This is a genomic window from Rhodobacter sp. 24-YEA-8, from assembly GCF_900105075.1.
Classification (GTDB): Bacteria; Pseudomonadota; Alphaproteobacteria; order Rhodobacterales; family Rhodobacteraceae; genus Pseudogemmobacter.
The window spans coordinates 341,086-397,753 of the sequence record NZ_FNSK01000002.1; the positions used below are offsets into that span (position 1 = coordinate 341,086).

Below are 56,668 nucleotides of genomic sequence, written 5' to 3' on the forward strand. Positions count from 1 at the left end.
ATCCCTGTGGCTGGACCACTTCAGTGGGCGCATTCCAGAGACACCATTTGTCAACATGACCTAAAGCGCGACGCGGAATCCGATATGCCCGGTCGAGCTGTCGGGCGTGTTGTGGCTCCGCGAATGCACAAAATAGCGCTCGCAGTAAGAGGCGTGGCAGAGATGCGAGCCACCCCGCATCACCCTGTGACTGCCCGTATCCGGCCCGGCGGGATTGCTCGGCGGCGGGTATTTTGCTGCCGGCAAGGGGCCGAACCAGTCCTGCACCCATTCCCAGACATTGCCCGTCATATTGTAGAGGCCGAAGCCGTTAGGCGGGAAGGCCAGGGCGGGCGCCGTGCCATTGAAGCCGTCTTCACCTGTATTTTCGCTGGGGAAAACCCCCTGCCAGGTGTTGTGGCGAAAGGCCCCCCCTGGACGCATTTCGTTGCCCCAGGGGAAGGCCATCCGCGCCAGACCACCCCGCGCGGCATATTCCCATTCGGCTTCTGACGGGAGCCGCGTGCCGGTGAAATGCGCGAAAGCCGATGCATCCCCCCAGGAAACATGTGTGACCGGGTGATCTTCGCGGCCTGCAATATCCGAGCCTGGGCCTTCGGGGTGGTTCCAGGTCGCACCCGCCACCCGACGCCACCAGGGCGTTCCCGCAGGATGGGTGAGATAAGCGCCAGGATCTGCAAGGAAAAGATGGAAAACAAAGGACCACCCCTCCCGTTCGGCGGTGGTGCGGTAGCCGCTTTCCGCGATGAAGCGCGCGAAAAGCCGGTTTGTCACCACCGTCGCGCTCATCTGAAAGGGCGCGATCTTCACCCGGCGCCGCGGATTGTCGAGATCGGCCTCATAGCGCGGCTTCGCATTGCCCATGTCGAAGAACCCGCCCTTCAACAGGCGCATCTCTGCCAGCACAGCCGCCCGGAGCGTGTCTGATGCGGTCCCTCGCCCGGTCGCGGTAGAAAGCGTGGCCGCCGCGCCACGGCACGGGGCGCAGCAGGGAGACCCCGCGCTCACGCGTCTTCCGGGGCTTCAGCCGGAGCAGTGGCACTTTCAAAATGGTAACCCGCCGCCGCCAGCCAATCCTCCATCGCCTCTTTCATCGGCGCGAAGATCGGATGGCTGGTGCCAAGATCGTGCTGTGCCCAGTAATCTTCTTCGACATCAAACAGCTGGTGCCCGCCATCGCGGTACCGGATCAGCCGGTATCTGCCTTTGCGGATCGACACGTTATCCTTGTAAAACGAAGGGATGATCTCATCCGGCACGCGTTCGCCGCGCAAAAGCCGCATCAGGGACTGGCCGAAACGCCGTTCTTGCGGGGCGACACCGGCCAGATCAAGCACGGTCGGGCCAAGGTCGATCAGCGCCACCGGGTCGTGGATGTCGCGCCGCACCCCGTCGGTCGGGTCACAGATGATGATCGGCACATTCAGCGACTGTTCCCACAGCGTCGTCTTGCGAAAGATATTGCGGTTCCCGAGATGGAAGCCATGATCTGCCACCACCAAAATCACCGTGTTATCGGCATGACGGGAATTGCGCAGCGCTGTGAGCACCCGCCCCAGCTGGTAATCAGCATGGCTATAGGCGGAAAAGTAATTGCGGATGCTTTTCTGCCAGTATTCCTCATCCCGGAACTCGACAAGTTCGGGAATATTTTCCACTACATACGGCGCATCGGCGATGTAGCCGCTCCATTCTGGCGGTTTGTGCAGGGCTGTATGATCATACATTTCCTTGAAGCGCGCCGGGGTGTTGTGCGGTGAATGCGGGCTGAAAAACCCAAGCTCGCGGTAGAACGGCGCCTCGCCCTCGTAGTTTTCGAGGAAGCTGATGGCCGAGCTGGCGGACTGGGCGTCAAAGAAGAAATCGTCATCGGTGAAATCTTCGGTGCCGCGCCCGTGACGATAGCCACCGTAGAACTTCACCCGCTTCTTCATTTCGCGCGTCAGCTTCACATCCAGAGTGAATTCCTTACTCTCGTCGGAGTAAAGCGCCCTGTGATGACGCGGTCGCAGGACCGGATCATGATGGACCTTGCCGCCCGAGGAACAGAAATATCCCGCTCCGTTCAGATCATGCACGAAACAGCGACGCGCCGGCACCTGCCGGAAAACATAGCGCGCATTGTCAAAAATCTGGGTTTCATGCGGCATCAGCGTGGTCATCATACTGGCGCGAGAGGGGCCGCAGACCGGCGCCTGGGAGCAGGCCGCGTGGAAGTTCGATGACACCTCACAAAGCCCGTCGAGATTTGGGATCTGCAGCGGCGCGCCAAACGCCGTCTTGTAACGCCAGGGCGCTACGGCGTCATCGAAACTGACAAGCAGAATATTCTTTCTGGTCATGGCTTTGCCAAACTCTCACCGGACAATACAGCCAGCCGCGACGGGCTTTTGCGCAAGAGACCACGATTGCCGGTGTGGCGCAACATCAGGGGCCCGGTGCCATCGCGCGCCCGAAGGATCGTCTTTGCTGCCCCTGACCACAGTAGCTTTACTCTGTTTCCAGCTTCCACCGGGACAAGGATAAACTCGACAAGCTGAGGAATGAGGCCGCGAATAAGGATCTGCCTCCGGGCGCCGATGCTGTAGAAATCTCGCCTTTCACGATCCAAGACCGTCGCAGGACCGCCGCGACCGGCCTGGCCGGGCTTCGCTTCCCGCCGCATGTGGTGGAGGCGGCACTGAACCACCTCAGCGGCACCCGGCGCGGCATGGCCGGCGTCTATAACCGCTACGTCTATGCTGTGGAAAAGCGCGAGGCTCCGGAGGCATGGGCGCGGTTTGTCGCGGAACCGCTCGAGGACAAGGCCGGGAATGGGATCAGGCTGAGGGGATGACATCGGAAATGATTTCCGATTTTCCGGGGGTATCCAGATTTGGACAGACCCCATACACCATGGGCAGCGATCGCTCCCCAGAACGGGGGAGCAAAGCCCGTGGCGGCGCGGAGTATCACAACCAGCGTTATATCTTCGCCCTGCATCCCAGGATGAAACCAAAGCCAGATTCCATGCTTAGGCCAGACGCCGAAATCGGGGGGCGAGGCCGGAACGCCACTCGTACCGACCCGCCAGACCGGTGATCCCCGGTCTGACTTGCGGTCCCCACAACCGGGGAGCGCAACCTTCTTCCCGGCAGGAAGTAGATGTTTCCCACGACCCGGGATAACCGCCACCCGTGCTGGAAGTTGCTTTGAGCACTTACCTGCCATTCAGGTGTGGCCGCCGATGACGGTCTGCTCGACGACAACGAACATGGCGATGCAGATCATCGCCAGCCCTGTAAACTTCCCCACTCGGAGCGCGGGGTCGTGCCCGTGCGGCAGGTCGTGGTCCACGACTGAGGCAGCAGTGGGGCGGCCATCGGCCAGGTAGTATGCGCAGAGCGGGTGCTTTCGCAAATTCTGGTCGCGGAAGCGTTCCATGCTTTGGTGTATCCGGGTTCCCGGGCACTGCCTCTGTCTGTCCAGCGCGGGGCCTTGTGCTTCGGTGCCGGGGCGCGCGTGGTGTGCGGCAGGCCGGGGCGGGAGGCATCAGCCTATCGGCTTTGGCGGTCGCGGGCTGGTCGTGTGCGAAGGGGTCGGTTGAAACGCAGCTATGTTGCCAATGGCGATATCCTAGCCCCTGGCAATTGCAGTGCCTCGCTGAGTGCCGCATCCGGATCAGCCAGTTCCCTTGTGAGGCGTTCACGCGCGCCACCGGCGGGCAGGAGCTGTAAGCGCTGCTGGGTTACCCTCTCCTCAGCGTCGACCAGCTTTGCGCTGATCTTTTCGCGGACGCCGGTCAGGATATCGCGGGTGGTCTGGGTCATGCCGATCCCCTGCCTGAAATGCGAATGCCGCGCTCCCGGAAGGCGCGGCAGTTGGAGTGCGTGGCGTGAACATGGCAGAGCTGCTTGCCGCAACCCCAGCTGTATTTGGCCACATCTACGCCGCGTTGTTCGGTAATTGCTTCGAATTAGAACTCGGTTTAACGCTTTCGGATTCTCAGAATTATGTCGCCAGATCTGCTCATCGCCGGGCTGAATACTGTTGGCCTGATTGCCATCTGCACTATTGCTTATGGCTGGCTTCAGCGACTCATGCCGCATCGGCTGGTTCGCCAATGTGCCGTTGGCTGCCTTCTGGGCACCGGTGCTGCGTTGTCGATGCTGGAGCCCTACACTGTCTTAAGCGGGCTTCAGATTGACAGCAGAAACCTCTTTCTGGCGGTTTCCACAGCCTTCGGAGGCGCTCTGTCAACCGTGATATCGTTCACGATATCGGGCCTGGTCAGGATCAGTATCGGCGGACCTGGCGTGGTCACAGGTTTAGCGACCATGATATTTGCATGCCTGATGGCCGGCCTTTGGACCTATGTAACGCGCGGTAAGCGGCGCAGAAGCTGGATGGCATGGGTGATGCTTGGCGTAATCCTCAGCGCACCACTGCTCGCCGTTATGCTGTTGATGAAGGTCATGAATCCCTACGTCGCACTGATGCGCCTTACAACAGATATGATTGGCGCAGTTTTCTTCGGCCGGATGTTCGAAGGCGAGCTGCGGCGCGGAAACCGTGAGAGGCAGCTAAACCTTGAAGCCAGCACGGATGCGCTGACAGGTCTGCCGAACCGTCGGGCCCTGATGAACTATATTTCGCATATCAGTCCCACTGACCAGGAAACCATGGCGTTACTGGTCGTCGACGCAGATCACTTCAAATCGATAAACGACACGCATGGCCACGATGTTGGCGATGAAGTGCTTAAAATGATTGCTAAATCGATATCGGCATCCATTCGCCATGGCGACTTCGCAGCAAGATTTGGCGGCGAAGAGTTCGCGGTTCTGCTCCGGGTGGAGAAAACTGAAGATGGGTATGAAATGGCCGAACGTCTTCGCAGAGAGATTTCTGGCTTGCATGAGGTTTTCGGGAAGCGAATAACCGTCACCGTAAGTGTTGGCGGCGTGTCCCTGCCGCCTGACAAATTCGACTTCCGGCAGGTCTTTCATCAGGCAGATGCCGCACTTTATGCAGCGAAGCGGATGGGGCGGAACTGTGCGGTCTTTCTGTGAGCCTTGCAATCGATCAACCAATGGAAAGCGGCAAATACCCCTCCGGCCAGTCCTGACGCCCTCGGTAATCCGGGGGCATTTCTCGTCTGGTCACAGCTTCGCTGACCTGCGCGCAGGGTGGCCCATCCGGGCAGCGCTGCGGCTGGGCGTCCAGCGTTCGCCTCGCCGCAGGTCGCCCCATCTGACTGCCGACATCCTGACTCTGGCAAATCAGGTCATCGAGGCTAAGAGCCTAAACCGGACGGTCAGCTTCCTTGGCACCCGCTCCATCCGCATAGCCGCTACCCACCTGAAGCCCGACTTATCGCCGCTCTGCCCCACCGCTTGAACGAACTTCCATCGTCCCGCGGCCAATCGTCGGCATGTAATTGGTGGCTTCATAGATCCCTCCGGGCGTGACAGGTTAGCTCTGGCTTTTATCTGACCTGAGCAAGGCGAGGATGGTGGCCCGCTTGCGACCCCATTCCGGTCGCTCACAAGGAACGCCGGCGCTGCAAAAAGCAGACGTCGCGATACGGCTCTTTCAGGACAGATCAAAGGTGCCTGTTCCGAGCGAGACGCCGTGTCAGCGGCTGTTGCTCCTCGTGAACTATGTTGGGGTCAGGACGATGCGCCCGTCCAGCGCGCGGCTCTCCATGCGCGCATGTGCTAAACTTGCCTCCGCAAACGAAAGAAGGTCAATCGGGGTATCCAAGAGGCCCGCAGCAACAGCCCGCAGCCCAGCATCAAGGCCCGCTCGAACGGCCTCTCCATGGCTCGGCAAATAGGCGCCGGCATTGAAGCCTGCCACCGTTACGCTGCCCAACCAAAGGTCGTTCGTTTTCACCTCGCTCGCCCAGTCACCGCTTGCGTTGCCGACGGCAATGAGGCGGCTCCCTGGTTTCATGACCGCAAAGCTCTGTTTCCGGAGCGCACCGCCGACCGGATCGATGATGACGTCAAACTTTTCATTCGCCAGGGCCGTGACGAGATTTTGTGAATCAACGAGCTGGTCGTAAGGCAGCCTGGTGCGCGATACCGCCTCCAGCTTGCTGGAGCGAACAGCTCCAACAACGCGGGATGCCCCCAAGAGCGTCGAGGACCAGCACGCTCTCACTTGCTTCAAGGTGAGCTACGCGGGTCAGAGCCACATGTGCCATTGCCGCATTGGGGATGGTGGCGACGGCCAGCGCCGGATCAACGCCAGAATTCTCTATCGAAACGACACCACCGACCGGCGCGACGTAGACGGACGCATAGCCCCCTGTACGGGGGCCAGCTGACATGGATACGACTTTCTCACCGATGACGAATTCCGTCACGCCCGCACCAACCGCGCGAATCGTGCCTGCCACTTCCAGGCCAGGGATGTATGGCGGCTGCGCCATGCCCGGCACAGCTTTGAAACGGCCCTCGAGGATGAGGATGTCGATGAGCCCCACGGCCGCGTGACTGACATCAATCGCAATCTGACCAGGCCCTTGTGGGATCTGGCAGACTGACGACGGTGAGAACGCCTGGGTCGCCGAAGCGAGTTGCATGAACAGCTTTCACGGAATTTTGCCTTTCGAGCGAGGAGCCAATGCCAACCCGAAAATTCGACTTGCCTGATTGAGTGGAGAGGGTCTGTCACAGATTTACGGATTGGCTGGCGCAGGAACGTCCGACAGTCCGTTCGGAAAGAGCATAGGCGCCGTGTTGATGACGTTCAAATATTCGCGCAGCACTTTGATTTTACCGTTCTCGGCGACAAGCTGGCTAACATAGTCCTGGGCATAAACCCGCTCGGAGCGGTCGATGAAGCCGGCGGCGTAGTAGCGGACAAAGAGAGCATCTGCATCCCTCCCCTCGTGGATTTCGATCTCCGAGAGCGTGAAACCCGCGAAATGGCCATTGATGAGACCGAGGACCTGGCTAATTTCGGTCTTACCCTGGAAACGTGTCGGCACCCAGAGGACCGTGAAGGAGGGAAACCCGAAGACACCTTCATCGGAACAAAGATCGATGCACCGCTCGACCGAGTTGTCGAGATCACAGAGGCTATAGAAGGCGGCGCTGCGCAATTGCCGGCTGGACGACACCGTCTTTGATCCTCTGGCTTAGAACACCCAGTGAACCCTGGCGACCTGGGCCAAACCACCGTCGATGAATACCGTTTACAAAGCTGCTGTCATCGGAAGCCAGGATGGCGACCACCTTGGTCGCTTCGCTCTGAAGCGAAGTGATCTGGTTGTTGACCTGCTGAAGCGTGCGCGCGGGTCGGCGACAAATTCCCGTACGGGTAAGATGCGCGCGACGGCGTTGGGCCTCATAGCTTCGGCATTCAGCTTCGACAGGAGCGAAGCGCCCGGATCGTGGGCGTGGCGTTGCAGCGATGCGATTTGGCACGCGGCCGGTTAACGGGACGGCGCGGACATCGGACAAGAAGAGCTGCGTGGCCGACGTTATGTCTGCCGAACCTCGGGGAATCCGAGCGGGTTTGCCGCCATCCCCACCGCCGCGCCTGATCCGGCCCATAATCCGGCGTCTCCTGCGGTCGCCGTGCTTATCGGGTCCGCGGCCCCATCGTCAGCCAGATTCTGAATCCGCTATTCTTCCACCTCGTCTGGCCCCTCCGAAGTCGGCTCCGGGCGAGACAGAGCCGCCACGATTCGACCAAACTCGCCGAGGATGTCTGCGTGGTTCTTTTCGAGATAGCGATTGATCCGTTCATTCGCGAGCAGGCGTTCGACGTAGCGGCCCGCTACCACAAGGCGCAGATGATCGGGGCCAAGGGTGCCCTCGATCAGCCTGATATTCTTCTGCAGGCTTGCCATCTCGGTCTTCATCCGCTCGGCCTGCTCGCGCGTGATGCCGGAAGTTTCTGTTTTCATTGCCGGATCGACAAGGTCTCCGTCATCGGTCGCGGCAAGAATGGCGTCGGTATAGGCCACCGTGTAATTGTTCGCGGCGATCATAAGTTCGGCTGCCTGAATCTGCCGCATGGGCTTCATCTTGCGCAGGGATCGGAAACTGTTGAACGGGCAATGCTTGTCTTTCAGAAGTTCAGCCGCCTCGGGGCAGATGCCGTTCAACAATGTCCGCTTTCGCCGGATCAGTGCCACATCCACATTCAGAGCGGCCGCGATACGGGCCTCGGGCACGCCGCGCTCAATCGCGCGCAGGATCATCTTGTGTTCCTGGATCGTGGCGAGACGGCTGATGCGCTTGTTATAGGTGAAGGACTCGTCATCGGTGGCGACCAGGCAGGCGACGGTTTCTTCGCCCGTCTCCTTCAGGACATGCAGACGGACATGACCATCGAGCAGGATGAACGTGCCGTCCTGACCAGGTGCGCGCGCAACCACGAGCGGTTCGATCAGGCCGGCCTCGCGGATCGATGCGGCGATCTGCGCATATTTCTGGCCTTTGGGAACCGTGGCCGGCAGTTGCTTCACCGGCAGGATGGCGGCGATCGGGATCTGACGCAGAGCTGGTTCAAATCCTGGCCCCGGTAATGATGCGTCATGGGGCGGGGGCGTTTTACCCATATGCGTCATGGCCGGGGTTCCCTGAGACCATCGGCCACCATGCCCGGCAGAGAATCCAGCGCCTCGGCGCGGAGCAGGGTAAGGAAATTCTCATCCCTGAGCAGGGACTGGAACGCCGCATCGAGGAAGAGCAGGTTGCCGCGCGTCGCCCGGGCCCTGCGGATCATGTCCTGCTGGCGTTCTGCCTCGATACGATAGGCCCGGACCAATGCCGCCGATGTCATCCGCACCCCGGATCGTTTTATGCGTGTGGCGCCTTTTTTCTTGCCGTGCCGGTGGCGCAATTCCACCAGCCGCCGCGCTTCCAGCAGTTTCTTGCCCCGCAATTCACCCGAGGCATAGGCTGCCTCCAGCGCCTGTCGCACATCTTTCTCTTCCGCCCGGCTGATATACAATGCGACGCTGAGGGGCATCTGACCGGTTTCGACCGCGATCAGCAGTCGTTCCTCGCCCTTGGCGATCAACTCGCCGATTTCGTGAACATACGACCAGGACAGCCCGGTTTTCCCGGCGATATCGTGGTCCGAGTATCCCCGGTCGCGCAGGATGGCGATATCCTGCAGCAACTCGAGCGGTCGCTGCTGACGACGGGCGATGTTCTCGATCACGCTGCGCAGAAGTCGTTCAACCTCGTTCGCGTCCACGATGATGGCCGGGATGTGGGTTTCGCCAAGTGCAACATAGGCCTCCATCCGCCCCTGACCGCAGACCAGACGCCAGGCATCCCCTGACACCGTGTCATCCCGCGCCACGGTGATCGGCTTCTTCAGCCCCACCTTGCCGATACTGTCCACCAGTGCACGAAAGGTCTTTTCGGATCGTACACGCGGATTTTCTATGGTGATGGCGGCAATGGGGATGATCTGCACCTCGGCATGGGTTTCGACATCGCTTACCATGGTGTCACCTCGGAAACGGATACGCGCCGGACCATGTCGAAGAAGAAGTCCAGCGTTTCAAAACGGAAGGCGTCCAGCATCAGGCCATTCTGCTCTGCAAGCCCCAGAGGTTTACGCCGCATCCGGAATTGGGGCAGCAGGTAGTAATCGAGCGCGTCAGTGTTCGTGCGATTCATCCTGATGGCGATGGTGATGTCGGGCGCGAGGCCGACATCAAAACGGATCTTCCAGCGCAAACCGCCTGAGGACGTTTCGCGACAACGGGCGACGACGACGGATGCCGTGAATTCGTTGTTGATGGTCAGCAGGTCCGTCGCGGGATTCCTGACCACGGCACCACCAGGCCGGGTGATCTCGCTGATCACGCGCTCGACCGCGTCGCCGTGAAATTGCCGCAACAGGCGGTTGGCTTCGATGTAGCGATAGTCGCGATCCGGGGTGAACCCGATAAGGGAATAGGCCCTGAGCAGGCTGCCGAAGCGATGGGCATAGGCACCGCTGGACGGCATCCCATCTGCTTCGTCGATCACCAGCCCGGAAATGTAGCCATGACTTCGGAGCAATCTGGTAAGGCGCTCGAGCATCTCCTCATCCGAAATGCGACGGTTGCGCGCCGCGATGATGGCCTGAACCTGTCGGAACTGTTTTGGCTCGACGATGGCATCGAAGGCGCCCTCTGAGCGGATCCACATCTCCGGACCATTGGCGATCCGCTTGTGCTTCAGTTTGAATGAGCGCCGATTGTAGACATTGTTGCCGATGTATTTCTCATTGGTCAGGATCTGATGGACGGTGGCGCGGGTCCAGACCCGCCCAAGATCGGTGAGGATGCCGCGTTCATTCAGTTCCGTTGCAATTTCAGTTTCCGACAGGCCGTTCTTCAGAAACTGGCTGTAGATCCGGCGCACCGTCCGGACCTCCTCGTCTGGTCCGGGAACCAGGATGACGCGATCCGTCTGAAGGCTCTTGTGCTCACCGCGCTTCAGTTCCGTTTTCACTTCGCCCCGTTCATTGAGAAGGGCGCGACGCAACCCAAAGCCCGCAGGGCCGCCCTGACGATAGCCGAGCTCAATCAAACGGCATTGACCCGCGAAGACCTTCACTGAAAGCTCACGGCTGTATTCGCCCGCCATTGCCCGCTTGAGGCTTTTCACGATGGTGGAGGTCGGAGAACCATCGTTCTCGAATTGCTCGGCGCAATAGGCGACCTGCATGCCCGCCTTGCGGCAACGGTATTCGTAATAGGCCGACTCGTCCGTGTCCTGAAACCGCCCCCAGCGGGTGACGTCATAGACGAGGATCACGCTGAATTCGGCCGCGCCGGCTTCGACATCGGCGATCATCTGCTGCAATGCCATCCTGCCGCCGATGGTCAGGCCGCTTTTCGCATCATCCGAATAGGTTTTAACAATCCTGATTTCGCGGCGTCCGGCATATTCGCGGATGGTCTGCGCCTGGTTCCGGGTTGAATACTGCTGATGCTCGGTCGACATGCGGACGTATTCTGCAGCCAGCAGCTGCCCGGAAGGATCGGTTTCTCCTATGGATAACGGTGATTTTCCCCGCGCCACGCCCACCTCCCGGTAAATCATATGGGCTGCTTCGAGCTGATGACCCTCTGCCGCAGGCAGGGCGCAGATACGAACTGCCGCTTTCATGTCCTTCCCCGAGTATTATCGAAGAAGGACGCAGAGATGCGGATCAAGACGGGCACATTTGTGCCGAAAACGGGCACAGATGTGCACCCAAAAGCCGATCTAGCCGATTACCGGACCGCCATTGCCACGGCGCTTCGGGACGAACTCGGTCTGACGCATCGCGCGGTCAAGACGGCGATGCGGTGGACGGGTGCCAGTGAGCGGACCGTGAAATACTGGATCGCTGGCGAGAGAGGACCCAGTGGCGCGCATCTGATCGCACTGGCCAGGCACTCGGATATCGTGTTCCACATGGTCCTGCTGCTGGCTGATCGGACCGACGGCGCGGATTCTGAGTAAGGTCGCCATGAGGCGGTGAAAAGCTGAGATGGATAAAGCGTGAGCCTGCGCGTGGGCTGACTGCCACGCGTCATGCTGCAGCCTATCATCATGGGGATGGCTGAAGGTATCGCGTCCACCCCTTGTGGGCCGCGCCCGTCTGGCACAGGGCTTTCCCGAAGCGGCGGGCTAACCCGGCACTGACCCGACCACTGCACGCCGCGCCCGGCAGGTGGCGATGTTGCCGGAGTTGCAGTGATGCGCCTCGTGTTACTGCGGGCCGCCCTGCTCTTCCTCACAGGCTGCGGCCCGCTGGATGACTACTGCGGGCGCAATATGGGTTTCCATCACGCTGGCGGAGACACCGGCCCTCACTCGTCTTTCGGGATCCGGTTTGCCGAGTGATCCTCGTACTGCTCGGTCAGCACATGTTTGCCGTCATGCCCGCCCTTGCGCGGATCCTGCTGCTTATCGCGGTTGGACAAGACTTCGTTCGGCGGGATCTTGTCGATGTCGGACATGGTCATAGCGCCTGAGGCATCCCCTTTGCCCTGGACACCCTTGCCGAATTTCTTGTGCGATGCATTTGCCATGATTGTTCTCCTTCCGAAGAGACAACGGGCGACGGGCTCACAGGGTTCATGACGATGGTGTGAGCTTGCCGATCCGGATCAGCCACCCCTCGCCCGCTCTGGCCTGATCCCCTCTTGCTCTAAGAGCGAGGTGTTGGACCGGAAGGCTACGACGATCAGTCGTCCGGATCGGGGATACGAAAGGCAAGCCGTCCTTTCCCGGTGCCAGAAAGCGCGAAAGGATCCTGATGCCGGTCATCATGAATGCGGGCCCTCCCTGTTGGCGCCCTCAATTCAGGCTTGTATAGACGGTTGACTTTCATTCCGGAGTTGCGGTTTGCTCAGGATGCTGCAGATCGTTGAATTATTGCCTTTTTTAGTCTTGGAGCTTTCGCATGTGTCAAACCTGCTGTGCATCTCTTGCCGACACAGGACTAATGCACTTTTGCCATTGCGGAAGCCCCGATACCCTGGCCGCAATGCGCCGGATTGAGGCGGATATCTCGCGTCGTCAGATGCTCGGCGGGATGTCAGCGGTCGTCGGCATGTTTGCGGGTTTTGGACTTGCTCCAAACGAGCTGCGGGCGCAGACGGTGGGCGCGCCTCTCTTGCTGACCAATCTGAAATATTTCGACGGCACCACGCTCAGCCTGCACAGCGGGGTCGACATTCTGGTTGACGGCGGCCGGATTGCCGCGCTGCCGGCAGCGGGCCAGGGCCCGACAGAGGCCGAGCGGATCGATTGCGGCGGGCGCACCGTCATTCCGGGCCTCATCGACAGCCATTGGCACACCACCCTGGCTGCGGTCAGTCAGCTGGCCGCGATGACCCAGGATATCGGCTTCCTGCACCTGATGGCGGGAAAAGAGGCGGGCGCGACGCTGATGCGCGGTTTTACAACCGTGCGCGATGTCGGGGGCCCGGCCTTTGGCCTTCAGGCAGCGGTGGATCGCGGCGTGGTGACCGGTCCGCGCATCTTCCCCGCAGGTGCGATCATCAGCCAGACCTCGGGCCATGGCGATTTCCGCTTTCAGAACTCGCTGCCGATGATGCCGGTCGACCAGCCCGATTACGCGACCAAAGCCGGCATGTCGGCGCTGGCTGACGGCGTGCCCGAGGTGCTGCGCCGCACCCGCGAGCAACTGATGAAGGGCGCGAGCCAGATCAAGATCACCGCGGGCGGCGGCGTGGCCTCGCAATATGACCCGCTGGAATCGCTGCAGTTCACGCTGGAAGAGATGCGGGCCGCAGTAGATGCCGCGACCGACTGGGGCACCTATGTCTGCGCCCATGTCTATACCTCGGCCGGGATCCAGCGCTGTATCAAAGCAGGCGTGAAATCGATCGAACATGGCCAGCTGGCGGATGAGGACACTGTCCGCATGATGGCGGATAATGGCACCTGGTGGTCGATCCAGCCGTTCCTCGCCGATGAGGATGCGAATAAATACACCGATCCCAAGGCGATTGCCGCGCAGAAAATGGTGGCCGAGGGCACGATGCGGGCCTTTGAATGGGCCGACAAGCACAAGGTCAACTGGGCGTTCGGCACAGATATCCTTTACGGCGGCGGCGAAACCCAGGCGAAGCAGCTGACCAAGCTGGCCCGCTTCATGTCGCCACTTGCGGCGCTGCACCGGGCGACAGGGGCGGCGGGTGACCTGCTGGCTCTGTCGGGGGCACGCGCGCCCTATGACGGGCGGCTGGGCGTGATTGCCGAGGGCGCCCTGGCCGATCTTCTGGTGGTCGATGGCGATGCCGAGGCTGGGCTCGACTGGCTGGCCGACAGCAGCAATCTGCGGGTCATCCTCAAGGGTGGCCGCATATTCAAAAACAGCCTGTGAGGAGAATGACATGATCCGCAATCTGCTGGGGGCTGCAGCCATTCTCGCCCTTGGATCAACGGCGGCTCTGGCCGAAGACTGGTCGGGCCAGATCACCCCCTATGTCTGGGCTGCAGGCTTTGGCGGCGATGTCACCCCCTTTACGGGCGCGCCGACGCTGTCCTTCAAAAAGGGTTTTTCCGACGTTACTAAAGATGTTGATGGGGCTTTTTTCCTTTCGGGCTATGCGCGGCGCGACCGGCTGGTGGTCATGGGGGATCTGAGCTGGTCTTCAAGTTCGAAATCCGGCCATCTGCCGCCGGGTCTGCCGGCCGAGGGCAAGCTGACGCAGCGCTCGCTGACCCTGCTGGCGGGCTGGCGGGCGGTGCAGAATGAGGCCTTTACCCTCGATCTGCTGGGCGGTGCCCGGGCCTTCAGCATCAAAAGCAGCGTCACCGTTGCGGGCGGCATGATGCAGGCCTCGCCGGGCAGGGATTTCGTCGATCCGATCCTCGCGGCCCGCGCCAATATCGCGCTGGCCCCACAATGGTCGGCGCTGGTCTATGCCGATTTCGGTGGCTTCGGGGTTGGCTCGGAAAGCACCAGCCAGGTTCTTGCGACGGTCAATTATGAAGTGAATGACAATCTCTGGCTGTCCTTCGGTTACCGGCAGCTGAATGTCGATTACCGCAGCGGCGGCACCGTGGTTGATGTGCGCATGGGCGGGCCGCTTTTCGGCGCGACCTGGCGGTTCTGAGGAGAAACAGATGATCAAAGCCTTTACCCTCGCGCTTGCTCTCGCCGTCGGGGTCGCCCCGATTGCCGAAGCCTGCACCCGCGTCGTCTATCACGGGCCCGATGGCCGCGTGCTGACCGCGCGATCCATGGACTGGAGCATGCCGATGATCTCCAATCTCTGGGTCTTTCCGCGCGGCATGACCCGCACCGGCGAGGCTGGTCCGCGCTCGCTGGAATGGACCTCGAAATATGGCAGCCTGATCGTCTCGGGCTATGACATCGCCACTGTCGACGGCATGAACGAGGCGGGGCTGGTCGCCAATATGCTCTGGCTGGTGGCCTCGGATTACCCCGAGGATGATGGCCAGACACCGCAGATGTCGCTCTCGCTCTGGGCGCAGTATTTCATGGATAATTACGCGACCGTTGCCGAGGCGGTGGCGGATCTGGAGGCGCGGCCCTTCCATGTCGTGACCAAGGACGTGCCGGTGCAGCCCGGGCGGCTGACGACCGTGCATCTGTCTTTGTCGGATGCGAGCGGTGACAGTGCCATTCTGGAATGGATCAATGGCGAATTGCGGATCCATCACGGGCCCGAATTCAACGTCATGACCAATGACCCGCCCTATGACGAGCAGCTGGCACTTGCCTCCTACTGGAAGGGCGTCAATCCGCGTGAAGTGCTGCCCGGCACCACCCGCGCCGCTGACCGTTTCGTGCGCGCCGGCACCTATATCGACATGGTCGTGCAATCGGATGACCCGCGCGAAGCAGCGGCAGCGGCCTTCAGCGTGATCCGTAATGCCTCGGTGCCTTACGGGATTTCGACACCGGACGCGCCGAACCTGTCGACCACGCGCTGGCGGGTGGTGGCGGATCAGAAGGACCGGCTGTTCTATGTCGAATCCGCGATCTCACCCAATGTGTTCTGGGTCGATCTGAAGCAGCTGGACTTTGCCGAGGGCAGTGGCGTGCGTCAGCTGGATCTGGGCGTGGATATGGGCAGCATCCGCTCGGGCGAGGTCTCGGCAGAATTTGTCGCCGCAGAGCCTTTCCGTTTCGAGCCTGCCGATTGAGAGAGGTATCAGTATGATCAGGACCCTGACCCGACTGCCGCTGCCCCGACTGTCGCTGATCGCGTTGCTTGCCGCAACACAGGCGGCCTGCGTCAGCGGCACCGGGCCCGAAGAGCCGGTGAGAATTCTGCGCAGCACCACCGATGGAGTTGTGCTGCACGGGCTGATCGACGCCACGCGAAAGAGCCCGCCTGACCGCTATGACATGCTGGCACAAAGCGAGTGTGCGCGTTCAGGCAGGCAGGCTGTTCTGACCGGAATGGAACAGAAATCGACCTTTGGCTTTGATGTGACCTATCGCTGCGTCTCAAAGACCTGACGCAACCCGGCTGCGCGGATCAGTTCAGAGCGTGCAAGTATTCGCGCATCCTTTGTGCTGAAGCCCTGCAGGTTGTGTAGCGCATTTCGGCGCTGATGGAGCAGGAGCCGCCCACCGCATCCCGGGGGCGGCTCTCTGCATCAGCACTATGTTGCTGACCCTTACCTCAGCGCAGCGATCTTCCCCGGCTCATAACCTCAGCCATGTCCTGCACTTCGCTCCGGGCGAAACGCCGTGAATGGGGGGCTGATTGGGGGCTCAGGGTTCGTCCACTTCCAGCACATAGGCGCCTGGTTCGATCCGGTTCATCACCAGATCGGGGATATCGGCCGGCAATGCTGCAGCCAGCGGCGGGAAGACGCCCACCGCCCGCAGGGCCTTGCGCAGGTCGATACTGCGGCCAAGGTAATCAAGCGCCACTTTTGACGCCCCGGGTTTGCGCCCACGGCGGGTTGGACCACCCGTCTGGATGCCCATCAGCCGGAGCAGCTGATGACGATAGCTGGGATAGAGCGTGACCTGGGTCAGGGATTTAAAGTCAAGCGTCTCATATTCGATGACATGGATACGGTCGGCGAGATAGAGCAGGACACCGCTGTATTTGCTGAGCCCGACGACTTTCCCGGTCGCCGGATCGCGCATGATCTCGATGTTCTTCCAGTAATAGCGGTCATTGCGCCGATAGACCGAGACGAGAGACTTCGTGATTAAGCCATTGTTACCAAAAGAATAAAAATACCTGTAATAATAGCCGACATATTTTTCGAGCGACTGGCTGTGACGGTAAAGCGCCTTGACATGCGCGCTGGCTTCACCCGGTTGCGGCTGGGGATCGGGTACGCGCCGCAACGAGATGATCTGCTCAAGCTGCGATGGCTCCATCAGGATCTCGGTCTCGGTTACCCCGAAGAAATCGCAGAGCCGGCGCATGTTGCGCCGCGAAGGCCGGCTTTGGCCGTTGAGATATTTGTTGAACTGCTGCCGGTTCATTTTCAGCCGACGGCAAGCCTCTGCCACCGAATGGTGATAGCTGCAAAGCAGTGACAGGTTTCGCGGGAAATCATCTTCCATGATTCTACATCACATTGAAGCGTAATTCGCGTCAAGTCGCGAAGGACAACAGACTGGAAAAGAGGAGGGTCTGATGCGAGTTTCCTTAAAAAATAATATCCAGGGAATGAGAATCATGAGTCGTTTCGGCTTTACACGGCGGGGCTTTCTCGCAACGGGCACTGCGTTTTCCGCGCTTGCCGGCATCGGGCTGCCCTTGCGGCATGCCATGGCTCAGGAGGCTGGCGCTTCGACTCGCCCACTGCTGCGGGTACGCCAGGACGGGGATATCAAGATCCTTGACCCCGGCTATATGACCGGCGGGCTCGAGATCGAAGTGCAGAAGCAATGTCTGCCCTTCCTCGCGCAATATGTCACCAGAGACGGTGTGCTCGACTGGGAACCGACCGTCTACGTGACCCGGCTGGAACTGCGTGATCCGACCCATATCGATTTTGAACTGACCGAGGGGCTGAACTGGTCCGGCGACTATGGCCCGCTGCGCGCATCGGATGTCAAATTCTCTTATGAGCGGATGAAAGATTCGGAATGGGGCGGCTACTTTGAGGTGCTCGACCATGTCGAGGTCACCGGCGAGCGCACCGGGACGATCGTTCTGAAGAACGCATTCGCGCCCTTCTTCCTTGTAACGCTCTGCCATGGACCAGGGGCCATTCTGTGTGAAAAGGCGATGGCGGATGTGGGGGGCCGTTTCACCACCGAATTCCCCGCCATCTGCGGCCCCTACCGGATCGAGAACATCCCCGGTCAGATGGTCAGGTTCCTGCCAAATCCTGACTGGACCGGGCCGAAGCCTGCCTTTGATGAGGTGCAGTCTTATATCATCTCGCAGGTCAAGGCGACCGAACTGGCCTATGAGGCCGGCGAGCTGGATATCACCCAGATCGCTTCGGATGCGGTCGCGCGCTACCAGACATCTGTTCCGGAAAATTCGGCACTGACCAAGGCCGGCGAGCTGAACTTCATGTGGCTCGGTATGAACACCGAACATCCGCTCCTGCAGGATATTCGTGTGCGCCGCGCAATCCAGCATGCGGTGGATTGCGACGCGATCATTGCGGCCGCCTATTCGAATGTCGCGAGCCGGTCCTATGGGGTGGTCTGCCCGGGGCTGATCGGCCATCGCAGCGCAACAAAGTTCTACACATTTGATGTCGCCGCAGCGCAGGCGCTGCTGGATGAGGCCGGGGTCAGCGGGCTGCAGCTCAGCCTCAGGGTGCTGAACCAGCAGCAGCCGATGCTGGCCGCGCAGATCATCCAGGCCAATCTGGCGATGATCGGGATCACGCTGGAAATCATCCCGATGGACAGCGGCAGCTTCTGGGAAATGGGCATGGAATCTGCCGGTGACACCTGGAAAGATCTGCAGCTGTGGATCATGCGGTTTGGCAGCGTGCCCGATCCCTATGAAGCGACGCAGTGGTTCGTCTCGTCTCAGATCGGCGAATGGAACTGGGAACGCTGGACCAACCCGGAATATGACGCCCTGGTCGAGAAGGGGATTGCCGAAACCGACCCGGCGATCCGCAATGACATCTATCTGCGGCTCCAGGATCTCATGGAAGAGACTGGTGCCTATGTCTGGCTCTGCCATGAGCCGCGCTATTACATCCACAAAACCGATGTTGCGGTGCGGATCTCGCCTTCGGGGCAGCAGGACTACCGGCTGTTTCAGCCTGCCTGAGCGGCGATAACAGCTGACTGTGGCCCCCGCCATTCCGGCGGGGGCAGGCGAATTCGACGGAACTCTGATGATTGCATATCTCATAAAGCGCGTCGGATTGGCATTTGCCATTGTGACGACGGTTGTGATCACGCTCTTTGCCCTGCTGCGGCTGGTAAAGGGCAATCCGGTCACGATTGCGCTCGGGCCCCAGGCGACACCCGAGGCCATTGCGCGCTATACTGCCAAGATGAATCTCGACCAGCCGGTCTGGGTACAGTTCCTCACCTATGCGCGCAGCCTGTTTTCCGGCGATCTGGGCGAGGATATCTTTTCGGGCCGGGCTGTCTCGGCCATCATCGGCGAGCAGATCGGCTATACGCTGGCCCTGATGGCCGGTGCGATGGGCTGGGCCATTGTGATCGGCATTCCGCTGGGCTGTCTGGCAGCGGTACGGCCAAACGGCTGGCTGGACCGGGTGACCGGCGTCCTTTCGGTCGGAACAATTGCAATCCCCTCCTTCCTGATGGCGATCTGGTCCCTGCTGATCCTTTCGGTTCAGCTGAACTGGCTGCCGGCGATGAGCGCGGGCCAGTCCGGCAATATCACCAGCCAGCTGCGTCATCTTATTCTGCCCGCTTTCGCAGTCGGGGTGGGCTGGGTCGGCTATCTGGCACGAATGGTGCGCGCGTCGATGCTGGAGGTGATGGGCGAGCCCTATATCCGTTCGGCCCGTGCCTTCGGCCTGCGGCCTTCGCGCATCGTTTTTGGTTATGCCCTGCCGGTGGCCGTTCTGCCCACGATCACGCTGATCGGCATGGGCTTCGGAGGCCTCGTGTCTTCGGCCGTTTTCGCCGAGGTGATTTTTGCCCGGCCGGGCATCGGCAAACTGCTCTATGACGCCGTGCAGGCGCGTAACTTCCCGATCGTCCAGGGCACTGTGGTGGTGACCACCGCGCTTTACATCCTGGTCGTGCTTATCTCAGACCTTCTTATCAGCTGGATCGACCCCCGTGTCCGAAACTCGCTCTGATTCCGGCTTTGCTGCGGGGCGCGGTGCCCGCAATGAGCGCCGCCGCCAGATTGCCGCCTTTCTGTCAAACCGTCAGGCCATGATCGGGCTGGCGCTGGTGCTGCTGTTCTGCCTTTCGGCACTTCTTGCACCCCTGATCGCGCCCTATGATCCGAATGCGATGGATATTCCGGCCCGGCTGTCCGCCCCCGGCTGGCAGCATCTTGCCGGCACCGACCAGCTGGGACGCGATACATTGTCGCGCATTCTTTATGGCGGCCGCATCGCTTTGCTGATCGCAACCGTCGGCGTGACGATCTCGCTGGTTCTGGGGCTGATGCTGGGCATGATGGCGGCCTTCGGGCCGCGCTGGCTCGATCAGCTGCTGCTGTTGCTGTTCGACGCGATCCGCTCTTTCCCGACCATCATTCTGGGCCTTGCCATGGTAGCACTGACCGGGCCGAGCCTTGCGCTGGTGATGGCCATCGTCATCCTGACCTCGATCCCGCAATATGCCAGGGTGACGCGCACAGCGGCGCTGGCGCTGCGTGGCACCGATTTCGTGATGGCTGAACGCTCGCTGGGGGCATCGACCCTGCGGATCATGCTGCACCATATCCTGCCCAATATCATGGGGCCGCTGCTGATCCTTGCCGCCATGGATGTGCCGGCGGTAGTTGCGCTGGAGGCGGGGCTTTCCTTCCTCGGGCTGGGGGTACGGCCGCCGCTGGCCAGCTGGGGAACGCTGCTCAATGACGGCTATCTGGTGATCCGCGACTCTCCCTGGATGGTGCTGATGGCGGGCCTGCCGCTGGTGCTGACCACGCTTGGCTTCACATTCTTTGCCGAAGGCCTTCGGGATGCCTTCGATCCGCGCATGAACAAGGCACGCTGACGATGGAAAACCTGCTTGAGATCAGGGGGCTCTCGGTCGATTTCCAGACCAGCCAGGGCCGTATGAAGGCCCTGCGCAATATCAGCTTTGATCTGCGCAAGGGCCGCATCACCGGCATCGTCGGCGAAAGCGGCTCGGGAAAAAGCTCGGTCCTGTGGTCTGTCATGGGGCTGCTGGCGGCAAATTCCGAGATCACCGGCGGCACGATCCGCTATGAGGGCCGTGACATTCTGCGTCTTTCCGAGCGCGCGCGCCGCGCACTGCGGGGGGAGGAAATCTCGGTCGTCTTCCAGGACCCGATGACCTCTCAGGCGCCTTTGCTGACCTATGGCACCCAGATGCGCGACCTGCTTTACCGGCGCCGCAGGATGAGCCGCAGCGCCAAGCGCAAGGCTGCCGCGGAAATGCTGGGGAAGGTGGGAATTCCGGATCCGGGCTATCGGCTGGGCCGCTATCCGCATGAGTTTTCCGGTGGAATGCGGCAGCGGGCCGGCATCGCTATGGCGCTGCTGACCGGGCCTAATCTTTTGCTGGCGGACGAGCCGACCACCGCGCTTGATGTGACGATGGAGGCGCAGATCATAGAGCTTTTGCGCAATCTTCAGCGCGACAGCGAAACCACCATGGCGGTGGTCTCACATAATCTGGGTCTGATTGCGCAGCTTTGCGACGATGTTGTGGTGATGTATGCGGGAGAAGTGGTCGAAACCGGCACCGTCTCGCAGATTTTCCATGCGCCGCAACATCCCTATACCCGCGCATTGCTGGAATGCGATCCGGCGCGGATCCCCGAACGGGTCAGCCGGCTGCCGATCATTCCGGGCGATCTGCCCGATCTGATTGCCTTGCCGACGGGCTGCATATTTGCCCCCCGCTGCGGCCAGGCCGTCGCGGAATGTCGTGAGAGCGCGCCGCCGGAAGTGCGCCGCGATGAGACCGCAATGGTGCGCTGCTGGCGCAGTGAACAACCGGCATCGGTACCGGCCGCTGTCATCACGTCACCGCCGCGCGCGCCGGTAGCAGCGCAGGACAGCGCCGCGCCGCTTCTGGAAGTGTCTGATCTGGGCGTTCGCTTCCAGATCGGCAGCCAGCTCGCCGCAAAACTTGCGCGGCGGGCCCCGCGCGGGCTGGATGCCGTGCTCGATGTCAGCCTGCGGCTTCGCGCGGGGGAAACGCTGGGCCTTGTCGGGGAAAGCGGCTCGGGCAAAAGCACGCTTGGCAGGGCCATTCTGAACCTGGTTCCCGTGACCTCCGGCAAGGTGTTGTTTGACGGGACTGAGGTGCAGAACATGCCCGAACGCGCCTTCAAGCCCCTGCGCCGCAATATGGCGATGATGTTCCAGGACCCGAATGGCTCGCTCTCGCCGCGCAAAACCGTGCGCGCCCTGATCGCCGAGCCGTTCCAGATTCATGGTGAGGGCGGGCGCAATCTTGACGCCGAGGTTGAGCGCCTTGCGGATATGGTGCGGCTGCCAAAGGCCCTTTTGTCGCGCCATCCGCATCAGCTGTCAGGCGGCCAGGCGAGGCGCGTCGGGGTGGCACGGGCCCTGGCGCTGAGCCCGCGTCTTCTTCTGGCCGATGAACCGACTGCCGGGCTTGATGTCTCGGTTCAGGGTGAGGTGCTTAATCTGATGGCCGGGCTGCAGAGCAGCTTTAACCTCGGCTACCTGATCATCACCCATAATCTGCCGGTGGTCCGCCATATCAGCGACCGTATCGCGATCATGTATCTTGGCCGTATCGTGGAAGAAGGACCGACAGACGCGATCTTCCGCGAATGCCGCCATCCCTATACCGCGTCGCTGCTGAAGGGGATCGCGCAGCCCGATCCCGATCAGCGCCAGAGCGGTCTGGGTCTTGCAGGCGAGGTGCCCAGCCTGCTGAACCGGCCAAAGGGCTGTGATTTCGTGACCCGCTGCCCGCTGGCCCAGCCAATGTGCCACCAGCTTAAGCCGGCCCATCAGGCCGAAGGCACTGACCGGGTTTTTGCCTGCCACTTCCCGCTTTCCGGCTGATCCCGGACAGCAGCAGAGACGACAAGGACGTTCCATGAGTTACGGTATTTACATCGGCCGCGCCCATACGGCCGACGGTCTTCCCTATCTGGCTGGCTATGGCGATGAACCGTCAAGCCACTGGCTCGAAATCATCCCTGCAGCCAGCCATGCGCCGGAGGCGACAATCACCGTCGGGGTGACGCCTGCGGCGCTGATGCCGGGCCTGCTTTCGGAGATTCCGCAGGTTGCCAGCACATTTCGCCATATGCGGGTCAGCTACAGCCATTATCTTGGCGTGCCCTGCCCGCTGACCAATGGCGGGCTGAACGAATACGGAGTCGCTGTGCGCGACATATGGTCAACCTCGTCCGAGCGGCTGATTGCGATGACGCCAAAGGATCAGACCGGCCCCAACTATTCGGATCTGGCGCGCATCGTTCTGGAACGCGCCCGCACCGCCCGCGAAGGGGTGCAGATCATCGGCGATCTGATCGCGAGCCACGGCTATTCGACCTATGGCGGGAATTCGCATATCATCGCGGATGGCAAGGAAGCCTGGGTCGTGATTGAATTCGCCGGCGGCCGGCGTCTCTGGGTCGCCGAGCGGCTGGGTGACAGCAGTATCCGCGTCTCCCGCCCGGGCTATATCGGACAGATCCCGGCAGTGCCGGACGAAAATTTCCTGTTCCCACCGCATTTCATCAGCACGGCCATTGATCTGGGCTGGTACGATCCGGCCACAGGCGCCTTTGACGTCAATGCCGTCTATGGCGATGGCAAGGGTCGCTGGGAAGGTCAGGCCTGGATCGAGGCCGAGATGCAGTCCCGCGCCGCCCGCCCCGAAAAGCTTGGAATCGAAGATATTGTCTGGGCCATCGCGACCGAAAAGCTGACCGGGGATACCGCCGGTTATGGACAGATCGTGCCGCTGACGGAACCCGACTTCCCGGAGCAAAGGATGATGTGGCATGCCGCCATTGGCCCGGTTGCCGCGCCGCTGACGCCGGTCTTCCTTGGAATGGACGAGGTCCCTCCGGCCTATCGCCAGCACCGCCATCTGACCGAAGGCGAAAGCGGCCGTTTCCTCGATCGCCGCAAGGAAGTGAAGTCGCCCGAGGTGGTTTCTCGGATCCCGCAGGGGATCGAAAGTGCCGATGGTGCGGTCTATCAGTTCCGCAAACTTATGCATCTGGCCTTTCAGGATGGCGAGGCGCTGCTGCCCGAAATCTACAGCCACTGGCGCGATCTTGAGGCGCTGATCCGTGCCGATCTGCCTGAGACGCTGCGGGCCTCGGGCCTGCTGAGCGCAGCGGGGGAACGCGATCTTGCCTGCCGCCTGCTGTCGGATTTCAGCACACGCTGGATGGAGCGCAGCCTTGACGACTGTGATGCGCTCGCCCGGGCCGCCTATGTGCGCCTCAGAGTGCGCGGCGGGCTGAATATGACAACGAGCCCGCTTTCACCCGCGCAGATCTGGTAGGCAAAGGCGGCTCCGGTCGTAAGTCCTGGGTAGGATCTGCCGTCGGTTTTCCGGACACGAAGATAAGATCGTGACCAGGGAGCTGACGTGCGGATATGACGAGACGGAAGCTCCGCCGCGAGGTCAAAGTCAGGGCCGTGAGGCGGGTGAAGTGTAAAAAGGATCAATGCCTGCGATCATAGTCGCATGGCGGTCTGCCATGATGGCGGGATGGATCCCGCCATCCGCGTTGCGGCGCGCCCCGATTGCCGGGCCGCAACGCTCCGACAGTCAATGCACTGCCGCATAGAGTATGCGCTCACTGCTGGCATCCGTCGGGCTGAATTCTTCGACCACGCGCCCCTGGCGGCAGACAAGGATCCGATCGGAAAGCTTCAGGATCTCGGGGAGGTAGGACGAGATCACGATCACCGCGATGCCCTGCTCCGCGAGGCTTTCGATCAGTGCGTGGATCTCGGCCACCGCACCAATATCGACGCCCCTTGTCGGCTCATCAAAGATCACCAGTTTCGGATTTTGGATCAAAGCCTTGCCGATCACCACCTTTTGCTGATTGCCGCCCGAAAGCTCCACCACCCGCGCGCCCGGATCAATCGAGCGGATCACGAGACGCGCGGACCATTGCGCCGCGAGCTCGCGCATTTCCGCAGTTGAGACCCAGGGGAAGCGGTTAAGCCCTGCCGCGAGCAGCCCAGCATAAAGGTTCTCCGCGACGGTCATATTCTCGAAAAAACCCTCCTGCTTGCGGTCCTCGGTGACATAGACGATGCCGTCCGCCACCGCCGGACCGGGGGTCGCGTAGCGCACCGCCCCCCCCTGATATTCCACCTGCCCTCCGCGCAGAAAATCGCGTTTCAGAACCCCCGCGATGATCTTTGCCGTCTCGGTCCGGCCCGAGCCAACAAGCCCGAACAGACCCGTCACCTGCCCCGCGAAGACCGAGAATGACGTATTCCTGACCAGCGCCCCCATCGAGACATCCTCGACCGAAAGGACCCGCGCCCCCGGCGGGCGAATGCTGTCGCGGGGTGCAAAATCCGCCGCCACGTCGCGCCCGACCATGGCCTCGATAATACCGGCCTGCGTCAGACCCTGCGCCGCCGCAGTCAGCACCCGCTTGCCATCGCGCATAACGGTGATCCGATCCGAGACCTGCAGCGCCTCTTCCAGTGCATGGGTGATGAAGATGATCGCCACACCGCGCTTTTGCAGCCGTGCCAGCAGGGCGAAGAAATGACGGCGCTCCTCGGGGGTGAGGGTCGCGGTCGGCTCGTCAAAGATGATGATCCGCGCGTTGAGCCGCACAGCACGGGCGATCTCGACCATCTGGCGTTTGGCCGCGCCGAGGCTTGAGACCAGCGCCGTGGGATCGACGGTGAAGTTCAGGGATTGCAAGAACTGCTGCGCAGCAATTGTGACGCCGCGCAGGCGGTTGAAGGCTTTCTCCTGGCCAAGGAACAGGTTCTGCGCCACGGTCATCGAGGGGACGAGGCTGGTCTCCTGGTAGACCATGGCGATGCGTTGCCCGAGTGCGTCACCCGGGCCGATTGCTTTGAAAGGCTGGCCCGCAAGGCGGATCTCGCCACTATCGGGCGGGTAGACCCCGGCCAGAAGCTTGGAAAAGGTGGATTTCCCGGCGCCGTTCTCGCCCAAAAGCGCATGGATTTCGCCGGGAAACAGGTCGAAATCCACCTGATCCACCGCGATATTGCCGTGAAACGCCTTGCTAATGGCCTTTGTGGACAGGATCGCGGTCATCGGGCTTCCTCCGCTTCGGCAATGTCGACGATCTCGCCCGCGCCTTTCAGCGCGACAAGGGTCTGGCCCGGCAGATCAAGCACCGCGACCGCGCCATGCCTGCGCCCGTCTGCGCGGGAATGGTAGCTTTCCAGCACGCCAAATCCGGCATCAAGCCGCGCCACCAGCCCGTAAGACCGCGCCGGCGCCCAGGGTTTGCGCAGACCCATGGTGCGCACGCCGCCGCGCTGCAGTGGCTCCAGAAAGCTGTGGCCGACAGAGAGCGCGGGGGCAATCCAATGCTCCTGCGGGACCGTCGCCAGCATATCGGCGCGGAAATGGTTTTCCTGCAGCACAAGCTCCACAAGGCGGTTGCGCGGCGCGAAAATGGCCAGCCACCAGCCGCCATTCAGCGCAGGAGAGAGCCGACCCGGATAGCCGGGGATACGGTCAAGAAGCTTGCGCGCGCCCTTGGGTGTCAGCGCCGTCAACCGATGCGCGAAGGCCTCGGCCAGCACGATGCTGCCATCCTGCGCGCGCGCCAGGCCCGAAGGCCAGGCAAGGCGCGTGGCGATCTGTTCGGCGCGCAGCGCGTCAGGCTCCAGCCGCCAGAGCCCGCCGTCCCCGGCCTTGCGCATCAGGGCGGCAACCCAGTCGCCCGCTTTATGCGTGGCCGAGCCTTCGGCGATGATCAGCGCGCCATTGTCTTCCATCAGCGCGGTTGCGGAAACAGGACGGGGGAAGGCGCTGCGCAGATCGCGGCTCCCTGCCCCGCCCCGCAGGATAAGCCCGCCATCCTCTAAAGCCAGCGCAAGACCGCCCTGGAATCCGGTTATCGCCGTGATCGGGGCGGGATAGGTTTCCACCGCCTCAGCCCCCGCAGGGGTCAGGCGATAAAGCACCGGCCCGGCGCTGGCCCAGACCCCTCCCGCAGCGTCACGCGCGAGGGTGTCAGCGCCCGGCAAAACCGCGACCGGCGCCGCTGTCTCAAGCCGCGTATCGGGCTTCCAGGCGCCGTCATAGGGCGGGATGGTGATCGCCTGACCGCGGAACGGCTCGAGCAGGCGGTCAAGCAGACTGATCCGGCTCATGCCCCCGGCCCCCAGTAGGATTGCCAGCTGGTCCAGGTCGGATCGGCGCCCTCTAACCGGATGCGCCCGATCCGATTGTTCAGGATGCCGCCGATATAAAGCCAGCCCTTATGTTCGCGCATCGAGGTCACCATCGGATGCGACAGCCCGCCGAGATCGCCCAAAGTGCCGAGGATCCGCCCGTTATCGTCGAATTTCACCACCCCGCCGGTATTGATATTCGGGAAGAGCCAGTCATCCTGCGGCAGGTTACGCGTCATGCGTTTGCGCATCCCGGGATGCCGCAAGGCAAGGTCAAAGCTGGGCGTTCGCATGCCGAGCCAGGCCATCCAATAGGTCCCGTCCGAGGCGCGGTTGATATTGTCGGGATAGCCCGGCATGTCCTTGATCACGGTCTCCAGCTGCCCGGCCCTGGGGCCGGAAATCCAGTAGCGATGCACCGTGCAGGCCCAGCTTTCGGCAATCAGCAGCGACTGACCATCATGCGAGAGACAGACGCCATTGGCGTAGCGCAGGCCCCTGAGCATGGTCCGGGTGGTGCCGGTTTTCGGGTCATAGACCAGCAGACGCCCGGTCGGGCGGCTCTCAATCGAATCCAGCGCCCAGTCATGCGCGTCATAGCGCGTCGTGGAATCGGTGAACCAGATCCGGCCATCAGGCGCGATATCAAGGTCATTCGGGTCGCGCAGCCGCGCGTCATCAACCACCGAGAAAAGCGAGCGCCCGGTTTCCGTGGTCAGTTCCGAGACCTCGCCCGCTTGCGTCACACCGTAAAGCCCCATGGCACCGACGCAGGAGATCACCCGCTGATCGCGCGTCATGGCAAGGCCGAGGGGGAAGCCGCCGATATGGGCGAAAATCTCTGAACGGGTGTAATCGGGGGCGAACCATTTCACGATCTCGCCATGGCGGGTTCCGGCATAAAGATTGTCAGCCTCGTCAAGGATTACATCCTCTGGCCCCTCGACCGTGCCGAGCGCAATTGCCTCCGCCCCCGCCAGCCGGTCATTCAGCGCGAAGGCCGTACCCGAGCCGGGCAGAGCCGGGATCGCCGGAGCCATAGCGTGGTGCAATGGGGCGACATAGATCTCGGACAGGACTTTGTGGCGGTTTTTCAGCCAGCGCATATCCAGGATGATCGCCGCGCCGAGCATCAGGCCGACGATCATCTGGCTGGTGCCGGTGCCAGCCCCCATGCGGATCAGCCCGTTGGTGGTCAGCAGGACCGCAATCGCCCCCAGCACCCCTTTGACGACCGAGCCGCGCCCACCACCCAGGCTATTGCCACCGACCACCGCCGCCGTCAGCGCAGCAAGCTCCATCCCGAGGCCGGTTCCAGGCCCTATCCCGGAAAGGCGCGCGGCGAAAAGGAACCCCGCCAGCCCACAGGCCAACCCCGAGATAACGTAAGACAGGAACACAGTGCGACGGACATTGATCCCGGCATTGAAGGCCGAACGCCTTGCCCCACCAACCGCCATGAAATGCCAGCCGATCCGCGAACGGCTCATCACCAGATGCGCGGTGATGGCGAAAAAAACCGCGATCAGGGCAGAAAGCGGCAGGAACCAGAGGCTGCCGCTGCCGATCCCGTCGAAGGTATCATTCCAGACCGGCGAGCTTTGGATCCGGGTGCCCCAGGCGGTAATCAGGATATCGTAAAGCGAGCGGCCAATGATCAGCGTGACCAGTGTCGTCAGAAACGCGCGCAGCCGCAGATAGCCGATCAGAACCCCGTTCAGCGCGCCAAAAGCTGCGCCCGCGCCAAGGCCGGCAATCAGCGCCAGCCAGACCGGCCCCTCGGCAATATAGATGACAGAGAGCACCGCGAAGGCCGCCAGCGCAAAGATCGAGCCGACCGAAAGGTCGATTCCGCCCGCGATAATGACCACCGTCAGGCCGAGCACCACGATCAGGAATTCACCCAGCTGCCGCGTGGTATCAATCAGGCTCGATGCCGCGAAAAAGCCCGGCAAAAGCGTCCCGAAGGAGATCACCACCGCCAGCAGAAAGGCAAAGGGAACCAGATTGTCGGTCCAGCTTTTCGAGAGGATTTCGCCCAGAAGGTGGTCCGGCACCCGGTTATAGCGCAGGCGGATCAGGGTTTCGCGCAGGCTCATCTTGCGGCTTTCTTGGGGAATTCCAGTGTGGCGAATGGGGGCCAGACCATCAGGCCGGGCCCTGTCAGGATCAGTTCTTCGCGGCGGCCTCGATAGCGGCCTGGCTCCAGCAGGTGGTCGGGGTCAGATCGGCTTTGGTACGCGCGACCTCATAGGTGTAGAGGTAGTTTTTGCTCTCACCGGGCTTGATGCCGCTTTGCAGCAGGACCTTGATCGCGGCGACCACATCCTGCGACTGGCGCGGCAGTTCCGAGGTCACAATCGCGCCAAAGGTGCCGTCTTCGATCAGCTTGCAGTCAATCGCCTCGCCCGAGCCGGTGGTGGCGATAAAGACCTTGTCTTGCAGCCCTGCGTCACGGATCGCGGCTGCGGTCCCTTGCGCGGTCGCATCCCAGAAATCAACGATGCCGCAAATATCGGGGTTTTGCTGCAGGATTGTCGCCGCAGCATTACGCGCTGTGGTCGGATCCCAGTTCGAATCCGCAGTGCCTGCGACCACCCAGCCGGGATTCGCGGCCAGCACTTCCTGCACACCCTCCCACTGATACAACGACGAGGCATTGACCTGATCGCCCTGGATCACGCCGATCTTTTTCGATGACCCCTCGCCGCAATGATCGATCACCGCCTGGGTCTCCAGCGCGCCAAGCTTTTTCCAATCCGACCCGGCAAAGATATCCGAGGCGAAATTCGACGGGTTATCAAGCTGAACGACGAAAATCCCCGCCTCCTGTGCGCGTTTAAAGAGCCGCGAGTAAGAATTGAGGTCCGGCGTCTGTACGATCAGCACATCGGGCTTGTCGGGCGAGGAAATCAGATCGGTGATCGCCTGCGCCCCGGCATCCACGCTCCAGTTCGGGTCACGGGTCTCCCAGATACCGCCGAAACGCCTGACCTCTTCGCCGATGAAATGGTTCCAGCCCTGGGCAAGGTCAAAGCCCATCGTCATCGGCACCAGCACCACGCGCTTGCCTTCCAGTGCCGAACGATAGGCTTCGGGGCCGGGGTTGCTGTCCTGGGCGGTGACGCCAGAGGCGAGCGTAAGGACGCAGCTGCCGGCAAGGGCGGCAAGGCGAAGGGGTTTGAACATTGTGGTTCCTCCGGGAAAAGGGCCTGCATCCGGCAGCGCCCTGAAAGGTGAAAAGGTCAGATATCGCCTTGCTGACTGGTCTGTTCATCTCGGGGGTTCAGTTGCCCGTCGAGAATGATAGCGCCGAGCAAGATCAGCGCTTTGATAAGATTTTGCTGGATATTCGGCAGGTTGAGGATGGTCATGCCGTTCAGGAGAACCCCGATCAGCATGGCGCCGACGACGACATTGCGCATGCCCCCCTTGCCGCCCGAAAGCCCGATGCCGCCGATCACCACGACCAGCACCACGTCATAAAGCAGCGCTGAATTGACCAGCCGCGTGTTCATGCTTTGCAGGCTGATCGCACTCGCCAGCCCCGCGAGCCAGGCAAGGAGCGCTGCGAGCGTGAAGGCCGCAACGATCAGCGGGCGCACCGGGATGCCCATCGTGCGCGCTGCGTTGAAATTATCGCCCATGAGATAGAGAAACCGCCCCGGCCTGGACCAGCGCAACAGCCCGATCAGGATCAGAACCACCGCCAGAAACACCAGCACATCGACCGGAAGGCCAAACACCCGTGCCGTTCCCAGTGACAAAAGCCCGGTTGCGTTTTCGGGGATATAGACCACATCCTGCGACAGGATCTGTGAGCGCACAAAGCCAAAGACAAACGCGCCAGAGGCGAGCGTCGCAAAAAGTGCCGGCACCCCCGCATAGGCGACCATGGCCCCGTTCGCCGCGCCAATCGCAATGGCCATCAGCGCAACCACCGCGCTCGCCGGCCACAGGCCCCAGCCGCTTTGCATCAGCTGCAGCTGCACCGCGACCGTCACCACCATGACCGAGACCATCGACAGATCGATGCCGCGCCCGATCACCACGATCCCCATCCCGGCGGCCAGAATGCCCAGCACGGCGACGGAGCGCAGGATGTTCAAAAGGTTCGCCGGTGCCGCGAAACCGTCGAGCAGCAGCGCAAAACCCGCGAAAAGCGCAATCGCCAGCCCGAAGACAATGGTTTCCTGCCCGATAACACGTCGCGGATGCGCCGCGCGAAGGCCCCGAATGCTCACCCTTCTGCTCCCCAGTTCCGACCCTGAAATGCCGGGGTTCGGGGGCAGTCAACGGCCCTTCTTTGTGATACTGCCGCTGGATTTATACAACAATATCAAGGCAGTTTCTTTGTTTTGCGCGGCGCAGAGGCTTTCTTCTGCGCCGCCGCCCTTACAGAGAAGGATTTTCCGGGATCAGGACCGCCGCCCCGCTGGTCGCGCGAGATTCCAGCGCGCGATGCGCCTCAGCCGCGTCTTGCAGACGGTAGCGCGCCGCAGCGCCCGCCTTAAGCCTGCCATCCGCAAGCCTATGAAACAGCGCAGCCGCCCGGGCCGCGCGTTCCTCCTGGGTCGTCAGATAGTCGAACACCACCGGGCGACTGAGCGTCTTTGAGCCTTTCGCCAGATCTGAGACCTGAAACCCGGTTATCGGCCCCGAGGCCTGGCCGAAGGACACCAGATGCCCGCGCGGCTTCAGACTTTCGAGTGAGCCACGCCAGGTGTCTTTCCCGACCGAGTCGAAGACCCTGTCACAGAGCGCGCCGCCGGTCAGATCCGCCACCCGCGCGGCGACATCCTCATGGCGGTATTCGATCACCGCATCATAGCCGTGATCCAGCGCAAGCCGCGCCTTCTCAGCGGACCCGACGGTCCCGATCGCCCGCGCCCCAAGCGAGGCGATCCATTGACCGAGCAGCAAGCCGACCCCGCCCGCCGCCGCATGGACCAGCACCACCTGACCTTCCCGCACCGGCGCTACGGTAGAAACCAGCGCCTCCGCCGTCAGCCCTTTCAGAAGGACCGAGGCCGCCAGATCCGCCGTGATCCCGTCGGGCAAAAGGAAAAGCCGGTCGGCGGGCATCACGCGGTAATGCACATCGGCGCCGGTGCGCTCCAGATAAGCCACACGCGCGCCGGGTTTCAGCGTGACGCCTTCGCCCACGGCGATCACCACGCCGGCCGCCTCGGCCCCGGGGATCAGCACCGCGCCCGGCCAGGGGTAAAGGCCCGAGCGGAAATAGGTGTCGATGAAATTAAGCCCGATGGCCTCATGCCGGATCAGCACCTCGCCGGGGCCGGGGGGCGCGAGGGGGAGTTCGGCCCATTCCAGCACCTCGGCGCCACCGGGTTTGCGGGCTATGATTGCGCCGGTATGGGTCGGGATTTCTGCGCCTGAGGCCATCGGATCAGCTCTCCACCAGGAATTGCTGATCGACGGGCAACTGCAGCGCCGTCACCAGAGCATTGGTCTGCGAGGCCATGCCGATCACCGCCAGCAATTCCTCATGCTGCGCCCCGGTCATGCCCTTGGCCTTCGCTGCTGCGGTATGGGAATGCACGCAATAGCCGCAGCCATTGGCACTGGACACCGCGATATAGATCATCTCCTTCACCACCGGATCAAGGCTTCCCGGCGCGACCATCACCGCCTTGAGCCCAGCCCAGAGCCGGTCCAGCGTATCGGGCTGATTGGCTAAAGCGCGCCAGATATTATTGATGAAATCCGATTTCCGGGTGGCACGGATATCGTCGAACACCGCTTTGACACGGGGATCGGCTTCAGCCTCGGCATCGGTCCAGAGGCGGACGGTGGTCATGATGGGGTTCCTTTCGCAAAGCCCTTGCGCCACAGGCTAGGACGCAGACGGGGCCGAAGCAAATGCTCTGCCGGGTCAGGCAGTATGGCTGAGATTGAGCGTGTCGAGGATCCGGTGGCGCAGCGCCTCAAACCCTTCGTCGCCTCTTGCGCGTCGGCGCGGCAGATCGACCGGGAAATCCTCGGCAATCCGGCCAGGATTGGGGCACATGACGATGACCCGGTCGGCGAGCAGGATCGCCTCTTCGATATCATGGGTGACAATGATCAGGGTCGGGCTTGGCTCGGTTTTTGCGTGGATCTGCAGGAGATGCTGCTGCAGATCGGCTTTGGTGAAGGCATCCAGCGCCGAGAAGGGTTCATCCAGAAGCAAGACCTCCGGCTCGGTGACCAGCGCGCGGGCAATGGAGACACGCTGCGCCTGGCCGCCCGAAAGCTGCCGCGGCAGGGCATTCGCCTTATCAGTAAGACCCACCCGCGCGAGCGTGGCCGAGATCCGCGCCTCGCGGACAGCATGCGGCAGGCCCGCAAGGCCAAAGCCCACATTGCGGCGCACAGTCAGCCAGGGGAAAAGCCGCGCCTCCTGAAAGATGATGCCGATCTTTTCATGCGGCCCGTCCAGCGCGGTCTCGTCAATCGCGACCTCGCCATGCGTCGCCTGTTCAAGCCCCGCAAGGATACGCAAAAGCGTGGATTTCCCGCAGCCGGAGCCGCCGACAATCGCAAGAATTTCACCCGGAGCAACCGTGAGGTTTATCCCCGCCAGCGCGCGGGTGCCGGTTTCATAGGTTTTGCCAAGGTTGCGGATCGTCAGCATATCAGGCCTCCCCTGCGCCGGTGCGGGCCTCTTTGCCACGCGCGAAACTGTCTTCCCAGGTCAGGAAAGGTGCGGTTACCCAGGCCAGAAGACTGTCGGTGATCTTGCCAAGGATCGCGAAAATCAGGATCGCGGCAACGATCTGTGCCGGTTTGCCCAGCTGCTGGCCATCGACCAGCAGATAGCCAAGCCCGGTTGAGGCTCCCATGAACTCCGCCGCGACGACGAACATCCAGCCAAGGCCCAGACCCGAACGCAGCGCCGTGACATAGGCCGGGAAGATCGCGGGCAAGAGGATACGCACCACCATCCCCGTGCCGGAGAGGCGAAAGACCCGCCCGACCTCGACGAACTTGCGGTCAACCGAGCGGATCGCATCCATCACGCCAAGATAGACCGGGAAAAAGACGCCGACCGCGATCAGCATGACCTTGGGCAGTTCGAATATGCCAAACCAGAGGATGAAAAGCGGCACCCAGGCGATGGACGGTATCGCCCGCAACGCCTGGAAGGTCGGGTCGATCAGCCGCGCAACGGGGCGGTAATAGCCGGTGATCGCGCCGAGGATCGTCCCCGCCACCACCCCAAGGCCAAAGCCCACCACGACCCGCCAGAGCGTCGCCGCGGCATGGCGCGTCAGATCGCCCTTTTGCCAGAGCGCGGCGAGCGTGTCCCAGATCACGCTTGGCGGTGGCAAAAGCCGGCCGGTGTTCCAGCCCAACGCCACCACCGCCTCCCAGATCAGGGCCGCGCCCAAAGGCAGGATCAGCCCGATGAAAAACGGCTTCCCATAGCCAAGGAACCGCGACAGAAAATCTGCGCCGGTGCGGGTGGCGGGGCCGGTTTCGGCCCGGCTGGAGGTCTCGGTCATGAGGCAGATCTGATCCTGTGGAAGGGCTTACGCGGTCGGCAGGCGGTCGTCGATCAGACCATCCACGGTTGCGGTGACATCGACACCCGCCTCGATCACACCCGCTTTTTGCAGCGCAATCCCTGCCGCGAGGATCGCGTCACGATGGGCCGCGCCAAGGCGCGGGTCGGAAAGATCGGTGCGCTCATTGAGCTGCTTTTCGATCACCGCCTCGGGCAGGCCGGTGACTTCGACCGTGACCGCTTTCAGCTCATCAGGGTTTTCGACCGCGAATTTCCGTGCGCGCTCATAGACAGTGAGAACGCGGGTCGTAACCTCGGGCTGTTCCGCAAGGAAGGCTTCTCGCACATTGAGGATCCCATAGGTATTGGCGGCGACATTACGGAAGAAAAGCGAAGCGCCGTCTTCGACCTCGGCTGAGGCCATGATCGGGTCAAGTCCGGCCCAGGCATCGACATCGCCGCGCAACAGAGCGGTCTTGCCATCCGCATGCTGAAGCAGAACTGTGGTAATATCGCTTTCCGACAGGCCCTGATCTGCCAGTGCCCGGATCAGGAAAATATGCGGATCAGTGCCACGGGTGACGGCCACGGTCTTGCCCTTGAGATCTGCGACCGAGGTGATGCCGGTTTCGGCCCGCGTCACCAGCGCCGTCCATTCCGGGCGCGAATAGCTGTAGATCGAGCGGATCGGATTGCCGTTTATCTTTGACACCAGCGCCGCCGAACCAGCGGTCGAGCCGAAATCAATCGCGCTGCCCGAAAGGAACTCCAGCGCCTTGTTCGACCCCGCCGATTGCACCCAGGTGATGGCAATCTTGTCTGAGGCGAATTCCTCTTCCAGCCAGCCCTTGGATTTCAGGAGCAGCGAGACCGGGTTATAGGTCGCGAAATCGATCTTCAGTTCCGAGAGTGATTGCGCGCGCAAAAGGCCGGGCGCAGCGACGCTGACCAGCGATGCTGCCGGAAGGGTTTGCAGAAGATGGCGGCGGGTGATCATCTCGTCTCGTCCTTTTCCTGTGGCCAGCTCCGGCGGTGCCTTCGGGCGCCCGCCGGGTCCATGGGGTCTGCACAGCATCTTCCCGCCCTGTGGCAAAGCGCGCCTGTTTTGGCTTGTGATGCTGGGATGCTTCGGTCGCTGAGGGTATCGTAATCCGTGCTTTTCAGGAAGAATTGCCCCCGCTCTTTGAACATGACGCAGGAGAAGAATTGTTCTGTGCTGCCCGGCCCCGGGAGGAAAGAATCCGGATCAGTGCCAGCCACGCCCCGCTCCCGGGCCGAAGCGGGACGCGGCGATGCCTGCGCCGCCCCATTGGATTTCCGAGCATCGTTACGGGCGGTCCTTACGGCGATATTGCGGATCATCCAGCCCGATCATTGTGATGAATCCCGGCAGGGCGCGGATCCTGTTGATCCAGGCGCGGATCGCGGGATAGGGCTCCAGCGGAATATCCCCCATCGGGGCCAGGGCGACATAGGGAAAGACCGAGATATCGGCGATGGTCGGGCGGCCCAGCACCAGCCAGTCCTGCCCGGTCAGCGCGGTCTCGAGGATCTCAAGCGATTTCAGACCCCGGATGCGGGCCTCGTTCAGGGTGACCGCCTCTTGCTGGAAGCCGACGCCGTTATAGGTGCCTCTGAACGAGACAATGGCGCGGGCGGTAAAGACACCATATTGGATCCAGCTGGCCGAGAAGGCGAGCCAGTCGATGATCCCGGCCTGCTCGCCGGTATCCCTGCCGCCCCAGCCTTCGGGCGCATAGGTGCCGGCAAGCCAGGTCAGGATCGCGGCGGAATCGCGGAAGATGCGCTCGCCATCGACCAGAACCGGCACCTCGCCCCGCGGATTGATCGCAAGAAACGCCGGGCCGTGATGTTCATCCCCCGGCAGATCGACCTCATATTCCTCAAGCGTGATCCCGGCGAGTGCGGCGAACAGCCGGACCTTATAGCTGTTGCCGGATTCGAAATTTGTATAGAGTTTCGGCACATTGGCCTCCCGTTTCATTTGAGGGTCAGGCCGCGTTGCGAGGCCATGGTGAAGATCGCGGCCAGCACGATAACGGCGCCTTTGATCATGGTCTGGGCGAAATCCTGGACGCCCATCTGGTTCAGCCCATTGACCAGAACGGTGATGATCAGGACGCCGAGAAAGGTGCGCCCGACCCCGCCGACGCCCCCCGAAAGCGCGGTGCCGCCGACCACAATCGCTGCGAGGGAATCAAGCAGGGCCGTCGAGCCGAGCGAGGGCCCGCTGGAGCCAAGCTGCGACGAGATCAGCAGCCCCGCCAGCGCCGCCGTCACCCCCGAGGTGACAAAGGCCAGGATCTTCACCCGCCTGAGCGCGATCCCGGACAGCCGCACCACCCGCTCATTGCCGCCGATCGCATAGATATAAAGACCGAACCGCGTCCGGTTGGTGATCAGGGCCACCAGGGTCAGCGCGATCAGCCCGATCATTGCCGAATTCTGCACGCCCGGAATCCATTGCCCGATGGAAAGCGACAGCACCCCCGGCGCGTCGAAATAGATCGAGCGCCCGCCGATCACCGTCAGCCCCAGCCCGGCAAAGAAGGAAAGCGTGCCAAGCGTGGCGATAAACGAGGGCACTTTGCCGAAGGTGAAGATCAGCCCGTTCACCAGCCCCGCCAGCGCGCCGACAAGGATCACGACGAGGATGATGAGGACCGGCGCAGTGACCCCGGAATTCACCACCCGGGACAGGATCGCCGCTGTCAGCAGGATGCCTGTGCTCCGGCCCCTGTCTGTGGTCAGGCCCGGGCCTATGCGCCGGTCTCAAGCGGCAGATCAGGATCCGCCGTCCATTCGGTCAGCGATCCGTCATAGACCGCCACATCATCCCGCCCGAGCGTGGCCAGCGCCAGCGCTTCGACCGAGGCCGCGATGCCGCTGCCGCAATAGGTGATGGTGCGCTTTGACGGGTCGAGCGCGCCCACCCGGCTGAAATGCGCCCGGAGCGCGTCAGGAGATTTCAGCTTGCCGGTCGCTGCGTCAAAAATATCCTCATACCAGACATTGCGGCTGTTCGGGATATGACCGGGGCGCGAAAAGGTGGTGCGCCCGCCCGCATGGGTCACCGGATCAACCGTGTTCAGCAGCAGGATATCATCGCGCGTGATCGCCTCGCGCACCTGCGCCTTGTCGGCGATCAGCTCGGGGCGGCGGCGGGCGGTGAACGTCGCGGGCGGATAATGGGTTTCACCCGATTCAACCGGCCGCCCCTCGCGCCGCCATTGCGCAAGGCCGCCGTCAAGCACCGCCACATTGTCAAAGCCTTCCAGCCGCAGCTGCCACCAGAGCCGCCCCGCCCAATGCTGATAGAAGGCGCCGGGATTGCGGGCCGGATCGAACTGGTCATAGACCACCACGACACTGTCATCCCCGACCCCGAGCGCACCGATCCGCCCGGCAAATGTCGCGGATGGCAATACGGTGAAGGCATGTTGCGCCTGCTGATCGGTCAGCTCCAGCAGGAGATCGGCAAAAGCGGCACCGCTGATATGTTCCTCAATATAGGCATCGCGCCCCGAAGACAGCGTGTAATAGCCATCCTGCCCGTCTTCGGGGAAGGCGAGAACCGTGGTCGCATCGAAGATCCTGAGAGAGGGATCACCGAGCCTGGCCTCAAGCCAGTCACCATCGACAAGGGGGGGAATCGCCGCCATTTTCGCTCCTTATATCCGGCACCGGGGGTTCAAACCGGCCTGATCCGGACTGCTGCGGGCAAAGTCATCTTCATAACAATACTTGTCAACAAGGTGAGTGAAGATTGGAACAGACCATGTTTCTGGCATGGGTGTTTTGGAAAATTTCAGTCAGAAACACGGCCCGCAACAGAAAGCCTGTTAAGCTTTACATCATCAGCTCACTGTGGAATCATGAGGTGATCCGGTCGCGACACCCGCGAAGTGTCCAATATAACCGATCTTATCAGGAAGGGCGTCTCGGCCGATGCATATCTCCGCGAGGACCGATTACGCTTTGCGTGCGATGATCGAACTGGCCGCATATGGCGAGGAGCCGCTGAAATGCGAAACCATCGCCCGTGCGCAGGCGATGCCGCTGAACTTCCTCGTCAATATCCTCAATGAGCTGAAACGGGCCGGGCTGGTGCACAGCCAGCGCGGCACCGAGGGCGGCTACTGGCTGGCCCGTCCGGCGCGCACGATCTCGGTCGGTGAAATCATCCGCGCCATCGAGGGCGAGATCGCCCTGGTGCGCGGCACGCCGCCCCAGTCGGTCGATTACAATGCCCGCAGCCGCCCGCTCCAGGATGTCTGGATCGCCTTTCGCGCCGCGATCCGCGAGGTGCTGGATGAAACCAGCCTTGCAAGCCTGGCCGACGGAAACCTGCCAGACATTGTACGCCGCTTCAGCGAAGGCCCGCAGCACTGGAAATCCTGAACACTGCAAGCCTGAACGGGACAGATCTGAAGCGGCGGAATCGCCCGCAAAGGCCGCTTTGAAGGTGGTTCGCTCTGGCCTGCCCCCGGAGCGAACCGCTTTTCGATGCAAAAAAACGCAGCGGGCAAGACAAGCGGAAAAGAAAATAGTTCCCCCTGGATTCGCCGCGCAATAAGAAATTACCCTTCGTGAAGCCGAAGATATGACAATTCAGTTCCGTCCTCTTTTCGCGAACAAATCGTACGAAAATCGCAAATATGCAGTACGATCTGCTTGTGCCAGAGATTGAGGCCAAACCCTCATCATGGCAAAATCAGGACAGTGACAGTGACCTTTTACCGGTTCGGGACGGCAATCCTGTCGCTCGCATTCATCACCGCAATCTGGTGGGTGATTGCGGTCAGCGGCTTTGTGAACCGCACCTTTCTGCCCACGCCGGTCGAGGTCTGGGCTGCCGCCGCGGAAATGGCACAGAGCGGGGTTTTGCTGAATGACACCCTGGTATCGCTGGGGCGCTCGGCGATAGGTTTCGCGATTGGCGTGATGCTCGGGATCTCGACCGGGCTTCTGACCGCGCGGCTGCCGCTGTTTGATGCAGCCCTTTCGCCTTTTCTGACGCTTTTGCGCCCGATCCCCTCGATTGCGCTGGTGCCGGTGGCCATCGTCTGGTTCGGGATCGGTGAGGGGTCGAAGTACTTCGTCATCAGCTTTACCGTTTTTCTGACCGTCTGGCTCTCGACCCATCACGGCATGACCATGGTCGGTGAGACCTGGATCCGCGCGGCGCGCTCGCTGGGCGCAAGCCGGCGGCGCGAATTCCTTGAAGTGGTGATCCCCGCCGCCGCCCCGCATATCATGGCGGGCTTAAGGATCGCGGCGGCACTGGCCTTTCTCAGCCTTGTCGCGGCCGAGTTGACCGGGGCCACATCCGGCATCGGCTACCGCCTGCAAGAGGCGAGGCAATATATCCGCGTCGACCGCATGTTCGTCTGCCTGATCCAGCTCGGGCTGCTGGGGGCGGCACTGGATCTGGCGATCCTCGCGCTCGGCCGGCGCATCATCCATTGGGAGCAGACATGACAAATCCGTCCGGCGCTGTTGATCTGCAATCCGTCTCTGCCCGCTTTCGCGACCGCAAAGGCACGGAGCGCCTGGCCCTTGCGCCGACCAGCCTGCGGCTGGAGCCGGGGTCGTTTACCGCCCTCGTCGGGCCTTCGGGCTGCGGGAAATCAACGCTCCTGAACATCCTTGCGGGGTTTGTGGCGCCGAGTGAGGGGCGCGCCCTCGTCGATGGCCAACTGGTCAATGGCCCCGATCCGAATGTGGGCGTGGTGTTCCAGCAATTCGCGCTGTTTCCCTGGCTGACGGCGCGCGGCAATGTCGAGTTCAGCCTGAAGCGCCTTGGCCTGCCACGCGATCAGCGCCGCGCCCGCGCGCTTGCCGCGCTGGAGGAAGTCGGCCTTTCCGGGCGGGGTGAGGATTATCCGGGCCGCCTTTCCGGTGGCATGAAACAGCGTGTTGCGCTGGCGCGGACGCTTGTCGCCTCGCCCGATGTGCTCCTGATGGATGAGCCTTTCGGCGCACTCGATGCAATCACCCGCGTCGCGATGCAGCGGCTTTTGCTGCAGGTCTGGCAGCATCACCGCCCAACCGTGCTTTTCGTCACGCATGACATCGATGAGGCGCTGTTTCTGGCCGACCGCGTGCATGTCATGTCGCATAGCCCTGGCCGCATCGTCGAAACCATCGATGTCGATGACCCCCGCCCCCGCCCGCTTGAGGGGCCGTCAAGAGCTGCCGCCGCCGCGCGCGGACGCATTCTCGAATTACTGCTTGCCACACATCTGGACTGATCCCGCAAACCGAACCGGAGACTCCAAAATGACATCACCGCTTGCTTTTTCCCGCCGCAGCTTCCTTGCCACCGGTGCAGCCCTTGGCGCGAGCCTTGCCGTGCCAATGCGGGCGGCTGCGCAAGAGGCGCTGACCCTCGCCTGGTATCCGGGAATTGCCACGCCGCAGGTGCCGCTGGCGCTGACCGGCGATCTCTGGTCCCCTGAAGGGGTCGCGGTCAACCCGGTCGGTTTTTCCAGCGGGCGCGAGGCGCTGGAAGCCGTGCTCGGCGGCGCGGCCGATTTCGCCACGCTTTCGGAATTTCCGGCAACACTCGCGGCTTTGCGCGATCAGCCCTTCCGCGTGCTGGCCAATCTGTCGCTCTTCACCGATAATAAGATCATCGCGAACCGCAAATCCGGCGTGACCGATCTGGCTTCGCTGCAAGGGCGCAAATTCGGGGTGACGGTGGGTGTTTCCAGCCAGTTCCTCGCTGATAGTTTCTTTGCCGATCATGGCATTACGACCGAGCCCGTGAATATTCCGCCGTCAGAGCTGGTTCCGGCGCTGGCCCGCGGCGATGTCGATGCGGTGATTGTTTTCGATAGCTTCTACAAAGCCGCCCGCGATGCCCTGGGCGAGGATTATCTGGAATTCCCGATCACCGATTACCCGACATTCTTCATCGTCGGCGCCAGCGAGAAGGTGATCGAAGAGCGCCCGGATGCGGTCCGTGGCTTCCTCAGGGGCCTGCTTTCGGCACAGAAACTGGTCTCGGATCAGGCGAAAACCGTGCAGGCGATCACCGACAGCACCTCGGGCGCTTTCACGCTTGAGGCCGCCAATGCGCTCTGGCCGGTGTTTGATTTCCGCGTGGCGCTGCCGGCAGAGCTGCTGAAGATCCAGCTGGCCGAGGGCAAATGGCTGAACGCGCAGGGTCTGATCCCAACCGAAGTCACCGAAGAGCTTTTGCGCAGCCATATCGCCGATCAGTTCCTGCGTGAGCTGGCCCCCGAAGCCGTAACGCTCTGAGGTCAGGTCGCGCCAAAGGCCGCCAGGAAACGGGTCGAGAGCAATGACAGGAAGGCCTCGGTGGCAAAGCCGGGGTCTTCATCTTCACGCGCCAGCACTGTCAGGAGCATCGGCGCAAAGGGATCGCCAGTCAGCCGACGGTGGATCAACACACCCGCCTGTGCCTCGGCATGGATTTCGACATCGGTGAAAATGGCAACGAAGGGCGGCTCCGACGCCATCCGCTTCAGGGTCGCAACCGAGGTCGAGCGCGATGCCCGCCAGAGTTTCACGCCTGTCCGCTCCTCGGCGAGTTCAATCACCGAACTGAGGCGCGGCGTTCCCGAAGGAACGCCCACCGGCAGCCCCGCCAGCATTTCCAGCGTCAGCAGCGGCTGCTCTGCCAGCGGATGCCCCGGCGCCATAATCGCACCGACATGGCAGGGTGCGCAGGCCCGGATCCCGAAAGCCGCATTTGGGCGCGGGTTGAACGCGATCACGATATCACAATCGCCCTCGACCAGCTGGCGCTGCAACTCGGTCGAGGTGGCAACGCCGACATCGACCCCCACCTGCGGATAAAGCTGGCGGAATTCCGGCAACGGGCCATTCAGCAGGAAATCCAGAAGCCCCTCGACCACGCCGATCCGCACATGGCCGGAGCGCAGGCTGCTCAGATCTTCGATCAGCTCCCGCGTGCGGCGCGCATCCTGCATCCAATGTCGCAGATGTTCGGCAAGGATCTTCCCCTCGGCCGTCAGCCGCAGCCCCTGGGCGGTCCGCGAGAACAGCGGCACACCGATATCGCGCTCCAGTTCCAGAATATGTTTGTTCACCGCCGAGGCCGCGACATTGATCGCGCGTGCCGCGGCCCGAACCGAGCCTTCGCGGGCGACGGCCTCAAAATAGCGGGCGGCACGGGAAAAGAGTTCCAAGGGGCTACTCCAGCTCGAAAGAGGGCGGGCAGACCTCTTCGGCCCGACGCCCCAGCGTGTCCCAATCCTGCCAGTTCTGCCAGATCCATTCGGCCTTTGCCTGCGCGGCCCGTGCCAGATCCGCGAGATCGAGGCCGGGAATGCGCCCGCCCTGCATGCGGATCACGCCATCGACCACCACCGTATCGACATCATCGCCCTGCCCGCATTCGACCACTGCGCGGATCGGATCGCGCAGCGGGCTTTGGCGCAAAACCCCGTCAGGCGCGAGCCGGATCAGCACAAGATCAGCCTTGCGCCCCGGCTCCAGCGCCCCAAGGTCATCGCGGCCAAGCGCGCGCGCACCGTTCAGCGTGGCGGCGGTGAAAACCTCGGCCGCGCTGGCCGTCGTAAGATCGCCGGAAACCATCTTCCCCATCAGCGAGGCCTTGCGCATCTGATGGATCATGTCGCGCGGATAGGTATCGGCGCCAAGTGTCAGATTAACCCCGGCTCGGGCATAGCCGGGCCAGTTTGCCAGTACCCGCCCCCGCCGCGCGAGATTGACCGGACAATGCGAGACGGAACAGCCGCAGCTTCCCAGAAGCGCCACATCGCGGGCGCCGTGGCTGTTGACGATCTGCGGATGATCCGAGGTGAAATTGCCATGGCCAATCGTCAGCAGCGGTCCGAGATCAAGCAGCCCCGTTTCGCGCAGAAGTTCGATCGGCGTCATGCGGTAACGGCGCAAAATATCATAATATTCATGCACATGCGAGGCCGCATGGATAGAAACCGGCATCGCCGTCTCACCTGCCAGCCGCGCAGTTTCGCGCAGCTGCTCAACCGAGCAGCTGTCGATACGGCTTGGCGCCAGAATTGCACTCAGTCGCCCGTTCTGGCCGCCATTGATACGCCGCGAGAACTCAGTCGCGGCCTGCATCCGCGCGGCGCCATGAGCGGGATCAATAACCCTCTCTAACATGCCCCCCTCGCCGGTGGTCCAACCCCCCATATCGTAGCTTGCCCCGAGCCAGGCGCGCAGCCCGAGCTGGCCGACCGCCCCGGCCATGCGGGTCTGCATTGCAACCGGCGCACCGACCTCGACGAAGCTGGTCACGCCATTGCGCAAGAGCTCGGCCACGGTAAAAAGCGGCCAGGGGTCATCCGGGTCGTCATGCAACGGATTGCGCGTGCCTTTGCGGCTGACCTCGAGTTCGGGGAAGGGCTGGCCAAGATTGTCGGGCCGGCCATGATCCGACATCAGCCGATGCGGGATCTGATAACCGGCATGAACATGGCAGTCGATGAATCCGGGCGCCAGCAGCATCGGCCCGGCATTGATCTCATGATCCACCCGGCCAGGAAAATCGCGGCCGACAAAGAGGATGCGGTCGGCCTCCCAGACCAGCTCTCCCTGCGGGATCAGAGTGTGGCGGCCCTGGCGAAAGCCTGTCACCCAATCGGCGCGGATCCGCGTTCTCATGATCTCTGCTCCTGCGCGAGATGGAGGGCCATTGCGCGGGCGACCGCGCCAAAGGCATTAACCGTGCCCATTTCGCCATGATCGGCGCGCACCAGGTGGCCGATTGCGAAAATCCGGCCATTATTCGCGGCAATCCTCATCAGTCCGTTGTCCTCCACCGCGAGACCCCGGCGCGGCAGCGCCGCCAATTCTGCCGGCGTCAGATCCAGCAGATTGCCCGGCGGCACGGCGGCCGTCTGGTAACTGTTGTCAAACCCCGTGGCATTGATGACCAGATCGGCGGGGATCAGCTGCTCGCCGCCGGCCTGCCGGATTACCACCCCGCCCGCAGCAATCCGCAAGGCGCGCCCCTCGACCCGGGTCAGCGCTCCCGCCGTCTCCAGCGCCTGCATCCGCCGCCAGGCGGCGGGGGGCATCATATAGCGGTGGATATCCCAAAGCGCGCGGGCATGGCGGCGCAGACGGGCCTGTTCCTGACGGTTCAGCTGCCGCCATATCTGCGCAGAATTGCGCCGCGCAAAGGCAAAGGCCGGGCGCCAGTCGCCAGTCTGAGACAGCGACTCGTCGACCATAATGCGGAAATGACGGAAGAAGGCACTGGCCCGCCCTGCCCCGGGCGGCGCCGAAGGTGTGAAATCGGCAATAGTGCCCTGTGACAGGCGGGGGCTGCGCCCGCTGCGTGAGACGCAGGTGACCGGGCCATGATGGCCCCTTGCCTCCAGCTCTGCGAGGCAATCGGCCATGGTAAGCCCGGCCCCGAGGATCACCACCCTGTCGCCCGGTGCAATCCTGGCCAGGGAAATATCCCAGGCCGATTGCACCACGCGCGGCCCGCCCTCTTCGCCCTCTGTGGCCTGCGGGATTTCGGCCGCAGGCGCATTGCCGATCGCAATCACCGCATGGGTGAACCCGGCCTCGGGCAGGTCACCGGCGTGGATCCGCACTCCGCCGTCAACCGGGCTGATATGATGCACGAGGCATTGATGATGATGAAAGGCCACTTCGCTTTTCGCGGCCTCCAGGCGCAGCATCTGAACCAGATGGCTGCCGAAAAGCGCGCGCGGCAGAAAGGCACTGCCATCGGTCTCCTGCCAGCGAGTCTGATCTGTCGCCTGCGCGTCCAGCCAGCGGCCAAAGTCATCACCGGCGGCATCTGTCCAGAACATCGCCGGCACCGGGACATTCAGCAGGAAATGGCCTGCCTCATCGGCATAGGCGATCCCCCGCCCGATCTCGGAACGCGGCTCGAACAGGTCAATCCGCGCCCCGGCTTTCAGGTTACGCAGCAGGTGGATCGCCGCAATCGCTCCGGCGGCCCCCCCTCCGACAATGGCGATTCTCACCTTTGTGCTCCCGTTTTGCGGCTCTGTGCAGACGGATCAGCCGCCGGTTCCGCCTCAGGCTAGCGCTGGCGAACCGTGCATTCCAGCGCCATTTTATGCCAGACCCGTGCGCAAAAAGAGCACTCCCTGAGAAGCTCAACCCAATCGGTCCGCTGCTGAACTCCGCCCTAGACCTTGTTTTCACTACCAGGTTCATCCGCGCTACAGGTGGTCGGGAGTGATTATGCGCGGATCTGACGAAACACCGCGATCGCCGTTCAGCTATCTCGATCCCGAAGACCGGATCGCGGGGCGGCATCCGCGACGCAAGATCCGGGCGGTTCTCAACAAGGCGCTGCACGGTCTCGATGCCGGGTTCGACTGCCTCTGTGCTCATGAGGGTCTCCCCTCGATCCCGCCCGGGCGGCTGGTCCGGGCGAGCCTCCTGCAGATCCTTCGGTCGATCCGCCCAAAACGCCAGCTGATGAAGCAGATGAACTGCCATCTGTGGTTTGGCTGGTTCACAGGCCTCGGGGCAGACCATCAGGTTTGGGTGCCGACGGTATATTCCAGGAACCGCGACCTGCACCGCATGCGCGGCTGTCGTGATCCTGCTTTATACTTTCGCAACGCTTTGTCCCATGGCTGGCCCCCTGGCAGATCAATGATGTGGCGGGGATATTCTGGCAGCTCCGCTCGGACGCGCATCCATTCGGCACCGATATGACCGGGCGCGATATGCTGTCGCGAATGCTGCTGGCAACGCGCGAAACCTTGCTCTTTGCCGGAAGCGCCCCGCTGATAGCTGTCGTGACCGGCATCAGCCCTGGCTTCATCACGATCCTGCGGGGAGGCGGGACCGGGTATCTCCTGTCACGTTTCATCGACCTTGTGATGGAGCTGCCCGCGCTGATCCTCACCCTCTTCCTCTTCCTGATCGCGCTGCTGCCGCCCGCCACCGACCGGGCCAGCCTGATCCGCGAGAACAAGGACGGGCTGTTGTTCGAAGCGATTGCGGCGCTGTTTCCCGGCGCTGCAATTTCACTTCTTTTGCTCTCGACCGGCGTGGCAGCGCATTACATCAGCCATGACCTTGAGCTGGCCACCGGACTTGCAGACCGGGCCGTTGTCCTGCGCAGTGGAACGGTCGAGGAGGAAGCCCGGCCGCGCGCAACCACACTGCTCCGCAATCGGTCCATGTGCGAGACCTGCTGGCGGCGCACCGGATTGTTTTCATTCAGGACCTCGGCCTGCGTCCTGCCTGACTGCTGGTGACACAGGCCCGCCATCTGGTCGAAAGCATCGCGCATCGGGTGATCGTCTTGCGGTGGCCGCAGTGTCGGGATTGCGCGCGAACCCATCTCAAAAAGACATAGAGCCACCGCATCCGGGAGAATGTTCTTCCATTTGCGGCCCCGCTGCCGCCCGGCATGACCTGTCTGCGTGCCGGGCTTCAGAATGGCCCCGCCCGGCCCGGAGGCGTAAAAACCGGCTGAGAAGACAGATATAAACGACCGGGCAGAACCGGCAGAAAGGCCGGAGTCAATGAGCAGGACCGCCCCCGAAAACACCGATCTCAACAAGCGATCGCCCGCGCGGATCACCAGCCATGATGAGGCCATCGCCGCCGCGCAGCGCCTGGCGGCAGACTGGAGCCAGAAAGCCGCCAGGCGCGATGCAGAGCGCATCCTGCCTTTTGCCGAGGTCGACGCCTTCACCGCCCTGGGCCTTGGGGCGATCACCGTGCCGAAAGAATTCGGTGGACCCGAACTATCCTTCCTGACCCTCGCGCTGGTATTCGAGACGATCTGCGCGGCTGACAGCTCGGCAGGGCAAATCCCGCAGAACCATTTCGGCGTGCTGCAACTGCTGCGCGAGGCGGGGACACCGGTGCAACAAAGCCGTTTCTACGCCGATATCCTCGCCGGGAAACGTATCGGAAATGCGGGCCCTGAAAAGAGCCGCGCACTTGTGACCCATAATACGACCGGCCTGAGCGCCTCGCCAGAGGGCTGGCGGCTGAACGGGCATCGGTTCTACTCCACCGCCGCGATCTTCGCCGACTGGATCCCGACCCGCGCCAATGACCCTGAAGGCCGCCCGGTCCAGGTCTGGGTGCCGCGCCACGCGCCGGGGGTGCGGGTCCTTGATGACTGGTCCTCCTTCGGGCAGCGCACGACCTCCTCCGGCAGTGTTGTTTTCGACAATGTTCTGATCGAAAGCGAGGAACAGATCTTCCCCGTCTGGCAACGCGCAGACATTCCGGGCCTTGCCGGGCCGGTCTCGCAGCTGATCCAGGCCGCGATTGATTCCGGCATTGCGGTCGGCGCGCTGGAGGAAGCCGTCCGTTTCGTGCAGGAAAAATCGCGCCCCTGGGTCGATGCGGGCGTGCCGCGTGCCCAGGATGACCCCTATATCATCGCGGATATCGGCCGGCTGCAGATCGACCTTCTCGCCGCGCAGGAGGTTCTGCGCGAGGCCGCCCAGACCCTTGACGAGATCGCCGCGGCGCCAGTGACCGACGAGAGCAGCGCCCGGGCCTCGGTCGCGGTGGCAGAGGCCAAGATCCTGACCACGGAAATCGCGCTGCAGGCGTCGGAAAAGCTCTTTGAACTCGCGGGGTCCGCCTCGACCCGCGCCAGTCTCAATCTCGGGCGGCACTGGCGCAATGCGCGGGTCCACACGCTGCATGACCCGGTGCGCTGGAAATACCACCTGCTTGGGAACTGGCATCTGAACGGCGCGGCCCCGGCCCGGCATCAATGGAACTGAAGACATGAGCGAAACCCGTCACGCCAACCCGCCGGGCAAAGTGCATCTGATCACCTCGGATGCCCAGGCGATCGCCATTGCTGAAAAGCTGGCGGCGGAATATGCGCCCTCTGCCAGCCTGCGCGACCGGGCACGCGCCCTGCCCTGGGAGGAGCTGGACCGTTTCACCGCAAGCGGGCTTTGGGGGATCACCGTGCCGAAAGCTTACGGCGGCGCCGGGGTCTCGGCGGTGACGCTGGCGCGGGTAACGGCGATCATCGCAGCGGCGGATGGCTCGCTGGCGCAGATCCCGCAGAACCATTTCTACGCGCTGGAAGTGATCCGCTCGGGTGGGTCCGAAGCGCAGAAGCGGCATTATTTCCGCCTTGCACTTGACGGCCACCGTTTCGGAAACGCCCTGGCCGAGATCGGCGCGAAGGACTTCCAGCGCCGCACGAGGCTGATCCGCGAGGGCGGGCAGCTTTTTGTCGAGGGTCAGAAATTCTACTGCACCGGCGCGATTTTTGCGCATCAGATCCCGACCCTGGTGGTTGATGAAACCGGCCGCCAGCAGCTGGTGATCATCCCGCGCGAGGCCGCCGGCGTCACCATCACCGATGACTGGGACGGATTTGGCCAGCGTGTCACCGGCTCCGGCTCGGTTTCGTTCTCGCGTGTCGCTGTCGACCCCGACCAGATTGTGCCCTTTCAGGACAGTTTCGAGCGGCCGACGCCGATCGGACCCTTTGCCCAGATCATCCATGCCGCGATTGATCTTGGCATCGGTCAGGGGGCGTTTCAGGCGACACTTCCCTTTATCCGCAACCGCGCGCGCCCCTGGGTCGATGCCAAGGTCGACAGCGCGGCCGCAGATCCGCTGACGCTTGCCGGGCTTGGCGACGTGGCCTTGCGCCTGCGCGCGGCCAGTGCGCTTGTGACCCGCGCCGGGCGGGCTGTCGATGCCGCCATTCTGGAAGCAACCGAGGTCAGCGTCGCCGGGGCTTCGATTGCTGTCGCGGCGGCGCGGGCGCTGACCACGACGGCGGGGCTGCTGGCAGGCTCGAAACTTTTCGAATTCACCGGTACTTCGGCGACCTTTGCCGAGGACAATCTGGACCGGCACTGGCGCAATGTCCGCACCCATACGCTGCATGATCCGGTGCGCTGGAAATATCATGCGGTCGGCAATCACAGGCTGAACGGGGTGAACCCGCCCCGCCATGGCGCGATCTGAGGATGCGATGAGCGAGAAAAAACACATCATCGTCAATGCGTTCAATATGAACAGCGTGGGCCATATCAACCATGGCCAATGGGTGCATCCGCGCGACCGCTCGATGGATTACACCTGGCTGGACCATTGGACGGGGCTTGCCAAAACGCTGGAGCGCGGGCTTTTCGACGGGATTTTCCTCGCCGATATCCTTGGCACATATGATGTCTATGGCGGCAATGTCGATGTGGCCCTGCGCGAAAGCGTGCAGCTGCCGGTCAATGACCCGATCCTGCTGGTCTCTGCCATGGCCTCGGTGACCGAACATCTGGGCTTCGGCATCACCGTCAATGTCAATCAGGAGCACCCCTATACGTTTGCGCGCCGGATCTCGACGCTGGACCATCTGACGGGTGGCCGGATCGGATGGAACGTTGTGACGGGCTATCTCGATTCCGCCGCCCGCGCCGTGGGGCGTGACGCGCAGGAGGCCCATGACAGGCGTTACGACCTGGCCGATGATTACCTGGATGTGCTTTATAAGCTGTGGGAAGGGTCATGGGAGGAAGATGCGGTGCGGCGCGATCGCGCCGCGCGCATCTATGCCGATCCGGCAAAGGTCCATAAAATCCACCATGACGGGCCATTCTTCCGCGTAGATGGCTATCACCTTTCCGAGCCCTCGCCACAGCGCAGCCCGGTGATCTATCAGGCGGGCACCTCGGGGCGCGGGCAGTTGTTCGCGGCGCGGCATGCGGAATGCGTGTTCATCTCTGCGCCGGAGAAGTCAGTTGCACGAGCTCAGTCCGACAGCATCCGCCGCGCGGTGGTGGCGGCCGGGCGGCGGGCGGATGACGTGAAGATCCTGACCGGCGTCAACATTATCACTGACCCCAATCCGGCAGTGGCGCGCGAGAAACTGGCGGAATTCCAGGCCGCCTCCAGCCCCGAGGCAGGCCTTGCGCATTACTCGGCTTCAACCGGCATCGATTTTGCGAAATTCGGCCTGGATGATCCGGTGCCCTATGGCGGCTCGAACGCGATCCAGTCAGCGGTGAAACTGGCCGAAAGCCGGGGCTGGACCAAGCGCGATCTGCTGGCTCAGCTAGCCCTTGGCGGGCGCTATCCGCTGCTGGTTGGCACGCCATCTCAGGTGGCCGATGAGCTGGTCTCCTGGATTGATGAAGGCGGGCTTGACGGCTTCAACCTGTCGCGGCTTGCCGTGCCGGAAAGCTATGCGGATTTCGCCGATCTGGTGGTTCCGGAATTGCAGTCCCGCGGGCTTTACAAGACGGGATATGCCGAAGGGACCCTGCGCCGGAAGCTCTTTGCCCAGGGGGACAGATTGCCCGCGCGGCACGCAGGCGCAGCCTTCCGGCGGCAGGCCTGAAGGCGCTTCAGCGCGCCTTCAGCCTGCGCACCGCATAATCGCCGGTGAACTGTACCACAGAGACAAGCGCGACCAGGATCACGATCACCGCCATCATGACAGTGGTGTCAAAGCGTTGATATCCATAACGGATCGCCACATCGCCCAGGCCGCCGGCACCAACGGCACCCGCCATGGCCGAGGCCCCGATCATCGTCACAACCGTAATCGTCAGCCCGCCAATAATCCCTGGCAGTGCCTCCGGCAGGTAGACGTAACGGATGATGTGATGGCGGCGGCAGCCAATGCTCTGCGCGGCTTCGATCAGACCGGGGTCTATTTCGCGTAAGGAGACCTCGACGATACGGGCAAAGAAGGGCGTGGCCGAGACCGCCAGCGGCACAATGGCTGCCCAGACCCCGATGGTGGTGCCGACAATCAGCCGCGTGAACGGGATCAGCGCCACAAGCAACACGATGAACGGCACGGCGCGAAAGCAGTTCACGATAAGCCCGACGATGCGGTTCAGTCCTGGCGCGGCAAAGATGCCACCGGGGCGGGAGGTCACCAGAAATACCGCCAGCGGAATCCCCGCCAGCACCGCGATCCCGGCGGAAATTCCCACCATGAACAGTGTGTCGTAAAATGCCTGCCAGAGGCGATCAATCATCTGCGGAGACATAGCCGATCACCTTTGCCGATGGATGCTGTGCGATGAGCGCCGCCGGTTTTGCCCCTGGCGCCAGCGCCAGCACGATACGCCCGACCGCATGACCCTGGATCCGATCTACCGAGGCCGAAAGCAGCTCCACCGCTCCTTTTGCAGCGCCCGCCAGGGCCTGCAGGTCAGGGGAGGCGGCACCGGCATAGGAAATGCCGATCACCGCTCGATCACGCGGATTGCGTGCATCAGAGCGCAGTTTTACTGTCAGCTCCGGCGGCAGTTCACGTTGCAAGGGGGCCAGAAGCGCGCGGGTCGCATCATGGCGCGGGGTGCCGAAGACCTTCCAGACCGGCCCTTCCTCGGCGACGGCCCCGCCTTCGAGCACGAGGACGCGGTTGCAGATTTCGCGGATCACGCTCATCTCATGGGTGATCAGCACGATGGTCAGGCCGAGCTTGCGGTTGATGTCACGCAACAGCTCCAGGATCGACAGCGTCGTCTCGGGATCAAGGGCCGAGGTCGCCTCGTCGCATAGCAGGATCTCGGGGCGGCTGATCAGCGCCCGGGCGACACCGACGCGTTGCTTTTGCCCGCCGGAAAGGCGCGAGGGATAGGTATCGCCTTTACCCGAAAGCCCGACCAGCGCCAGAACCTCATCGGTGCGCCTGCGGATCTCCCCCTTAGCCACCCCGGCCACGATCAGCGGCAGCGCAACATTCTCGCGCACCGTGCGGGCAGAAAGCAGGTTGAAATGCTGGAAAATCATTCCGACCCGGCGGCGCAGTGTCACCAGCCCGGCCTCATCCAGGCGGGCAATATCGTCGCCATCGACCAGCACACGCCCGGTTGTGGGCACTTCGAGCCGGTTGATCGTGCGCAGAAGGCTGGATTTACCGGCCCCGGACCGACCGATGATGCCGTAGATTTCGCCGGGCGCGATGTCGAGGCTGATATCCTTCAGCGCCTCAACATTGCCCATCCTGGAGTGGTAGATCTTGCCAAGCGCTTCAAACCGCAAATGGCTTGGCTTCGCTTTGACAGCGTCCACACCCGCCGCTGCTGCGACGGGCGCGAGGCGCGTGATGTCGGGGCTGAGGACCCCGGTGCTCATTGATCCTTCCATGCAAGAATGTAGAGCTTGTCACTGTCCGAGAAGCTTTTGCGGGCCTGATCCTCGACCGCTTTGGAACTGTGGAAAACCTCAATGAATTCTTTGATCTTTGGATCATCCTTGCGGTCGGATTTCGCGACAAATGCCACCGCGAACTGGCGATCCTCGATCCCGGAATACAAGAGTGCAGATGTCGGATCGAAGGTTCCCGCCGCCACGATGAAATGCGGATAGCCCTGGGCGAGATCAACATCCCCGGTGATCCGCACCAGCTGCGGCCCCTCCACCTCGGTGAAGGAAAGGTTCTTCGGGTTGTCAGCAATATCATCGACCGAGCCGAGGAAGCCGACATCGTCTTTCAGTCTGATCAGCCCGGCTTTCTCCAGCAGCAGCAGCCCACGACCCTGGTTCACCGGGTCATTCGCGATGGCGACGGTGCCATTTTGCGGGATCTCGTCGAAGCTTTTATGCCGCAGCGAATAGAGACCAAGATTGGCGAGGATGCCAGGTGCCACCACCACCAGATCATGGCCGCCCTGTTCGTTGGCGTTTTTAAGGAAAGGCGCGTGCTGGAAGAAGTTCAGGTCAATGTCACCAGCATCCAGCGCGACATTGGGCGTGGTCCAGTCCGAGAACTCGATCACCTCGACCTCGAGCCCTTTGGCCTTCGCCTCTTCCGCAGCGACCGCGACGGTATCGCCATAAGCTCCGGGGACCACACCGATCTTCAACGGCTCGGCAAAGGCGGTGACAGGTGCAAGCGCAAGCGCTGCGGCAAGGACGATACGTTTCATGGCTGCTCCGGTCATTTTTTCCAGGGAAGGGAGTAGAGGACAGGGTTCCCGGCGTAATGTTCGGCGATCTTCGCCTCGACGTCGGGGGCGGACTGATAGATCTCGACGAATTGTGCGATTTCCGGGTCTTCGGCATTGTCGCGACGCGAGACGAAAGCGATTGCGAAGCGGGTTTCCCCGACCCCGGAATAGACCAGCGCACGGCCTGCAAGATCCGGGTTGCCCGCCGAAACGTAATGCGCAGGATAGCCCTGAGCCAGATCGACATCTTCAATGGCGCGCACCAGCTGCGGCCCCTCGATCTCGACAAATGCAAGGTTTTTCGGGTTGCTGGTTACGTCATCCAGCGTGCCGAGATAGCCAACGCCCTCTGCCAGCCCGATCAGCCCGGCATCAGACAGCAGAACCAGCGCGCGACCCTGGTTCACAGGGTCATTGGCGACCGCGACCTTTGCACCATCGGGCAGGGCCTCCAGGCTGTCATATTTCAGCGAATAGAGGCCGATATTCGGCAGGAAGCCCTTTGCCACCGGGACAAGATCAAAGCCGGTCTCTTTGATGGCATTCTCCAGAAAGGCCTCATGCTGGAAGAAGTTCAGATCCAGATCGCCGCTTGCAAGCGCCAGATTGGGCGTCGCCCAGTCGGCAAATTCGATCACTTCGACCGCGAGGCCCCGGGACTTTGCTTCTTCCGCAGCGGTGATGATGGAATCCGCCACCACCCCCGGCGTTACGCCGATCTTCAGATCAGCCGCAGCAGGCACCACCCAGAGGGCCGCAATCACGGCGAGGGAGGCGGCCATCCTTTTGGAATATCGCATACAGGTTCCTTCCCACAGCGCCTGACACAGATCCGTGCTTCGGGCGCCATCTTATAGACGATCACATTCATCGTTTTTATCGGCCGGGGAATGGCGCCAGGTCCATTCCAAATTGGCCGCCGGGAAAGGCCATCCCTGCTATCAGCGAGGGTCATGAAAGAAAAAGGGGGCGGGGGCGGGCGAAAAGCCGGACTATCCATGAGATGCTTCATGGATAGTTGCGAAGAGCAGATGAGGGGCGCGAAACCGGTTTTCGCTATGGTGCCCTGGATGCTGCGCGCCTGGATCCGGTGCCGATGCAGTCTTGTCTTGCGGCACAGACCAGCAGGATCGGCCTCGGTGGTACACGCTTGACCACATCTCAAAGGGACGGGCCGCCTGGAATATCGTCACCTCGCTGAATGACAGCGAGGGCCGGATTTTCGGGCGGATCAGCATCTGGCCCATGATCTGCGCTATGACCGTGCCCTTGAACTTGCCGAGGCCGCGCTGGCGCTGTGGAACAGCCGGGCGCCGGATGCACCTGAAGACGGAACGATCCGGCTTTTGCCACACAGGTATGACCTGGCAAGCTTGACCCATTCGCTAGCAGGTTGTTCGCCTGGAAGCGCGTGCCGGGAGGTGAGAGAGAATCCGGCTCCTGCGTCTGGCGGAGCGGATGCCACCGAAGAAACTTGAGCTACTCCCCGATGCTTGGACAGTTTTCGAGGATGTTTAAGCTACTGCCTGTGCCTGCCGGTCGGTTTCGATGCTGTTGAAGTAGACCACGGCGGGGGGCAACCCGCCATGGGCAGTGTGTGGCCGCCGATGGTTATAGAAGCTGACCCAGGATCCGATTGCGGCCTTTGCCTGAGACCCGGTCTCCCAGGCATGCAGATAGACGCATTCGTATTTCAGGGACCGCCACAGGCGCTCGATGAAGACATTGTCGATGCACCGCCCCTTGCCGTCCATCGAGATGCGGGTTCCGACGCGTTTCAGCCGATCTGTCCAAGCGAAGGACGTGAACTGGCTGCCTTGGTCAGTGTTCATGATTGTGGGCGCGCCGAACCGGTGGATGGCCTCGTTCAACGCCTCGACGCAGAAGTCCGCTTCCAGGGTGTTCGATATGCGCCAGGCCAGAACTTTGCGCGTGAACCAGTCCATGATGGCGACCAGATACAGAAACCCCCGCCGCATCGGGAGATAGGTAATGTCGGCGCACCAGACCTGACCGGGGCGATCGACCCGCAGCCCGCCCAGCAGGTAGGGATAGGTCTTGTGGCCCTTTCTCGGCTTGCTGGTGTTGGGCTTCTGGTAAATCGGCATCAAACGCATGAGCCGCATCAGCCGCCGGATGCGCTTCTGGTTCACGCCGTGCCCCTCGTTTTGCAGATGCCAGGTCATCTGCCGGACGCCGTAGAAGGGCGTATCCATGAACTGCCGGTCGATCAGCTGCATCAGGCCGAGGTTCTGATCAGTCTCTCCAGCCGGCTCGTGGCAGAACGACGAGCGCGAGATCGACAGCAGGCGGCACTGCGCCCCGATCGACAGTGCAGGGTGGTCCCGTTCGATCATCCCACGCCTCACTTTCCGCTCCACGGCTTGAGCTTTCGTGACAAAAAATCGTTGGCGACAGCCAGCTCCCCGATCTTGGCGTGCAATGACCGGACCGTCTCTTCATCCACCTCCGTCGCGGGCTTCTTGCCGCCGCGCTCGAAGATGTCCGCAGCCCCGTCGAGCAGCGATTTCTTCCATTGATGGATCATCGTCGGATGCACGCCGTATTCGGCCGCCAACTCCGACACAGTGCGCTCGCCCTTGATGGCCTCAAGTGCCACGCGCGCCTTGAAGCCCGCGTCATGGTTCCTGCGTTTTCGCATGCCTGATCTCCTCGTCCGTGGAGACCAGCAAACGTCAGATCGTAGCTTCCGTCACTGTCCGATTTCCGGGGAGTAGCTCAGATCCGACCGAGACCCACTTCCGCGACAGGCGGCGGCCGAAGTACCTGCTGTCCGGCCTGACCAAATGCGGCTGTTGCGGCGGCGGCTACTCGATGATCTCCGCGCATCTGGTGGGTTGCTCGACCAGACGCAACAAGGGTACCTGCGACAATGACATGAACATCCGGCGGGATGCGCTGGAAGAGCGGGTCCTGAACGCCCTGCGCCACAACCTGATGAAGCCGGAGCTATTTCAGGAGTTCTGTGACGAGTTCACCCGCGAGATGAACAAGCTGCGGATGGCAGGCCGGGCGTCAATCGACGCGGCAGAGGCCGAGATCAAGAAGATCGACCGGGAACTCGATAAGTTGATGAAGCTCATCATGGCCTCCGGCAGTGACGATGCGCCCACGCGGATGATGAAGCAGATGAAGGACCTGGAGGTCCGGCAAAAGCAGCTGCAAGCACAAGTCACCGAAGCGGACCAGCCCCCTCCCCTGCTGCACCCGAACATGGCGCATCACTACCGCGCTCAGGTCGAAGAACTCTATGCGGCCCTGCAGGAGGATTGCGAGGCACGGCGCATGAGTGCCGC

Annotated in this window: 53 protein-coding genes and 3 pseudogenes; 22 read left to right on the forward strand and 34 right to left on the reverse strand. The window is 62.3% G+C overall.

Annotated features, from left to right (window positions below; all coding sequences use genetic code 11):
* Positions 1-60 precede the first annotated feature (60 nt).
* Positions 61-1,008 (reverse strand): formylglycine-generating enzyme family protein, encoded by a 948-nt coding sequence (locus BLW25_RS18130; protein ID WP_253188580.1) that lies wholly within the window; start codon positions 1,006-1,008, stop codon positions 61-63.
* Positions 1,005-2,342: a sulfatase-like hydrolase/transferase gene (locus BLW25_RS18135; protein ID WP_092902752.1), complete on the reverse strand. Its 1,338-nt coding sequence runs from the start codon at positions 2,340-2,342 to the stop codon at positions 1,005-1,007. Before BLW25_RS18135 ends, BLW25_RS18130 begins: the two co-directional genes overlap by 4 nt.
* Before the next feature lie 326 nt (positions 2,343-2,668).
* On the opposite strand from BLW25_RS18135, the gene BLW25_RS24505 reads away from it, so the two are divergent.
* Positions 2,669-2,836, forward strand: coding sequence for a hypothetical protein (locus BLW25_RS24505; protein ID WP_171909634.1), 168 nt, complete (start codon positions 2,669-2,671; stop codon positions 2,834-2,836).
* 374 nt (positions 2,837-3,210) lie between these two features.
* On the opposite strand, the gene BLW25_RS18145 is transcribed toward BLW25_RS24505, so the two are convergent.
* Positions 3,211-3,423 carry a hypothetical protein gene (locus BLW25_RS18145; RefSeq protein ID WP_092902756.1) on the reverse strand — a complete coding sequence of 71 codons (213 nt, stop codon included), beginning with the start codon at positions 3,421-3,423 and terminating at the stop codon, positions 3,211-3,213.
* A 170-nt stretch (positions 3,424-3,593) separates the two neighbouring features.
* On the reverse strand, positions 3,594-3,809 hold the full coding sequence (locus BLW25_RS18150; RefSeq protein WP_092902758.1) for a hypothetical protein: 216 nt from the start codon (positions 3,807-3,809) through the stop codon (positions 3,594-3,596).
* A gap of 183 nt (positions 3,810-3,992) precedes the next feature.
* Between BLW25_RS18150 and BLW25_RS18155 the strand changes: the two genes are divergently transcribed.
* Positions 3,993-5,051 (forward strand): GGDEF domain-containing protein, encoded by a 1,059-nt coding sequence (locus BLW25_RS18155; protein WP_092902760.1) that lies wholly within the window; start codon positions 3,993-3,995, stop codon positions 5,049-5,051.
* A gap of 589 nt (positions 5,052-5,640) precedes the next feature.
* Here the strand turns inward: BLW25_RS18155 and BLW25_RS25370 are convergent.
* From BLW25_RS25370 to BLW25_RS18180, 6 genes are all read right to left on the reverse strand, one after another.
* Positions 5,641-6,147 carry a zinc-binding dehydrogenase gene (locus BLW25_RS25370; protein ID WP_366268445.1) on the reverse strand — a complete coding sequence of 169 codons (507 nt, stop codon included), beginning with the start codon at positions 6,145-6,147 and terminating at the stop codon, positions 5,641-5,643.
* Entirely contained in the window at positions 6,032-6,571 is a 540-nt protein-coding gene (locus BLW25_RS24060; protein WP_143040555.1) for an alcohol dehydrogenase catalytic domain-containing protein, read from the reverse strand. Before BLW25_RS24060 ends, BLW25_RS25370 begins: the two co-directional genes overlap by 116 nt.
* Before the next feature lie 96 nt (positions 6,572-6,667).
* Positions 6,668-7,111, reverse strand: a complete 444-nt coding sequence (locus tag BLW25_RS18165) for a nuclear transport factor 2 family protein (RefSeq protein WP_092902762.1) — start codon at positions 7,109-7,111, stop codon at positions 6,668-6,670.
* Between the two features lie 507 nt (positions 7,112-7,618).
* Positions 7,619-8,569 carry a plasmid partitioning protein RepB C-terminal domain-containing protein gene (locus BLW25_RS18170; protein WP_092902764.1) on the reverse strand — a complete coding sequence of 317 codons (951 nt, stop codon included), beginning with the start codon at positions 8,567-8,569 and terminating at the stop codon, positions 7,619-7,621.
* On the reverse strand, positions 8,566-9,459 hold the full coding sequence (locus tag BLW25_RS18175; protein WP_092902766.1) for a ParB/RepB/Spo0J family partition protein: 894 nt from the start codon (positions 9,457-9,459) through the stop codon (positions 8,566-8,568). Before BLW25_RS18175 ends, BLW25_RS18170 begins: the two co-directional genes overlap by 4 nt.
* Entirely contained in the window at positions 9,453-10,952 is a 1,500-nt protein-coding gene (locus BLW25_RS18180) for a recombinase family protein (RefSeq protein WP_092903108.1), read from the reverse strand. Before BLW25_RS18180 ends, BLW25_RS18175 begins: the two co-directional genes overlap by 7 nt.
* A 201-nt stretch (positions 10,953-11,153) precedes the next feature.
* Here BLW25_RS18180 and BLW25_RS18185 point away from each other — a divergent pair, with 201 nt between their 5' ends.
* Positions 11,154-11,456, forward strand: a complete 303-nt coding sequence (locus BLW25_RS18185) for a helix-turn-helix domain-containing protein (protein WP_092902768.1) — start codon at positions 11,154-11,156, stop codon at positions 11,454-11,456.
* A gap of 350 nt (positions 11,457-11,806) precedes the next feature.
* Here BLW25_RS18185 and BLW25_RS18190 read toward each other — a convergent pair whose 3' ends face one another.
* Positions 11,807-12,028: a hypothetical protein gene (locus tag BLW25_RS18190; RefSeq protein WP_092902770.1), complete on the reverse strand. Its 222-nt coding sequence runs from the start codon at positions 12,026-12,028 to the stop codon at positions 11,807-11,809.
* 458 nt (positions 12,029-12,486) lie between these two features.
* Between BLW25_RS18190 and BLW25_RS18195 the strand changes: the two genes are divergently transcribed.
* From BLW25_RS18195 to BLW25_RS18210, 4 genes are read left to right on the forward strand one after another with little or no spacing between them, the layout of a single operon-like run.
* Entirely contained in the window at positions 12,487-13,851 is a 1,365-nt protein-coding gene (locus BLW25_RS18195) for a metal-dependent hydrolase family protein (RefSeq protein ID WP_253188581.1), read from the forward strand.
* A 10-nt stretch (positions 13,852-13,861) separates the two neighbouring features.
* Positions 13,862-14,587: a hypothetical protein gene (locus BLW25_RS18200; protein WP_092902774.1), complete on the forward strand. Its 726-nt coding sequence runs from the start codon at positions 13,862-13,864 to the stop codon at positions 14,585-14,587.
* A gap of 10 nt (positions 14,588-14,597) precedes the next feature.
* A complete protein-coding gene (locus BLW25_RS18205; RefSeq protein WP_092902776.1) occupies positions 14,598-15,644 on the forward strand; it encodes a linear amide C-N hydrolase in 1,047 nt (348 codons plus the stop codon).
* 13 nt (positions 15,645-15,657) lie between these two features.
* Positions 15,658-15,963, forward strand: a complete 306-nt coding sequence (locus BLW25_RS18210) for a hypothetical protein (RefSeq protein ID WP_092902778.1) — start codon at positions 15,658-15,660, stop codon at positions 15,961-15,963.
* Between the two features lie 258 nt (positions 15,964-16,221).
* Here the strand turns inward: BLW25_RS18210 and BLW25_RS18215 are convergent, their stop codons facing one another.
* Positions 16,222-17,034 carry a helix-turn-helix domain-containing protein gene (locus tag BLW25_RS18215; protein ID WP_092902780.1) on the reverse strand — a complete coding sequence of 271 codons (813 nt, stop codon included), beginning with the start codon at positions 17,032-17,034 and terminating at the stop codon, positions 16,222-16,224.
* Between the two features lie 115 nt (positions 17,035-17,149).
* Between BLW25_RS18215 and BLW25_RS18220 the strand changes: the two genes are divergently transcribed.
* The 5 genes from BLW25_RS18220 (at position 17,150) to BLW25_RS18240 (ending at position 24,081) form a co-directional block, all read left to right on the forward strand.
* Positions 17,150-18,718 carry an ABC transporter substrate-binding protein gene (locus BLW25_RS18220; protein ID WP_171909636.1) on the forward strand — a complete coding sequence of 523 codons (1,569 nt, stop codon included), beginning with the start codon at positions 17,150-17,152 and terminating at the stop codon, positions 18,716-18,718.
* A 67-nt stretch (positions 18,719-18,785) separates the two neighbouring features.
* On the forward strand, positions 18,786-19,730 hold the full coding sequence (locus BLW25_RS18225) for an ABC transporter permease (RefSeq protein ID WP_092902784.1): 945 nt from the start codon (positions 18,786-18,788) through the stop codon (positions 19,728-19,730).
* A complete protein-coding gene (locus BLW25_RS18230; protein ID WP_249499359.1) occupies positions 19,711-20,604 on the forward strand; it encodes an ABC transporter permease in 894 nt (297 codons plus the stop codon). Before BLW25_RS18225 ends, BLW25_RS18230 begins: the two co-directional genes overlap by 20 nt.
* Before the next feature lie 2 nt (positions 20,605-20,606).
* Positions 20,607-22,619, forward strand: a complete 2,013-nt coding sequence (locus BLW25_RS18235) for a dipeptide ABC transporter ATP-binding protein (protein WP_092902786.1) — start codon at positions 20,607-20,609, stop codon at positions 22,617-22,619.
* A gap of 34 nt (positions 22,620-22,653) precedes the next feature.
* Entirely contained in the window at positions 22,654-24,081 is a 1,428-nt protein-coding gene (locus BLW25_RS18240; RefSeq protein ID WP_092902788.1) for a C69 family dipeptidase, read from the forward strand.
* Between the two features lie 270 nt (positions 24,082-24,351).
* Here the strand turns inward: BLW25_RS18240 and BLW25_RS18245 are convergent, their stop codons facing one another.
* From BLW25_RS18245 to BLW25_RS18305, 13 genes are all read right to left on the reverse strand, one after another.
* Entirely contained in the window at positions 24,352-25,839 is a 1,488-nt protein-coding gene (locus BLW25_RS18245) for a sugar ABC transporter ATP-binding protein (RefSeq protein WP_092902790.1), read from the reverse strand.
* Positions 25,836-26,909, reverse strand: a complete 1,074-nt coding sequence (locus BLW25_RS18250) for an SMP-30/gluconolactonase/LRE family protein (RefSeq protein ID WP_092902792.1) — start codon at positions 26,907-26,909, stop codon at positions 25,836-25,838. Before BLW25_RS18250 ends, BLW25_RS18245 begins: the two co-directional genes overlap by 4 nt.
* Positions 26,906-29,029, reverse strand: a complete 2,124-nt coding sequence (locus BLW25_RS18255) for an ABC transporter permease (RefSeq protein WP_092902794.1) — start codon at positions 29,027-29,029, stop codon at positions 26,906-26,908. The genes BLW25_RS18250 and BLW25_RS18255 overlap by 4 nt, the downstream gene beginning before the upstream one ends.
* Positions 29,030-29,099: 70 nt before the next feature.
* Positions 29,100-30,119, reverse strand: coding sequence for a sugar ABC transporter substrate-binding protein (locus BLW25_RS18260; protein WP_092902796.1), 1,020 nt, complete (start codon positions 30,117-30,119; stop codon positions 29,100-29,102).
* Positions 30,120-30,175: 56 nt separating this feature from the next.
* Positions 30,176-31,174: an ABC transporter permease gene (locus BLW25_RS18265; RefSeq protein ID WP_253188582.1), complete on the reverse strand. Its 999-nt coding sequence runs from the start codon at positions 31,172-31,174 to the stop codon at positions 30,176-30,178.
* Positions 31,175-31,325: 151 nt separating this feature from the next.
* Entirely contained in the window at positions 31,326-32,336 is a 1,011-nt protein-coding gene (locus tag BLW25_RS18270) for a quinone oxidoreductase family protein (protein WP_092902797.1), read from the reverse strand.
* Between the two features lie 4 nt (positions 32,337-32,340).
* Positions 32,341-32,751 carry a carboxymuconolactone decarboxylase family protein gene (locus BLW25_RS18275; protein ID WP_092902799.1) on the reverse strand — a complete coding sequence of 137 codons (411 nt, stop codon included), beginning with the start codon at positions 32,749-32,751 and terminating at the stop codon, positions 32,341-32,343.
* A 75-nt stretch (positions 32,752-32,826) separates the two neighbouring features.
* On the reverse strand, positions 32,827-33,567 hold the full coding sequence (locus BLW25_RS18280) for an ABC transporter ATP-binding protein (protein ID WP_092902801.1): 741 nt from the start codon (positions 33,565-33,567) through the stop codon (positions 32,827-32,829).
* 1 nt (position 33,568) lies between these two features.
* Positions 33,569-34,438 (reverse strand): ABC transporter permease, encoded by an 870-nt coding sequence (locus tag BLW25_RS18285; protein ID WP_092902803.1) that lies wholly within the window; start codon positions 34,436-34,438, stop codon positions 33,569-33,571.
* 27 nt (positions 34,439-34,465) lie between these two features.
* Positions 34,466-35,437 carry an aliphatic sulfonate ABC transporter substrate-binding protein gene (locus BLW25_RS18290; RefSeq protein WP_092902805.1) on the reverse strand — a complete coding sequence of 324 codons (972 nt, stop codon included), beginning with the start codon at positions 35,435-35,437 and terminating at the stop codon, positions 34,466-34,468.
* Positions 35,438-35,767: 330 nt separating this feature from the next.
* Positions 35,768-36,445, reverse strand: a complete 678-nt coding sequence (locus BLW25_RS18295; protein ID WP_092902807.1) for a glutathione S-transferase family protein — start codon at positions 36,443-36,445, stop codon at positions 35,768-35,770.
* Positions 36,442-37,224, reverse strand: a complete 783-nt coding sequence (locus BLW25_RS18300) for an ABC transporter permease (RefSeq protein ID WP_092902809.1) — start codon at positions 37,222-37,224, stop codon at positions 36,442-36,444. Before BLW25_RS18300 ends, BLW25_RS18295 begins: the two co-directional genes overlap by 4 nt.
* A complete protein-coding gene (locus tag BLW25_RS18305; RefSeq protein WP_092902811.1) occupies positions 37,221-38,123 on the reverse strand; it encodes a sulfurtransferase in 903 nt (300 codons plus the stop codon). Before BLW25_RS18305 ends, BLW25_RS18300 begins: the two co-directional genes overlap by 4 nt.
* Positions 38,124-38,409: 286 nt before the next feature.
* On the opposite strand from BLW25_RS18305, the gene BLW25_RS18310 reads away from it, so the two are divergent.
* The 4 genes from BLW25_RS18310 (at position 38,410) to BLW25_RS18325 (ending at position 41,727) form a co-directional block, all read left to right on the forward strand.
* Positions 38,410-38,862 (forward strand): RrF2 family transcriptional regulator, encoded by a 453-nt coding sequence (locus BLW25_RS18310; RefSeq protein WP_092902813.1) that lies wholly within the window; start codon positions 38,410-38,412, stop codon positions 38,860-38,862.
* 327 nt (positions 38,863-39,189) lie between these two features.
* Positions 39,190-39,942, forward strand: coding sequence for an ABC transporter permease (locus tag BLW25_RS18315; protein WP_253188583.1), 753 nt, complete (start codon positions 39,190-39,192; stop codon positions 39,940-39,942).
* Positions 39,939-40,715: an ABC transporter ATP-binding protein gene (locus tag BLW25_RS18320; RefSeq protein ID WP_092902817.1), complete on the forward strand. Its 777-nt coding sequence runs from the start codon at positions 39,939-39,941 to the stop codon at positions 40,713-40,715. The genes BLW25_RS18315 and BLW25_RS18320 overlap by 4 nt, the downstream gene beginning before the upstream one ends.
* Before the next feature lie 28 nt (positions 40,716-40,743).
* The gene (locus BLW25_RS18325; protein WP_171909637.1) at positions 40,744-41,727 is read left to right on the forward strand and encodes an ABC transporter substrate-binding protein; all 984 of its coding nucleotides are present in this window, start codon (positions 40,744-40,746) and stop codon (positions 41,725-41,727) included.
* A 2-nt stretch (positions 41,728-41,729) separates the two neighbouring features.
* Here BLW25_RS18325 and BLW25_RS18330 read toward each other — a convergent pair whose 3' ends face one another.
* The 3 genes from BLW25_RS18330 to BLW25_RS18340 are packed head-to-tail and all read right to left on the reverse strand — an operon-like array spanning position 41,730 to position 45,449.
* Positions 41,730-42,641 (reverse strand): LysR family transcriptional regulator, encoded by a 912-nt coding sequence (locus BLW25_RS18330; RefSeq protein ID WP_092902820.1) that lies wholly within the window; start codon positions 42,639-42,641, stop codon positions 41,730-41,732.
* A 4-nt stretch (positions 42,642-42,645) separates the two neighbouring features.
* Positions 42,646-44,106: a chlorohydrolase family protein gene (locus BLW25_RS18335; RefSeq protein ID WP_092902822.1), complete on the reverse strand. Its 1,461-nt coding sequence runs from the start codon at positions 44,104-44,106 to the stop codon at positions 42,646-42,648.
* Positions 44,103-45,449: an FAD/NAD(P)-binding protein gene (locus BLW25_RS18340; protein ID WP_092902824.1), complete on the reverse strand. Its 1,347-nt coding sequence runs from the start codon at positions 45,447-45,449 to the stop codon at positions 44,103-44,105. The genes BLW25_RS18335 and BLW25_RS18340 overlap by 4 nt, the downstream gene beginning before the upstream one ends.
* Before the next feature lie 223 nt (positions 45,450-45,672).
* Between BLW25_RS18340 and BLW25_RS18345 the strand changes: the two are divergent.
* From BLW25_RS18345 to BLW25_RS18365, 5 genes and pseudogenes are all read left to right on the forward strand, one after another.
* Positions 45,673-46,011: pseudogene (locus tag BLW25_RS18345) on the forward strand (transposase); the annotation flags it as partial.
* Between the two features lie 86 nt (positions 46,012-46,097).
* Positions 46,098-46,703: a hypothetical protein gene (locus BLW25_RS18350; RefSeq protein WP_143040556.1), complete on the forward strand. Its 606-nt coding sequence runs from the start codon at positions 46,098-46,100 to the stop codon at positions 46,701-46,703.
* A gap of 270 nt (positions 46,704-46,973) precedes the next feature.
* Entirely contained in the window at positions 46,974-48,200 is a 1,227-nt protein-coding gene (locus BLW25_RS18355; RefSeq protein WP_092902830.1) for an SfnB family sulfur acquisition oxidoreductase, read from the forward strand.
* 4 nt (positions 48,201-48,204) lie between these two features.
* Positions 48,205-49,413 carry an SfnB family sulfur acquisition oxidoreductase gene (locus tag BLW25_RS18360; RefSeq protein ID WP_092902832.1) on the forward strand — a complete coding sequence of 403 codons (1,209 nt, stop codon included), beginning with the start codon at positions 48,205-48,207 and terminating at the stop codon, positions 49,411-49,413.
* Positions 49,414-49,420: 7 nt separating this feature from the next.
* On the forward strand, positions 49,421-50,782 hold the full coding sequence (locus BLW25_RS18365; RefSeq protein WP_092903114.1) for an LLM class flavin-dependent oxidoreductase: 1,362 nt from the start codon (positions 49,421-49,423) through the stop codon (positions 50,780-50,782).
* A gap of 7 nt (positions 50,783-50,789) precedes the next feature.
* Here BLW25_RS18365 and BLW25_RS18370 read toward each other — a convergent pair whose 3' ends face one another.
* The 5 genes and pseudogenes from BLW25_RS18370 to BLW25_RS18395 form a co-directional block, all read right to left on the reverse strand.
* Positions 50,790-51,443, reverse strand: coding sequence for a methionine ABC transporter permease (locus BLW25_RS18370; protein ID WP_092902834.1), 654 nt, complete (start codon positions 51,441-51,443; stop codon positions 50,790-50,792).
* The gene (locus BLW25_RS18375) at positions 51,424-52,536 is read right to left on the reverse strand and encodes a methionine ABC transporter ATP-binding protein (RefSeq protein WP_092902836.1); all 1,113 of its coding nucleotides are present in this window, start codon (positions 52,534-52,536) and stop codon (positions 51,424-51,426) included. The genes BLW25_RS18370 and BLW25_RS18375 overlap by 20 nt, the downstream gene beginning before the upstream one ends.
* Positions 52,533-53,330 carry a MetQ/NlpA family ABC transporter substrate-binding protein gene (locus BLW25_RS18380; RefSeq protein WP_092902838.1) on the reverse strand — a complete coding sequence of 266 codons (798 nt, stop codon included), beginning with the start codon at positions 53,328-53,330 and terminating at the stop codon, positions 52,533-52,535. The genes BLW25_RS18375 and BLW25_RS18380 overlap by 4 nt, the downstream gene beginning before the upstream one ends.
* Positions 53,331-53,341: 11 nt before the next feature.
* The gene (locus tag BLW25_RS18385; protein ID WP_216279416.1) at positions 53,342-54,151 is read right to left on the reverse strand and encodes a MetQ/NlpA family ABC transporter substrate-binding protein; all 810 of its coding nucleotides are present in this window, start codon (positions 54,149-54,151) and stop codon (positions 53,342-53,344) included.
* Positions 54,152-54,865: 714 nt separating this feature from the next.
* A pseudogene (locus BLW25_RS18395) lies at positions 54,866-56,013 on the reverse strand (IS3 family transposase).
* Positions 56,014-56,030: 17 nt separating this feature from the next.
* Here BLW25_RS18395 and BLW25_RS25375 point away from each other — a divergent pair.
* A pseudogene (locus BLW25_RS25375) lies at positions 56,031-56,288 on the forward strand (recombinase zinc beta ribbon domain-containing protein); the annotation flags it as partial.
* Positions 56,289-56,387: 99 nt separating this feature from the next.
* Here the strand turns inward: BLW25_RS25375 and BLW25_RS25040 are convergent.
* Entirely contained in the window at positions 56,388-56,597 is a 210-nt protein-coding gene (locus BLW25_RS25040) for a hypothetical protein (protein WP_253188584.1), read from the reverse strand.
* Between the last annotated feature and the right edge of the window lie 71 nt (positions 56,598-56,668).

What these genes read in the sequence shown, in the direction of transcription:
- BLW25_RS18200 (WP_092902774.1), top strand. Translation starts at nt 13,862, where the DNA reads ATGATCCGCAATCTGCTGGGGGCTGCAGCCATTCTCGCCCTTGGATCA.
- BLW25_RS18190 (WP_092902770.1), bottom strand. Translation starts at nt 12,028, where the DNA reads ATGGCAAATGCATCGCACAAGAAATTCGGCAAGGGTGTCCAGGGCAAA.
- BLW25_RS18270 (WP_092902797.1), bottom strand. Translation starts at nt 32,336, where the DNA reads ATGGCCTCAGGCGCAGAAATCCCGACCCATACCGGCGCAATCATAGCC.
- BLW25_RS18335 (WP_092902822.1), bottom strand. Translation starts at nt 44,106, where the DNA reads ATGAGAACGCGGATCCGCGCCGATTGGGTGACAGGCTTTCGCCAGGGC.
- BLW25_RS18250 (WP_092902792.1), bottom strand. Translation starts at nt 26,909, where the DNA reads ATGAGCCGGATCAGTCTGCTTGACCGCCTGCTCGAGCCGTTCCGCGGT.
- BLW25_RS24060 (WP_143040555.1), bottom strand. Translation starts at nt 6,571, where the DNA reads ATGCAACTCGCTTCGGCGACCCAGGCGTTCTCACCGTCGTCAGTCTGC.
- BLW25_RS18145 (WP_092902756.1), bottom strand. Translation starts at nt 3,423, where the DNA reads ATGGAACGCTTCCGCGACCAGAATTTGCGAAAGCACCCGCTCTGCGCA.
- BLW25_RS18285 (WP_092902803.1), bottom strand. Translation starts at nt 34,438, where the DNA reads ATGACCGAGACCTCCAGCCGGGCCGAAACCGGCCCCGCCACCCGCACC.
- BLW25_RS18185 (WP_092902768.1), top strand. Translation starts at nt 11,154, where the DNA reads ATGCGGATCAAGACGGGCACATTTGTGCCGAAAACGGGCACAGATGTG.
- BLW25_RS18150 (WP_092902758.1), bottom strand. Translation starts at nt 3,809, where the DNA reads ATGACCCAGACCACCCGCGATATCCTGACCGGCGTCCGCGAAAAGATC.
- BLW25_RS18280 (WP_092902801.1), bottom strand. Translation starts at nt 33,567, where the DNA reads ATGCTGACGATCCGCAACCTTGGCAAAACCTATGAAACCGGCACCCGC.
- BLW25_RS18370 (WP_092902834.1), bottom strand. Translation starts at nt 51,443, where the DNA reads ATGTCTCCGCAGATGATTGATCGCCTCTGGCAGGCATTTTACGACACA.
- BLW25_RS18325 (WP_171909637.1), top strand. Translation starts at nt 40,744, where the DNA reads ATGACATCACCGCTTGCTTTTTCCCGCCGCAGCTTCCTTGCCACCGGT.
- BLW25_RS18170 (WP_092902764.1), bottom strand. Translation starts at nt 8,569, where the DNA reads ATGACGCATATGGGTAAAACGCCCCCGCCCCATGACGCATCATTACCG.
- BLW25_RS18225 (WP_092902784.1), top strand. Translation starts at nt 18,786, where the DNA reads ATGATTGCATATCTCATAAAGCGCGTCGGATTGGCATTTGCCATTGTG.
- BLW25_RS18235 (WP_092902786.1), top strand. Translation starts at nt 20,607, where the DNA reads ATGGAAAACCTGCTTGAGATCAGGGGGCTCTCGGTCGATTTCCAGACC.
- BLW25_RS18305 (WP_092902811.1), bottom strand. Translation starts at nt 38,123, where the DNA reads ATGGCGGCGATTCCCCCCCTTGTCGATGGTGACTGGCTTGAGGCCAGG.
- BLW25_RS18365 (WP_092903114.1), top strand. Translation starts at nt 49,421, where the DNA reads ATGAGCGAGAAAAAACACATCATCGTCAATGCGTTCAATATGAACAGC.
- BLW25_RS18355 (WP_092902830.1), top strand. Translation starts at nt 46,974, where the DNA reads ATGAGCAGGACCGCCCCCGAAAACACCGATCTCAACAAGCGATCGCCC.
- BLW25_RS18155 (WP_092902760.1), top strand. Translation starts at nt 3,993, where the DNA reads ATGTCGCCAGATCTGCTCATCGCCGGGCTGAATACTGTTGGCCTGATT.
- BLW25_RS18360 (WP_092902832.1), top strand. Translation starts at nt 48,205, where the DNA reads ATGAGCGAAACCCGTCACGCCAACCCGCCGGGCAAAGTGCATCTGATC.
- BLW25_RS18290 (WP_092902805.1), bottom strand. Translation starts at nt 35,437, where the DNA reads ATGATCACCCGCCGCCATCTTCTGCAAACCCTTCCGGCAGCATCGCTG.
- BLW25_RS18245 (WP_092902790.1), bottom strand. Translation starts at nt 25,839, where the DNA reads ATGACCGCGATCCTGTCCACAAAGGCCATTAGCAAGGCGTTTCACGGC.
- BLW25_RS18260 (WP_092902796.1), bottom strand. Translation starts at nt 30,119, where the DNA reads ATGTTCAAACCCCTTCGCCTTGCCGCCCTTGCCGGCAGCTGCGTCCTT.
- BLW25_RS18375 (WP_092902836.1), bottom strand. Translation starts at nt 52,536, where the DNA reads ATGAGCACCGGGGTCCTCAGCCCCGACATCACGCGCCTCGCGCCCGTC.
- BLW25_RS18320 (WP_092902817.1), top strand. Translation starts at nt 39,939, where the DNA reads ATGACAAATCCGTCCGGCGCTGTTGATCTGCAATCCGTCTCTGCCCGC.
- BLW25_RS18255 (WP_092902794.1), bottom strand. Translation starts at nt 29,029, where the DNA reads ATGAGCCTGCGCGAAACCCTGATCCGCCTGCGCTATAACCGGGTGCCG.
- BLW25_RS18195 (WP_253188581.1), top strand. Translation starts at nt 12,487, where the DNA reads ATGCGCCGGATTGAGGCGGATATCTCGCGTCGTCAGATGCTCGGCGGG.
- BLW25_RS18220 (WP_171909636.1), top strand. Translation starts at nt 17,150, where the DNA reads ATGAGTCGTTTCGGCTTTACACGGCGGGGCTTTCTCGCAACGGGCACT.
- BLW25_RS18175 (WP_092902766.1), bottom strand. Translation starts at nt 9,459, where the DNA reads ATGGTAAGCGATGTCGAAACCCATGCCGAGGTGCAGATCATCCCCATT.
- BLW25_RS18205 (WP_092902776.1), top strand. Translation starts at nt 14,598, where the DNA reads ATGATCAAAGCCTTTACCCTCGCGCTTGCTCTCGCCGTCGGGGTCGCC.
- BLW25_RS18135 (WP_092902752.1), bottom strand. Translation starts at nt 2,342, where the DNA reads ATGACCAGAAAGAATATTCTGCTTGTCAGTTTCGATGACGCCGTAGCG.
- BLW25_RS18380 (WP_092902838.1), bottom strand. Translation starts at nt 53,330, where the DNA reads ATGAAACGTATCGTCCTTGCCGCAGCGCTTGCGCTTGCACCTGTCACC.
- BLW25_RS18240 (WP_092902788.1), top strand. Translation starts at nt 22,654, where the DNA reads ATGAGTTACGGTATTTACATCGGCCGCGCCCATACGGCCGACGGTCTT.
- BLW25_RS18385 (WP_216279416.1), bottom strand. Translation starts at nt 54,151, where the DNA reads ATGCGATATTCCAAAAGGATGGCCGCCTCCCTCGCCGTGATTGCGGCC.
- BLW25_RS18215 (WP_092902780.1), bottom strand. Translation starts at nt 17,034, where the DNA reads ATGGAAGATGATTTCCCGCGAAACCTGTCACTGCTTTGCAGCTATCAC.
- BLW25_RS18180 (WP_092903108.1), bottom strand. Translation starts at nt 10,952, where the DNA reads ATGTCGACCGAGCATCAGCAGTATTCAACCCGGAACCAGGCGCAGACC.
- BLW25_RS18295 (WP_092902807.1), bottom strand. Translation starts at nt 36,445, where the DNA reads ATGAAACGGGAGGCCAATGTGCCGAAACTCTATACAAATTTCGAATCC.
- BLW25_RS18275 (WP_092902799.1), bottom strand. Translation starts at nt 32,751, where the DNA reads ATGACCACCGTCCGCCTCTGGACCGATGCCGAGGCTGAAGCCGATCCC.
- BLW25_RS18210 (WP_092902778.1), top strand. Translation starts at nt 15,658, where the DNA reads ATGATCAGGACCCTGACCCGACTGCCGCTGCCCCGACTGTCGCTGATC.
- BLW25_RS18310 (WP_092902813.1), top strand. Translation starts at nt 38,410, where the DNA reads ATGCATATCTCCGCGAGGACCGATTACGCTTTGCGTGCGATGATCGAA.